This is a genomic window from Mesorhizobium sp. WSM4935 (assembly GCF_029625735.1).
In the GTDB taxonomy this organism is placed as follows: Bacteria; Pseudomonadota; Alphaproteobacteria; order Rhizobiales; family Rhizobiaceae; genus Mesorhizobium.
In genome coordinates this window covers 110,533-165,001 of the sequence record NZ_JARTVR010000014.1, presented here as the reverse complement: position 1 = coordinate 165,001, position 54,469 = coordinate 110,533, and the positions used below count along the sequence as shown (strand labels likewise).

The following is a 54,469-nucleotide window of genomic DNA, read 5'->3' as shown; positions in this document are numbered from 1 at the left end:
TCAGCCATCGCATCAAGAAATGCGCCTGGAATGATGACTATCTAATCCACGCCCTGACCCATATGCGATAGCCCTGCGGCAAAGCGGGGGGAGAGGAGACGGAGCGGGGGGCGACGCTCGCGACGGCGGAGTCTTTTGAAAGTAAAGCTTAGCCCGCCATAACTGAGGCTCAAGGCGTCAGAGTCGACCAGGTCAGCCCTCCTACGAAGACCCCTCTCCGTCCCGGCTTCGCCGGGCCACCTCTCCCCACTGCGTGGGGCGAGGAACTGGCGTGCATTGGCTTTTCTCCGGAATTGGGGCACACCTCCATCGAGATAACCGATATGGAGAAGCGTTGATGTTCCGATGGGGTGTTCTGTCGACGGCGAAGATCGGCCGCGAGCAGCTTTTGCCGGCAATCGTGGAATCGGAGAACGGAGTGCTGTCGGCGATCGCCAGCCGCGACCTGTCGAAGGCCAAGGCTCTGGGCGAGCGTTTCGGCGCCCGCCATGCCTTCGGCTCCTATGAGGAGCTGCTTGCGTCGAAGGAGGTCGACGGCCTCTACATTCCGCTGCCCACCTCCCAGCATGTCGAATGGACGGCGAAGGCGATCGAGGCCGGCAAGCACGTGCTGGTGGAAAAACCGCTGGCGCTCGACGCCAAGGACATCCCGCCGCTGATCAAGCTGCGCGACGAGAAGAAGGTGCTGGTCTGCGAGGCCTTCATGGTCACCTACCATCCGCAATGGATCAAGGTGCGCGACCTCATCGCCGGCGGCGCCATCGGCCGGCTACGCCATGTGCAGGGCGCGTTCTCCTATTACAATGTCGATCCCAAGAACATGCGCAATCAGCTCGACCTAGGCGGCGGCGCGCTGCCCGACATCGGCGTCTATCCGACCGTGTCGACGCGCTTTTCGACCGGCAAGGAGCCGCTCCGCGTGCAGGCGACGATCGAGCGCGACAAGAATTTCGGCACCGACATCTATTCCTCGATCCGCGCCGATTTCGGCGACTTCGAACTGTCCTTCTATCTCTCGACGCAGATGGCGGCGCGGCAGGTGATGGTGTTCCACGGCGAGAAGGGTTTCATCGAGGTCTTCGCCCCCTTCAACGCTGGGCTCTACGACCACCACCGCATCGAGCTGCACAACCAGAACCACAGCGAGGCGCAGGTGTTCCGCTTCCCCGGCACGCAGCAATACCGGCTGGAATGCGAAGCCTTCGTGCGCGCCGCCCAGGGCGGCAAGGACCGCGTCTTCACGCTGGAGGAATCGGTGCTCAATCAGAAGGTCATCGACGCCATCTTCCGCGCCGGAGAGAAGGACGGCTGGGAAGCCGTCTGAGACGCCGTCGAAACGACGCTTTGGGGGGAGAACAAAGATGGCTGACGCGGACGTGATCATTGTCGGCGCGGGGCTGGCGGGCCTCGTCGCCGCGGCCGAGTTGGCTGACGCCGGCAGGAAGATCATCATCGTCGACCAGGAGCCGGAGCAATCGCTGGGCGGCCAGGCCTTCTGGTCGTTCGGCGGGCTGTTCCTGGTCGATTCGCCGGAGCAGCGGCGCATGCGCATCCGCGATTCGCACGACCTCGCACTGGAAGACTGGATGGGCACGGCCGCCTTCGACAGGCCTGAGGATTTCTGGCCGCGCCAATGGGCGGAAGCCTATGTCGGCTTCGCCGCCGGCGAGAAACGCGCCTGGCTGGTCGAGCGGGGCCTGAAATTCTTTCCCGTGGTCGGCTGGGCCGAGCGCGGCGGCGGCAACGCGGTCGGCCACGGCAATTCGGTGCCGCGCTTCCACATCACATGGGGCACCGGGCCTGGCGTGCTCGAACCTTTCGTGCTGCGTGTGCGCGAGGCGCAGAAGCGCGGGCTCGTCCAGTTCAAGTTCCGCCACCGGGTCAACGAGATCATCCGCAGCGGCGATGCCGTCACCGGCGTGCGCGGCGATGTGCTGGAGCCGAGCAGCGTCGAACGCGGCCGCAAGAGCTCGCGCGCCGTGACCGGCGCGTTCGAGCTCCGCGCGCAGGCGGTTATAGTCGCGTCCGGGGGCATCGGCGGCAATCATGAGCTGGTGCGCCAGAACTGGCCGTCGCGCCTGGGCACGCCACCGAAGCGCATGATCACCGGCGTTCCCGACCATGTCGACGGCCGCATGCTGGCGATCGCCGAGGCTGCCGGGGGCAGGATCATCAACCGCGACCGCATGTGGCACTATGTCGAAGGCATCAAGAACTGGGCGCCGATCTGGACCGAGCATGCGATCCGCATCCTGCCCGGCCCCTCCTCGCTCTGGCTCGACGCGCGCGGCAGACGCCTGCCGGTGCCGCTCTATCCGGGCTTCGACACGCTGGGCACGCTCAGCCACATCATGAGCACCGGCTTCGACTATTCCTGGTTCATCCTGACCAAGAAAATCATCCAGAAGGAGTTCGCGCTGTCGGGCTCGGAGCAGAACCCCGACCTCACCGGCAAAAGCTGGCGGCAGGTGCTGGGCCGCGCGACATCGGGCATTCCCGGCCCGGTGAAAGCGTTCATGGAAAAGGGCGAGGATTTCATCGTCGAGGCCGACCTTGCGAAGCTGGTGGAGCGCATGAACGCGCTGGCCGGCGGCGAGCCGCTGCTGGACGTCGCCCAGGTCGAGCGCGAGATCCGCGCCCGCGACATGCAGCTCGACAATCCATTCTCGAAGGATGCGCAGATCACGGCGCTGCGTGGCGCCCGCGCCTATCTCGGCGACAGGCTGATCCGCACCGCCAAGCCGCACAAGATGCTCGATCCAGCCAATGGCCCGCTGATCGCGGTGCGCCTCAACGTGCTCACCCGCAAGACACTGGGCGGGCTTGAGACCGACCTCGACAGCCGCGTGCTCGACGCCGCCGGCCAGCCGGTGCCGGGGCTCTATGCGGCGGGCGAAGCGGCCGGCTTCGGCGGCGGCGGCGTGCATGGCTACGCGGCGCTGGAAGGTACCTTCCTCGGCGGCTGCATCTTTTCGGGGCGCAGCGCCGGGCGGGCTGCGGCGAAGGCGGTGGCCTGAGAAGTAATCTCTCCGCTTGAGGCGCTGTCCCGCCAGCCCGTTCTTCGTCGCGCAAGGCCCCTCTGCCTCCTTTGGCGACATCTGCAGGGTGCTGGCGCCACTCGTATGCGATTGCCCTGCCCTCAGCGGAAACATTTTTTGTGCCCCGCGAATCCTTTCGCCCATCCGGAACGTCTTCCTCCTGCAACCCCCAAGCAGGAGACGACCATGACGTACAATGTCATCCGCTACGGCGTGAAGGACACCAGCATTACCGAGAATCGGGCGCTGGTGGAGAAAGTGTTCGAGGCGCTGGATAAAACGCAGCCGCAATCGGTGCGCTACCTGGTGCTTGAGCTCGACAACGGCGAATTCATCCACCTTGTCGGCTATGACAAGGACAGCTCGGCGCTGACCGAACTCGACGCCTTCAAAGCCTTCGGCGCCAATCACGTCGGGCGGCGTTCAACACCCCTTGTGAGGGCGCCGGCGAAGATCGTCGGCAATTATCGTATGCTGGCCAAGGCCGATGAGGTCGTGCCCGCCTAAGCAGGGCACAGCGTGGCATTGGCGAGACGAGAAAGAGGACGATGAGCTTGGCAGGGTTCGGCCGCGCGGAACTTGAAGCCATGCTTGTCGGCCTGCGGCCGAAACTGCACCGCTACGCGGCCCGCATGGCGGGCTCAGCCGTCGACGGCGAGGACATCGTGCAGGAGGCGGTGGTGAAGGCGCTTGCCGCATATGACGGCGGCGCTCTCGTCGAACGGCCCGAGCAGTGGCTGTTCCGCATCGCCCACAATGCGGCGCAGGATCATCTGCGCCGCCGCCAGCGGGAGCGCTCCCGCAACACCGAGGCCGATATGACGACAATGGAGGATCTCTCGGCCAACGCCGAGGCGAGGCTTGCGGCGGCAACAAGCCTGCGCACGTTCATGCAGCTCACGCCGGCGCAGCGGAGCGCCGTGGTCCTGACCGACGTGCTCGGCCTCAGCCTTTCCGAAACATGCGAGGTGACGGGCGCGACCTTGGCTGCAACCAAGGCGGCGCTGCATCGCGGCCGGGCAGAGCTGAAGGCGCTGGCCGCCCGAACCGACGACGTCGCCATGCCCAAGCTCGATCCGGAGGAGGAGCGCCGCCTGCGCCGCTATGTCGACCTGTTCAACGCGCGCGATTTCGACGGGGTCAGGAGACTGATCGCCGAGGATGTCCGGGTCGACGTCATCGATCGCGTCCGCCTCACCGGCAAGAAGGAAGCCTCGACCTATTTCGGCAATTACGACCGCCTCGGCGACTGGGCACTGTCGCTCGGCTTCCTCGATGGCCAGCCGGCGATCCTGATCCGCAACCCACAGGCGGGCGATGCGGTGCGCGGCTTCGTGCTGATCGACTGGCGCGGTGAGGAGGTCGTGCGCATCCGAGATTTCCGCCACGCTGCGTACTGCGTCGAGAATGCCGACATCCGCCCTATAGCCCTTTGATCGCCGCGTGAGGCGCTGCCTCATCAAATCATCGTGAAGTCGCGCGATCGTCACGGATCGGCCATCAGTGCAGCAGCATAGGCCTGCTCGAAGTCGGCCAGTTCCCCAGTCCCAAACGCCTCGGCACGATCATTTCACCGTCCGCGAAGAAGGGCGCCTGGCCGGACGCCGTAGTTTTTGTCTTTTCACCAATCACGTAGCGGGCGGATACGAGCCCGCGAGGTTTTCTGATGTCTCTCACCGAAGCCACCAAGCCCGCCAAGCAGAATTCCCACCAGGCCAAAGCAGCGCCCGCAGCGCCGGCGCGCGAGCAGATCCTGATCGGCCCCGATTTCATCCAGAAGGGCGAGCCGGACGAAAGGCTCGACCGGTTCTTCGGCGACCTGGCGAGCCGCTTCGACGCCGCGCCCGCGGTCATTTCCGGCGGCCGTGCCTGGTCGTATCGCGAGCTGAACAACCGCGCCAATCAGTTCGCCCATCTTTTGATCGAGCGTGGCGTCAAGCCGGGCGACCGGATCGGCCTTTTGCTGGACCGCTCCGCCGAGACCTACATCGCCGTGCTGGCCGTGATGAAGGCCGGAGCGGCCTTCGTGCCTTTAGCCACCGCGTTTCCCGAAGACCGCATGGTGATGATCATCGACGACGCCAATGTCACGTTGGTGATCAGCGTCTCGGGCTACGCGGCGCGCGTGGCGCGCCTGCCGGTGCCGCATATCTCGATCGACTCCGCGGAGTCCGAAATCGCGCTCCAGCCGGAAACAGCGCCCTTGCCGGACGGCATCCAGGATCAAACCTGCTACATCCTCTATACATCCGGCACCACCGGCAAGCCGAAGGGCGTTGTCATCACCCACCAGAGCTTCTGCAACTTCATCCGCGTCGCCGCGGCGTCCTACGGCTATCAACCCGGTGACCGGGTATATCAGGGCATGACCATCGCCTTCGACTTTTCCTCGGAGGAGATCTGGGTGCCGTTCACCGCCGGCGCCACCGTCGTGCCGGCCCCGGGTCAGCAGCCCCTCGTCGGCGAGGAACTAGCCGCTTTCCTGCGTGAACACCAGATCACATGCATGGCCTGCAGCCCGACCCTTTTGTCGTCGATCGAGAGCGACGCGCCGAGCCTGCGCGCCATCCTGGTCGGCGGCGAAGCCTGCTCGCATAAACTCGTGGTGCGTTGGGCGAAGCCCGGCCGCCAGATCCTGAACACCTACGGCCCGACCGAAGCCACGGTCACGGCCACGATGGCGTTGCTGACGCCGGACGAGCCGGTGACGATCGGCAGGCCGCTGCCCACCTATTCGATAGCCATCCTCGATCCGGAAAAGCCGACGGTGCTGAGCGGCGACCAGCTGGGGGAAATCTGCATCGGCGGCATGGGCGTGGCGGTCGGCTATCTCAACCGTCCGGTACTGACGGACCAGAAATTCATCCAGGATTTCATCGGGCTCCCGAACAATCCCGGCGGCCGCATCTACCGGACGGGCGACCTAGGCCGGATCAACGACAAGGGCGAGATCGAATATCACGGCCGCATCGACACGCAGGTGAAGATCCGCGGCTATCGCATCGAGCTGGGCGAGATCGAGGCCGTGCTCCTGGACCAGCCGGGCATCGCGCAGGCGGCGGTCACGACGTGGGAGATCGAACCCGAGCGCACGGAACTTGTCGGCTACTATGCGCCCAAAGCCGGGGGCGACGGGGTGGATCGCACCGCGCTCGTGCAGGAGCTGAAGCGGCGGCTGCCGGACTACATGGTTCCGGCCTATCTGGAGCAGTTGCCCGCGATCCCGATGACGGTCTCCAACAAGGTCGATCTGAGGAAATTGCCGAAACCGACCAGCGCGCGTGTCGCGTCCGGCCATGCGATGGTCGACCCGCGCAACGAGGACGAGAAGTTCCTCGTGGACGCGCTGCAGGACGTGCTGAAGTTCGACGATATCTCCATCGAGGATCACTTCTTCGACGATCTCGGCGCGAATTCTCTTTTGATGGCCAGGTTCTGCGCCCGCATCCGCGTCCGCAAGGAGTGGTCGACAACTTCGATGCGCGACATCTACCTGCATCCGACGGTCGCCAAGCTTTCCGATTACCTGCGGGAGCCGCAAACGGCCGCTATTGCCGCGAGCGAGCCCATGCTGACGCACCGGGCTTCCAATCTCGCCATTTGGGTAACGGGATTCGGGCAGTTGCTGTTCTACGCGGTCTACAGCTATGTCGCGCTTTGGGCGATCAATGACGGCCTCAACTGGGTCTATGACGCTTTGGACGAACCGGTCGCCCTTTACCTGCGCTGCGTTATTTTGTCCGCCGGCGTGTTCTTCGGATTGAGCGGCTTCGCGATCGCCGCCAAATGGCTGCTGGTCGGCCGCTGGAAGGCCGAAACCTTTCCGATCTGGGGCTGGCGGTATTACCGTTTCTGGATCGTGAAGACACTGGTCCGCGGCGCTCCGGTCGTGCTGTTCCGAGGCAGCCCGCTCTACAGCCTATATTTGCGCCTGCTCGGCGCCAGGCTTGGCGAACGCACCGTCATCGAATGCCGTGCCGTTCCGGTCTGCACCGACCTGATCACGATCGGCGACAACTCGATCCTGCGCAAAGAATCGATGATCCTCGGCTTCCGAGCCCAGGCGGGCTATATCCACACCGGCCCGGTCAATGTCGGCAACAACGCCTTCGTCGGTGTCGGCTCGACCCTGGACATCGATACCCGCATCGGCGACGGCGCCCAGCTCGGCCATGCTTCATCGCTGCATCGTGGACAGACGATTCCGGCGGGAGAGCGCAGGCACGGCTCGCCGGCGATCCCGACCGAGGCTGACTACTGCACCGTCCCCAACGTGCCGCTGTCGAGAGTGCGCCGGTTCATCTACGAGGCGATCCAGCTCTTCATCCTTTTCGCCATCGTCACGCCTTTCCCGCTGCTCTTTCACACCTATTGGGAAAATGTCGGCGATGACTATCAGGAGACGATCGGTCTGGTGGCGATCGGCACCACGGTCACGGTGGCGGGCTTCATCGTCGGCGGGGTGCTGCTGGCGACCGTGGTGCCACGACTGTTCAACCTCATGCTGAAACCCGGCCGGAACTATTCGCTTTACGGCTTCCATTATTGGCTGCAGTCGATGCTCGAGCTGGTGAGCAACGTGCGCCTGCTGAACGTGCTGTTCGGCGACAGCTCGGCCATCGTCTATTATCTGCGCGCCTTGGGCTGGCGGCTGAACAAGGTGGATCAGACCGGCTCGAATTTCGGTACCAACCAGCGGCACGAGAATCCGCAGCTCAGCGAAATCGGCTCGAAAACCATGGTGTCCGACGGTCTGTTCATGGTCAACATGCAGAAGTCGGCCAACTCCTTCCGCCTCGAGCACACGCGGGTCGGCGAGCGCAACTTCTTCGGCAACAACATCATCTATTCACCGGATTCCCGCACCGGCGACAATTGCCTGCTCGGAACCAAGGTCCACGTTCCGGTCGACGGTCCCCTTCGCGAGAATGTCGGACTGCTGGGCTCGCCACCCTTCGAAATTCCGCGCATGGTCAATCGTGACAAGGAGCTTCTCGGATTGATTTCCGACAAGGAGCGCAGTCGCCGCCTGCCGCGGAAAAACCTGCACAATCTCGTCACCGCGCTGATGTTCGTGGCCGCGCAATGGGTGATCCTGTTCCTGACGCTCGCGATCTGGGACCGGGCGCTCAACTACTATACCGAATGGGGGGAGACGGCGCTGTTCGTCGCGGTGGTACTGACCACGGCGATCGGTATTCCGTTCTATATCTTCCTCGAGCGCGCCAGCCTCGCCTTCCGCCGGCTGAAACCCAGGATGGCGACGATCTACGATCCGGTCTTCTGGCGGCACGAACGCCACTGGAAGCTGTCCGATTCACCGATCATGGGGCTGTTCACCGGCACCCCGTTCCGGCCGCTCATCCTGCGCCTGCTGGGTGTGAAGGTCGGGTTGCGGCTCTATGACGGGGGCTGCATCATAACCGAGCGGTCGCTGGTGGAGATCGGCGACGACGTGACGCTCAACGAGGGCTGCGTGATCCAGCCGCACTCGCTGGAGGAAGGCGCGTTCAAGTCCGATTACATCCGTATCGGCAATGGTTGCACGCTGGCGCCTTCCGCCTTCGTTCACTACGCGGTGGTGATGGGCGAGGGGTCCGTGGCCGACGTCGACTGCTTCGTCATGAAGGGCGAAGTCCTTGAGCCGAACACGGTCTGGCGCGGCAATCCGGCGAAACTTTACGGCGTCGTGACGCCGATCGATGCTCGCGCGATGGAAATCGGGCATGCCCCGTGACGCGCGCCGCCGGCATGAGTGACCAGCCGGTTGCCCTGGAGCCTGTCGGCAAGGGCAACCGGGCGGCGGTACTGGCGCTCGAGCTGGCGCCAGAACAACAAGGCTTCGTCGCCTCCAACACAGACTCGCTGGCCGAGGCTCGCCGGGATGGCGAGGCCATCCCTCGCGCCGTGGTCGCCGCGGGGCGTGTCGTCGGATTCCTCATGTACAGCGCGCCCGATGACGATGACGAAGCGATCATCTATCGTTTGATGATCGACCGGCGCGAGCAGGGCAAGGGCCTCGGCCGCGCCGCCATCGCCAAGGCGCTGGAAGAGATTGCGCGCCTTGGCCATGTCTGTCGCGTCTCGATCTGCTACGAGCTCGAAAACGAGGCGGCGCGCCGGCTTTACGCCGGCTTCGGTTTCGTGGAGCGGGGACTGGACGAAGACGGCGAGATGATCGCCCTGCTCGAATTGGGGCGGATAGGGCGTTGAACACCCCACCGACAGGGGCGCGGCCGGACATCGAGATGGCCGTCGAGCGCGCATTGACGGGCTTCGCGCCGCCCGGCCTGATCACCGGCTGCCGTCTTATTTGCACCGGAGACGAGCGCTATCTCCTGCCGGCGGAAAACGCCTCCATCGCCACCCGCGGTCACAGGGCGCGGGCCGCCAGCGGGGCGGGTCGCCTGGTGGCGCACGAATTGCTCCGGCGGCTTGGGTGCGCGAATCCCGCCGTGCCCCGCGGCCAACTGGGAAACCCGATCTGGCCCGCGGGCATCATCGGCTCGATAGCGCATAACGACGACCTCGCCGTGGCGGTCGCCGCGCGATCCGTCGCCATGACAAGCGTGGGCGTCGACATCGAACCCGCCCTGCCCTTGCCTCGGGAGCTGGAGGCGATCGTGGCCACGCCTCAAGACCGGCTGGGCGATCTCGATCCGCTAGTAGCCGGCCGCATTCTGTTTGCCGCCAAGGAGGCGGTCTACAAGGCATCCTTTCCGCTCGACGGCCGTGTGCTGGGCTTCGAGGATATCGCCGCCGATTTGGAATCGGGCGAAGCGGTCACATCAGCCGGCCGCATGCTGACGGTGCGCTTCGCCCTCTCGCCCAGAATCCTGGCGCTGGCATACACCGCATAGGCGGGCTGACGAGCCTCGCGACCACGGCATCCTCCTCTCAAAAGCCGTGTTGCTCATCCCAGCTTCCCGGGCTGCTCGTGCAGGCCCGAACGGCGCGGCAGGCGAGCTGAGACGCTTACGATTTCCGCCGGCGTAGCGCGCGGACGTCGCGAGATCATGCGGGGGCGTAGGACAATCTGATCACATCCTCACCGATCCGATCATGCGCCATGAGGCGGAGCGGCGGCCGGGGTCCGGCGAAATATGGCTTGCCGTGACCAAGCACCACCGGGTGCAGGTAGATCCGATACTCGTCGATCAAGCCCAGCTCGGTGAGGCTTCGCGCCAAGTCGGGGCCGGCGACTTCGATCTCGCCGTCGCGCTCGGCATTCAGCTTTCGGATAGCTCCTTCGAGATCGCCCTCGACAAGCCTGGCATTGGGGCCGACAGACTTCAACGAGCGCGAGACGACCCATTTCGGCTGGCTGCGCCAAGCGGCCGCGAAGGCCCGCTCGTCCGCATTCCATTCAGGATGCTCCTCGTCCCAGTAGCGCATGACCTCGTAAATGCGGCGACCGTAAATGCTGCCCGCCTGCCCCTCGGCCTCCTCGATGAAATGGCGGAAGAGCGTGGGGCTAGGCCCGAACGCCATGTGATCGACATAGCCGTCCAGCGACTGGTTCATTCCGAAGACAAGCTTGGCCATTGCCTGTTCCTCACATGGCATTCGCGCGATCTGATTGCGCTGTGCAATCAGTCGAGATTAGGCCGACTGATTTTATGTTGCAATTGGTTTTTGGCACGCGCATAGAGCCGTGCAATCGACCGGCGTTCCTTCAGGAATTCGGCTCAAGCGTACCCGCTTGCCAAGCAGTACTTTTTCGGTCCGGCCTCGTTGGAGCACGGTCGTGGCCTAGCCGCTACCCTGTGGCGTAGAATTACCGTATGCACGGTCAATGAAGCCCGGCTTGAGCCGGGCCTTCGCACGAGGGCGATCCAAACCGTCGAGGCGGTTACAAGCCGTGTCGCGGTCCTTCGAAGACGGGCGGCCGGTTTCGCGGATACAGGCGCTTCCTTGCTGACGAGCGGTTCCGCAAATGAACCAGGCGTTGTTGCGGCCTCAGGCTGGCGGCAGCGCGTAAGGCGATTTCTTCGCCCGTGCCGCATTCTGCGTGAGGAACGAGACGACCAGCGCCACGAATCCCAGAATCGCGGGTATGAACCCGCCGTCACGGGCGTTGATATGTGCCGAGAAGGCAAGCAGCAGGTGGTAGAACATGCCGGCATAGGCAAGGTCGCTGAGACGCACGCTGACGCGCGACAGGATCGCGACGACACCCAGGATTTTTACAGTGATGAGGACTTCCCGAAGGTAGGCGGGATAGCCGAGCGCCGCGAACGACTGGCGCACCTGATCCGCCATCGTCAGGTACATGGTCGCCGATGCAATGTAGAGCAAGCACAAAAGCGCTGTGCTGATCCAGTAGGCATATTTCCTGATCATCTCTGACGAACCGCGCTTAGACCAATTGCTGAGCGAGGACGTCGCGCAAGGATTTCGGAGCACGGCCGGAAAGACGTTGGACATCGCCGGTCACGATATCGAACTTGCCCTTGACGAAGGTGTGCTTGATCTCGACGAACGCTTCAACGATGAGGTCGGGCAGGCCCGACTGTGAAAGCCCGGCGCGGAATTGCTCCTCGGTGATGACGACGAACCCGATCGGCTTGGCGAGAAGCTCCGAAACGATTGCGGCACGTTCGGCCCCGGTGACAGCGACAGGCCCCGTGGCGGTGTAGATCGCGCCTTCGTGGCCGTGCCCAAGCAGCGCGCCTGCCGCCGCAGCCGCCAGATCGTCGCGCGAAACATAGGAGACGCGCTCATCGCCCAGGCCGGTTAGCACGCCTTGGCTCTGTGACATCTTGAGCTCGTCGGCCATGCTCTCGGCGTAGTAGCTCATGCGCAGGATCGTCCATCGCGGCGCGATCTTGATGAGGTGCTGCTCGCCCGTCCAGAAGGCTGCGCCGAGGCTTGGGTCGGCTTCCTCATGCGTGCCAGCCGCTGAGATCAGGAAGATTTGCCCGACGCCAGCCTTCAGGGCGGCATCGATGGCGCTCTTGAGCTGGCCGCCGCGCACGCCCGGGCGTAGGTCGGCGCTCGGAATGATCAGTAGACGGTCAACGCCCGCATAGGCCCTCACGAGCGTCTCGGGTCGGTCATAGTCGCCATGCCGCGCCTCGCTCGTTCTACCTAGGTTTTCTGGCGAACGCGATATCGCGACCAGATCGTGACCACCGCCTCGGGCGATCAGTTCCGCAACAACGGCTGCGCCGAGCTTGCCGCTCGCGCCGCTCACACCGATTTTCATTTGAATACTCCGTTTCGATCCACGCACAAAATGTACATGACGATATGATCGATATCGGGTAAGAGCACAAGAAGGCACAGCGATGTACGCCACGAACACGCATGTTCGCGGTTCAGTATCTGGAAGATTTGCGATGAACGAGCGGGTATCTGATCGGCCGAAATCTGGCTTCGTTGAACATCACCCCGATGACTGCCGGGCGGTCGGTCAAATACTGGATCGCATCGGCGACAAATGGACTGTCATGGTCGTCGGCGCGCTCTCAAATGGCCCGCTGCGCTTTAACGCGATCATGCGCGAGATCGGCGGCGTCTCGCACCGCATGCTCACATTGACATTGCGCGGACTCGAGCGGGATGGTCTCGTGACGCGCACCGCCTACGCAACCATCCCGCCGAAGGTGGAATATGAGCTGACCGAGCTCGGTCGCTCGCTCATCGAGCCGCTGCGAGTCCTCGCCACGTGGGCAATTAAGCATCGTCCGGCGATGGAACGGGCACGTGCAAAATTCGAACCTGCAAAGAGCGGCGACTAGACTAGATCTCAGCGATCATCGACCACGACCAGCACGCGGAAGCGCCGGCCATCAACGAGCTGATCGGCGACGAAGTCGCCGTCAAACGCCGCCGTCTCCGCGCTTTCAAACAGGAGGGTATCGTCGACTGCTCGTTGCTCGGGCGTAGTTTCGGCGGCAATGGCGTACTATGAAGGGCAGTCGGGGGAATGGCGCGCCCGAAGAGATTCGAACTCCTGACCCCCAGATTCGTAGTCTGGTGCTCTATCCAGCTGAGCTACGGGCGCGCAACAGGCCGTGTTTGACACAAGCCCCGCGATCCGGTCGAGACGGCCGGCCGCGATGTGGAGTGTTCCCTAGCGGCTGAATTTGCGAAAAGCAAGCCGATCCGGCAAAAGTTTTGTCGCAGGTGTTTTTGCCATCCGATCGAGGCGCTGCGCTGCCGGCAGGCGGCTCGGCCAGGCCGTGACCTCAAGCGGGGCGGCGCAGGCCGTTGCGCGCCTGGTCGAGCCGCACCGGCTGGTCGGGAATGGTGACGGCGAAGACGGTGCGGCCGCCGATCGATTCGACGAGCTCGACCGTGCCGCCATGGGCGCGGATCAATTCATGCGCGATCGCCAGGCCGAGCCCGGTGCCGCCGCTGCGCGCCGAGCCGCGGAAGGCGGCGAACAGATTCTCGCGCGCCTTGGGCGGCAGGCCGGGGCCGGTGTCGGTCACGGTGATGCGGCTGACGCTGCCATGGCGCTCGGCCGCGACAGCCAGCCGGCGCACCACCGCGCTTTCGGTGTCGGCGGCCATCGCCTGTACGGCGTTGCGGCACAGATTGGTGAGTACCCGGAAGAGATGGTCGGAATCGGCGTCGACCTCGAAGGCGAGATCGACGGCGTTGATGAACTCGATGCCTTCCTCGATGTCGAGCAGGCCGTGCACGTCATCGACAAGCTGGCGGAGCCTCAACCTGCGGCGCGACGGCGCCGGCTCCTGCGTGCGGCCGTAGGCGAGCACGCCCTCGGAATAGGCAACGGCGCGGTCGAGCGCGCGCAGAAGCTTCGGCGCGAAGGACTGCACGGTCGGGTCCTTCACCTGGCGCAGGCGGTCGGACATCAGCTGTGCGGAAGCGAGGATGTTGCGCATGTCGTGATTGATCTTGGAGACGGCTAGGCCGAGGTCGGCGAGGTGCTTCTGTTCCGACAGCATCCTCTGCAGCCGACCCTGCATCTGCGACAGCTCGCGCTCTGCCACGCCGATCTCGTCGGCGCGGTCCGTCGGAGAGATGACGCGGCCTGGATCGTCCGGCGCCTCGGAGAAGGCCAGGATCGAGCGCGTCATGGTGCGGATCGGCCCGATCATGATCAGGTCGATCGCCGCATAGACCAGCATGGCGGTGAAGAGCGAGATCAGCAGCGAGACGACGGCGACATTGCGCGAATATCTCAGCATGGCGTCGCGCAAGCGGTAATCCGGCATGATCAGCTCGAATTCCTTGTCGCTTTCGCCGACCGGGCCGAAGACGCGCAGCATGCGCTTGCCGCCGAAAAAGAGCGTGTCGAGCGCGCCGGTCATGCCGTTGACCAGGCCGACATCGGCGATATCGATGTGCTCGTCGACCTGGGGCGGCATGTCGGAAACGACGAGCAGCCGGGAGACCCCGCCGTCGCGCACGGCGATCGCCTTGGCGCCGATCGCCATCAGCACGTCGTTCTGGGCGTTGTGCGACAGCGCGTTGGGCTCGCCCTGCAGAAGCACGATCGACACGGCGGCCGCGGTGCTCAAGCGCTCCTTCAGCCAGTTGACCCGGTAGCTGGCGATCCAGGGCAGGAAGATCAGGACTTCGGCCAAGAGCACGAAGGCGATGGTAAGGAAGAGAAGCTTGGTTGACAGGCCGCGCGACAGCGGCACCCGGCGTGTCGAATTCGCCGGCCTTGTCTTTTCATCGGTGGACAGAGCTTCACTCGTCATGACGCGGTCTTCACGAAGCCTTGATCGGGCGAGATTAAGCGATTTGCGGCTTTTTTGCCAATTTCAACCTTGGTCCCGCGAAAAATGCCTTGCGGCCACGCCGGATTGACTTCCAAAAACCTTCTTTCTATAAGCCCGCTCACGCTCGGGCCATCCGTCCCGGCGCGGTTTCGATCGCGCCTAAGCCGGCCCGGCAAAGCTCCTGTTACAGAGTGACAGAATCAAGAAGGGCCGCACCCCGCGGTATTAAAACAAATGAAGCGTACCTACCAACCGTCCAAGCTCGTCCGTCAGCGCCGGCATGGTTTCCGTGCCCGCATGGCCACCAAGGGTGGCCGCGGCGTCGTTGCTGCCCGCCGCAACCGCGGCCGCAAGCGGCTCAGCGCCTGAACGAAAGACGAGATCGTTGCCCGCAACCGGCAAGCCAAAGGGGAAAACTCCCGGGCGGCTTCTGAAACGCGCGGATTTCCTGGCTGTGCGCGGCGGCGAGAAACGCCGCGGACGGCTTTTTCTCGTTGAAGTTCTCGACCGCGGCGATGATCTTGCGCCGCGCGTCGGCTACACCGTTACCAAGAAGGTCGGCAACGCCGTGGTGCGCAACCGCGTCCGGCGGCGGCTGAGGGAAGCCGTGCGCGTGCATGCCGCCGATGACATGGCGCCCGGCAATGACTATGTGATCGTCGGGCGCGAAGACGTGCTTGCCATTCCGTTCGGCCAGTTGAAGGCCGAGCTTTCCCGCCGGCTGCGCGGAACACGATAGGCCAAGGGCTTTCGATGGAAAACAACCGCAATTTCTTCATCACCATCGCGCTGTCGGTGCTGATCCTGACGCTCTGGCAGGTGTTCTACATGAACCCGAGGATGGAGCAGCAGCGCGAGCAGGCCCGTATCGAGCAGCAGCGCGTCGAGGCGCAGAAGAAGGAAGCACAGGGAACCAATCCGGGCGCGGCGACGACGGCTCAGACGCCGGGCGCCATTCCCAGCGCGCCCGGCGGCGACACCGCGACGGCGGCGAGCCGCGACCAGGCGATCGCCGCGACCAAGCGCGTCAAGATCGACACGCCGAGCCTCGAGGGTTCGATCAACCTGACCGGCGCGCGCCTCGACGACCTGAAGCTCAAGCACTACACCGAGACCGTCGACAAGAACTCGCCCGAGATCGAGCTGCTCAACCCGCAGGCGCTGCCCACCGGCTATTTCGCCGAGATCGGTTTCGTCGGCACCGACAAGACAGGTACCGTGCCAAGCTCGGACACGGTGTGGAGCGTCGAGGGCAATCCGACGTTGACGCCGTCGACGCCGGTGACGCTGACCTACACCAACGACAAGGGTCTCACTTTCAAGCGCACCATCTCGGTCGACAACGACTACATGTTCACCGTTTCCGACACGGTGCAGAATTCAGGCAGCGCCGCCGTCAGTCTGTTCAATTACGGCCGGGTCACGCGCTACGACAAGCCGGCGGTCGCCAGCACCTATGTGCTGCATGAAGGCCTGATCGGCTTCACCGGCACCGAAGGGCTGTCGGAGTACAAATATGCGGCCATCGAGAAGGACAAGGAAGTCAAGCCCGGCAAGTCGACCGACGGCTGGCTCGGCATCACCGACAAATACTGGGCCGTGACGCTGGTGCCGACCGAGAAGCAGCCCTTCCAGCCGCGCTATGCCTATTTCGAGGACGGGCGCCACCGCTACCAGTCCGACTTTTTGACCGATCCGATCAACATCGAGGCCGGCCAGTCGGCGACCGTCGAGACCGAGGTCTTCGCCGGCGCCAAGGAAGTCGCCAAGATCAACGCTTATGCGCAGGACCGTCACATCAAGCGGTTCGATCTTTTGATCGACTGGGGCTGGTTCTATTTCATCACCAAGCCGATGTTCTGGCTCATCGACACGCTCTACAAATTCTTCGGCAATTTCGGGCTGGCGATCCTCGCCACCACCGTCATCGTCAAGGCCATCTTCTTCCCGCTCGCCAACAAGTCCTACGCCTCGATGGCGAACATGAAGAAGGTGCAGCCGAAGATGCTGGAGATCCGCGAGAAATACGCGGACGACAAGATGAAGCAGCAGCAGGCGATGATGGAGCTCTACAAGACCGAGAAGATCAATCCGCTGGCCGGCTGCTGGCCGGTGGCGCTGCAGATCCCGGTCTTCTTCTCGCTCTACAAGGTGCTCTACATCACCATCGAGATGCGGCATGCGCCATTCTTCGGCTGGATCCACGACCTCGCGGCGCCGGATCCGACGTCGATCTTCAACCTGTTCGGCCTGCTGCCCTTCGCGGTGCCCGCCTTCCTGCCGCATATGGGCGCCTGGGCGGTGGTGATGGGCATCACCATGTTCCTGCAGATGCGCATGAACCCGGCGCCGCCGGACCCGACGCAGGCGGCGATCTTCACCTGGATGCCGGTGATCTTCACCTTCATGATGGGCTCCTTCCCGGCCGGCCTCGTCATCTACTGGGCCTGGAACAACCTGCTGTCGATCCTGCAGCAGGGCGTGATCATGAAGCGCCAGGGCGCCAAGATCGAATTGTGGGACAATCTGGCATCGATGTTCCGCAAGAAACCATCGCCGGCGGAATAGAAGGCTTCCTCGACTTCCAATCAGAACCCCGGCCTGGCCGGGGTTTTTTTTGGAGATGCCAACGGGACAGCGCCAACATTCGCGATCGGCCATCCCGGTCGTCTTTCCAGGGCGGAGCAAGGAGCGAAGCGAAGCGCGCAGACCCCCTGGAATCCATTGCCGTTACGCTAAGGCGTTGCTGCGTTTCGGAATTCCGGCACCGTTCCGCCTCACGGCAAAGCTCACGGCATGGATAATCGGGTCAAGCCCGTCAAACCCGAGCATGACGACGTCGCCGGGGTTTCGGCCAATCTCCAACGTCGGCGACAGAAGCGTCAGCGCCCGCGTGTCGACGATCAAGCCGGGATCGATGGCCGGAGCCGGGCGGGACCCCTCATTCCATGACCGCGCTGTGATCGATCTGGGCCGGCGTTCCGGGCTTGCGCAGCAGAAGCACCAGCGGGATGGCGGCCAGGGACAGGATCATCATCAACTTGAAATCGTCGATATAGCTGATGATCGTCGCCTGCAGGGTGACGAGGCCGTCGAGCGCGGCGCGGCCGGCGGCGGTGTAAGGGCTCAGCGCCTGCGAGATCGCCGGATCGCTGAACGCCGGATTGTAGGGCGTCACATAGTCGGCGATGTTGGCGTGGTTGATCTGCTGGTTCTGCGTCAAAAGCGCGGTGACGACCGAGATGCCGACGCTGGAGCCGATGTTGCGCGACAGATTGTAGAGACCCGTGCCTTCCGCGCGCCGCTCCGGCGCCAGCGTGGCGAAGGTGATGGTGGTGAGCGGCACGAACAGGAAGCCGAGGCCGGCGCCCTGGATGAAGCCGGTGCTGATGATCGTCCATTGCGAGACATCCGGCGTCCAGCCGGTCATGTCGTACATCGCCCAGGCGGTGATGGCGAGGCCGATGAACAGCAGCCAGCGCGTGTCGACCTTGCCTACGAGGCGGCCGACCACGAACATGCAGGCCATGGTGCCGAGGCCGCGCGGCCCCATGACGATACCGGCCGTCACCACCGGATAGCCCATCAGCGTCTGCAGATAGGGCGTCATCAGCGCCAGCGAAGCGAGATAGGTGATGCCGATGATGAAGATGAAGATCATGCCGACGGAAAAGTTGCGGTCAAGGAACAGCCGCGGGTTCACGAAAGTGTCGCGCGCGGTGAAGGTGTGGACGATGAAGATGTAGAAGGCCGACGCGCAGACCAGCGCCTCGACGATGATCTCGGCCGAGGAAAACCAGTTGAGCTGCTCGCCGCGGTCGAGGAACATCTGCAGCGAGGCGATGGCGACGCTGAGCATGCCGAAGCCCAGCCAGTCGAGCCTGGCCTTGAGGTCGAGCTTGGTTTCCTGGACGAACATCGAAACGCCGATAAAGGCCAGCGCGCCGATCGGCACGTTGATGTAGAAAACCCAGCGCCAGGAGACGTTCTCGGTCAGCCAGCCGCCGATGACCGGGCCGAGCACCGGCCCGACCATGACCGAGACGCCGAACAGCGCCATGGCCGAGCCGCGCTCCTCGACGCTGTAGATGTCGAGCAGGATCGACTGCGACAGCGGCACGAGTGCTGCGCCGAACAGGCCCTGCAGCAGGCGGAAGCCGACGATCTGCGGCAGCGACTGCGCGAAGCCGCACAGCACCGAAGCGACCACGAAGCCGGTGATCGCCACCAAAAGGATGCGCTTGCGGCCGAAGCGGTTGGCGAGATAGCCCGACGGCGGCGTCATCACCGCGGCGGCGACGATATAGGAGGTGAGCACCCAGTTGATCTGGTCGGCGCTGGCCGAGACGCTGCCCTGGATATAGGGCAGCGCCACATTGGCGATGGTGGTGTCCAGCGCCTGCATGATGACCGCCAGGATCACGCAAGCGGTGATGGCGCCGCGATTGGCGACCGCGGGCGCGCCTGTCGCGGAAGCCGTCGTCATGACTTGTGTCCGAGACGCTCGAGGAGATCGGTGACGAAATCCGGCAGGCCGCGGGCATGGCCGGTGTCGATGCTGACGACCGCGCTCATGCCGCCGCGCAGCGGCGGCTTGCCGTCCGGATCGTCGATCGTCACGCGCATCGGGATGCGCTGCACGACCTTGACCCAGTTGCCGCTGGTGTTCTGCGCCGGCAGCAGCGAGAAGCTGGACGAGGAAGCCGGGCTGATCGAGCCGACGGTGCCGTGCCAGACCTCGCCCGGATAGGCGTCGATGCTGATCGTCGCCTTCTGGCCGGGATGCACATAGGTGAGCTCGGTTTCCTTGGGTTCGGCGGCGATCCAGATGTCGGTCGACGACACCAGGCTGAAGGCCGGCTGCGAAGCCGGCAGGTATTTGCCGACCTGCAGCGCGTCGACATTGGTGACGATGCCGTCGAACGGCGCCTTGACGACGGAATCGTTGAGGTTGCGCTGGGCGTCGTCCACCGCCGACCGGGCCTGCAAATAGAAGGGGTTCTGCTCGACCGGCTGGCTGGCGTCGCCGCCGAGCTGGGCAAGCATCGCTTGCGCCTGCGCGTTCGCGACGGTCACCTTCTGGCGGGCGGCTATGAGATCATGCTGGGCGCTGTCGAAGGTCGCCTTGGAGGCGGTCGAGGTCTTGAGCAGGTCCTGCTGACGCTGGAAGGCCGACTCGTAATAGGGAATGTCGGCCTCGGCCTGTTCGATCGCCGCCAGCGACTGCTGATAGCTCGCCTGCAGCGTCAGCACCTGGTTGCGCACGGTGCCGAGCTGCGCCTTGGCGCCCGCGAGCGCGGTCTCGAAGGAGGCAGGCCGCAGGCGGAAGAGCACGTCGCCCTTCTTCACCGCCTGATTGTCGTGCACGTCGATCTCCTGCACGGTACCGGAGACATCGGTGGAAACGCCGAGCGACTGCGCCTGGATATAGGCATTGTCGGTGGTCATGACCTGGCCGCCGACGACATAGTAGTAGCCGCCGGCGACCAGCGCGACGGGCAGCAGCGCGAACAAGATCGGCCGCGTCAGGCTGCGGCGCGGCTTTGCGGGAGCGGGCGGAGCCACCGTGACTGAAGCCGGCTTCGGTTGCGCCGAGGGCGCCTCCAGCGTCGCCGGCTCCGGCGCCACGGGCGCTTCCAGCTCATCGTCTTCGACGACAGGCGGATTGTTGCCGCGCCTTTGCTCGCGCTGGCTGTCCAGGCGAATGACCTGGTCGCTTACTCTTTCGCCGGCATTTTCTCCGTCGGCGGGCTTTCTGGATGAGGTTCCTTCAGACATGGACTTTCTCCCGGTCGACGGCCGGCTGAATGCAGGCCTCGAGCAGATTGCAATTGGTCAAGCGTGTTCCGAAAAGGCGCGCGGCTTCGTGCAGCACGAAGCTGAGGGTGGGCGAGGTGGACATGGGAGGTCAGCGAGTCGGCGACAACTTTTCGTGAGCATGCTTATTATCATCATGCACATAATCCTGCTGGACGCGGAGCGCAAGACCGACTAAGGCGCTTGGTGAAAATATCGCATAGGCCAGAACCCGGCCCGGGCGGCCTGCGGTCAGGGCAAGGACCAGACGATGAACCGGCTCAAGATCGCCATGCTGGCGCTGCTCATGGGATACGCTTTTCCAGCCGCCGCGAAGGAGGCGGTAAGTTGCGGCGGAGCGGCCATGCTGGGCGGCGCGCAGCTCAATTGCAGCCACGTGCAACCCAAGGCGCCGCCGCAATTCTGCACCTTCAGCTGGGCCCTGCACACAACGACGGGCGAGCAGCAAATCGTCGAAGGCAGCTTCTCGCTTCCGCCCGGAGCGTCGAACGTCGAGGTCTATCAGGGCAGCGGCTTCGACAGCGCCCTTTCCAACCCGATCGTGATCTGCCGCGGCAGGCATTGAACAGTTGGTGCCGCAGGCGGATCACGTTAGTTTGATCGGAGATCGACCGCGCCGGAACGCGCTGTCTCTCTGTTTTTACGCAATTCCTGACGGAAAACCGCTCACACTTTTCCTGGAATTGCTCCAGCCATGGAGGGATCGCGATGACCGGACCCAATCCCAACATCAAGCATCCGATCGCGATGCATCCGCGCGTCGGCTTCCTGAAGGGGCTGGTGACGTCGCCCAACATCGAGGTCGGCGACTTCACCTATTACGACGATCCGGACGGTCCCGACAAATTCGCCGAAAAATGCGTGCTGCACCACTACGACTTCATCGGCGACCGGCTGGTGATCGGCAAGTTCTGCGCCATCGCGGAAGGCGCGCGTTTCATCATGAACGGCGCCAACCACGCCATGTCCGGCTTCTCGACCTATCCGTTCAACATCTTCGGCCATGGCTGGGAAGAAGGTTTTGATCCGCAGAGCTGGTCGAAGGAGATCCGCGGCGACACGATCATCGAAAATGATGTGTGGATCGGCATGGACGCGGCGATCATGCCGGGCGTGAAAGTGGGCGACGGCGCCATCGTGGCGGCGAAATCGGTTGTCACGCACGATGTGCCGCCTTATGCGATCGTCGCCGGCAACCCGGCAAAGATAGTGAAGATGCGCTTCGACGAATTCACGGTGCGGCGGCTTTTGAAGGCCGCGTGGTGGGACTGGCCGGTCGACAAGATCAGCCGCAACCTCAACGCCATCCGTGGCGCAGACATTGCAAAACTGGAGGCGGCGGTTTGAACGCGCCCGAAAAAACGACGAACGGCAAGAGCACGAGCGAGACGGCGATCAGCCCGGAGCTGTTCACCCGCGGCTGGATCTTCATCCGGGGCGTGCCGTCGATGAAGTTCCTGCCGCCGGAAGGACCGCCGGAGATCGCTTTCGCCGGCCGTTCCAATGTCGGCAAGTCGTCGCTGATCAACGCGCTGGTCGGGCATAAGGGCCTGGCGCGCACCTCGAACACGCCGGGGCGCACGCAGGAGCTCAACTATTTCGTGCCGGACGGGTTCTCCGGCGAAGGCGCCGACCTGCCGCCGATGGCGCTGGTCGACATGCCCGGCTACGGCTACGCCAGCGCGCCGAAGGACAAGGTCGATCAATGGACCAAGCTGATCTACGAGTATCTGCAGGGCCGCGTGACGCTGAAGCGCGTCTATGTGCTGATCGACGCCCGCCACGGCATCAAGGCCAAGGACGAGGAAGTGCTCACCCTGCTCGACAAGGCGGCGGTGTCCTATCAGGTGGTGCTGACCAAGACCGACAAGATCAAGGCCGCCGGCGTGCCGAGGCTGATCGAGGAGACGCTTGCCAAGATCAAGAAGCGGCCGGCGGCGTTTCCGGCGGTGCTAGCCACCTCGTCGGAAAAAGCCGCCGGGCTGGACGAGCTGCGCGCGGCGATCGTCCTGGTGGCGAACGGCGGCTGATGCCGCCGTTCCAGGAACGGCCCGTCGGGATCAATCCATCTCTTCACGTTCCGGCTCGCGATCGCGCCGGCCGGTGAGGATCTCGCGCTTGCCGACATGATTGGGAGCGCCGACCAGGCCTTCCTTCTCCATGCGCTCGACCAGGGAAGCAGCACGGTTGTAGCCGACGCCGAGGCGGCGCTGGATATAAGAAGTCGAGCACTTCTTGTCGCGCTTGACCACCTTGATGGCTTCCTCATAGAGGGCGTCGCCGTCCTCCTCTGCGATGGCGCTTTTGTCGAAGACCGCGCCGGTATCGGCTGCTTCTTCGGCCTCTTCCTCGTCGGCGGTGACGGTGTCGAGGTATTCGGGACGTCCCTGCGCCTTCAGATGCGCCACGACGTGCTCGACCTCCAGGTCGGAAACGAAGGGGCCGTGCACGCGCGAAATGCGCCCGCCGCCGGCCATGTGCAGCATATCGCCCTGGCCGAGCAGCTGCTCGGCGCCCTGCTCGCCGAGGATCGTGCGGCTGTCGATCTTCGACGTCACCTGGAAGGAGATGCGGGTTGGGAAATTGGCCTTGATCGTGCCGGTGATGACGTCGACGGACGGGCGTTGCGTCGCCATGATCAGATGGATCCCCGCGGCGCGGGCCATCTGCGCCAGGCGCTGGATGGCGCCTTCGATCTCCTTGCCGGCGACCATCATCAGGTCGGCCATCTCGTCGACGATGATCACGATATAGGGCATGGGCGCCAAGTCGATCGCGCGCTCCTCGAACAGCGGCTCGCCGGTGCCCTTCTCGAAGCCGGTCTGCACCTGCATGGTCACGACCTCGCCCTTGTCGCGGGCGCTCGCCGCGCGCTGGTTGTAGCCGTCGATGTTGCGCACGCCGAGGCGCGCCATCTTGCGGTAGCGGTCCTCCATCTCACGCACCGCCCATTTGAGTGCCGTGACGGCCTTCTTGGGATCGGTGACAACCGGCGTCAGAAGATGCGGGATGCCGTCATAGACGGAAAGCTCCAGCATCTTGGGATCGACCATGATCAAGCGGCATTCTTCCGGCTTCATCCGGTAGAGCAGCGACAGGATCATGGTGTTGATGGCAACCGACTTGCCGGAACCGGTGGTGCCCGCCACCAGCAGATGCGGCATCTTGGCGAGCTCGGCTATGACCGGTTCGCCGCCGATCGTCTTGCCGAGGCCGAGCGCCAGTTTGCAGGAGGTGTTGCGGAAGCCGGCCGATCCGATCAGCTCGCGGAAATAGACCGTCTCGCGCGTCTCGTTGGGCAGCTCGATTCCGATGACATTGCGGCCCGGCACCACGGCGACGCGCGCCGAGATGGCCGACATCGAGCGGGCGATGTCGTCGGCCAGACCGATGACGCGGCTGGATTTCACGCCCGGCGCCGGCTCGAACTCGTAGAGCGTGACGACGGGACCGGGGCGGACATGGATGATCTCGCCCTTGACGCCGAAATCCTCCAGCACGCTTTCGAGCAGGTCGGCATTCTGCTCCATGCGCTCCTGCGACATGTAGAAGCCCTGGCCTTCCGGCGGCATCTGCAGCAGATCCTCGGAGGGAAGCTCGTAGCCGGCCATCGCGGACAGCGGCGCGACCTCACCGGCCATGGGCAGCGACGGCGCCTGCCTGACCGTCCTTGCGCTCGACGGAGCGGAAACCGGCGCGGGTTCGACAGGGCTCGGCTCGACGGCCGGGAGGGCAGGCGCCGGAGAAGGCCCCGCGTTCGCCGCGCTGGAGCGCCATTCGATGACCCGGTAAAACGACGTCACCTCGCCCAGGAAGGCGGCACGGGGCTGGATCTCCGGTGAGGCCGGACGCTGCGCCGGTATCGGCTGCACCAATGGTGGCTGCGCCGGAACGGCCGGCGCCTGCCCCGCCTCGTTCAGGCGCGCCCGTGCCAGGCGCTCGGCGAGGAAAGGCATGCCGAATTCGAAGAAGGCATGATCGGAAAGATAGGACCAGCGCAGTCCGCTCGGACGCGGTTTTGGCGTCGGAGCGGCGGCGGCCAGAGGCGGCGCGGACGGAGGGGGCGAGATAGTGACAGGGGCGACTGCGGATGGTGCGCGGAGCGGCCTGGTTTGCATCGGCGCCACGGCGGGAGCGGCGGAGGCGGCAGGACTTTTCCGGACCGGAGCGGCTGGCGCCGGAGCCGGCGACGCTGGCCGGACGGGCTCGCGGGCGGCTGGCTTAGCCTGCGCGGTATCTTCTTGCGGGGCGGCCCGCCTGGAGAGATCGGTGTCCGGCGTGCGGGTGAACCGCACATTGGGCGCGAGGAAGAAATAATCCTGCCAAGCCGGGCGGCTGAATTCGCCGCCATTGGCCGAATCGGGCGATGCGTTGCGAGCGGCATCCGATTCGCTGGCCGGGGCGACGCGCAACGCGACCACCTGGCCCGCCTGCGCCTGCGGAACCCCGCCACGGCGCCCGTCCGCGCGATGATCGTCGTCGCCCTGATAGGCGGAGGCGCCGGAAAGATTGGCACGGGGGAAACGCATGGATGTCATTCTCGAGACTCGCCGATTGAACGTCTCCCGAGACATAGGAAGCGATGGTTAACAGGTCCTTCCGACAGCGCCTGCCGGACGAAGCCAATCGACATTTTGAGAGGGGTCGGTGGACGATCTCGACGACGTTGCGTTCGGCCGCCACGCCCGCGCCTTCAACGCCGCGCCACGGCCCTTTGGCCTGCTTTGCACGCTTTGGGATTAGCGTGCCCCAAGGGCGGTCAGGCCGATTGCAGCGCCATTTCCTCGGCGAGAAATTTTTCCGTGCCGTAGGCCTTAAGGAAGACGTCGACGCCGGATTTCACGACATGTTCGATCTCCGCCTGGCTCGGCGCCTTGGTGCGGTAGGAAAAGATGCACTGGCGGAACAGGCCGGCAAGGCAAAGCTCGGTGAACTGATAGGCGGCAAGATCGACATCGTCGATCTCGAGCAGGCCGCGCTCGACGGCTTCGTTGAGGAAGGCCATGACCTTGTCGTGGCCGCGTTTCGGGCCGCGCTCGTAAAAACGCGCGCCAAGCTCGGGTATCCGGTCGGACGCGCCGACCACTGTGCGCTGGGCCTGGATGACCTTGGCCGAGGTGATCTTGGCGGAGAGCCCCATGCCGAATTTCACCAGCGTGTTGCGCAGGTCGTCGAAATGGTCGAGCACCTCATACATGTTCTTGAAGATGGTGCCGCGCTCTTCCTCGATGAGAGCCTCGAACAGCTCTTCCTTGTTTTGGAAATAGACGTAGATCGTGCCCTTGGAGACGCCGGCCTCGCGCGTGATATCGTTCATTGAGGCGGCTTCGAAGCCTTTGTCTATGAAAACGCGGCGCGCGCCTTCGATGATCTGAGCACGCTTGACCGGGTCCTGCCCGGCCGCCGGACGACCCTTGCGCAAGTCGAGCAGATCGCTATCGGCTGTCGTTTCGACCATGGAAGTCATTCCTTGAAAATATTTCGAACCACTCGGTTCGATTTCCTCTTGATATGGTCCTCTTTCCGCGCTATGTCAATCACCAATTCGAACCGAACGGTTCAGTCTGACTGACATCCAGAGAGATACCCATGTCCTCGAACGCGCCCGCCACCGCCGAAGTCCGCACGTTTCCCAACGCCAAGGTCCAGCCGTCGACCGAAGCGCCGGAAGTTCCTGTCCAGCCCGCCGCTCCGGCTGCGACGCCCGCGGCCGAGGCGCCCGCCAAGAAAAAGCGCTCGGCCCGTTCCTTCCTGCTGCCAATCATCGGCCTCGCCCTGCTCGGCGCCGGATCCTGGTATGGGTATAACTATTGGACCGACGGCCGGTTCATGATCTCCACCGACGATGCCTATGTCCAGGCCGATATGTCGTTCGTGTCGCCGAAAATATCCGGCTATATCGACAAGGTGCTGGTGAGCGAGAACCAGAAGGTCAAGGCCGGCGATCCGCTGTTCGTCATCGACAATGGCGACTACAAGATCGCGGTCGCCCAGGCCGAGGCGCAGATCGCCACATTGAGCAAGACGCTCGACCGCATCGACGCTCAGACCAAGGCGGCCCGGGCCTCGCTGTCGCAGGCTGAGGCGCAGAAGGTCGCAGACCAGGCCGCGGCCGACAATGCGGCGCGCGCCCAGCTGCGCGCGGCGCAGCTTCTCAAGACCCATGTCGGCACGCAGGCGCAGCTCGATGACGCGCAGACCGCGCTCGACCAGGCCAAGGCGGCCCTTGTCGGCGCCGATGCGCAGATCGCGGCGGCTCAGGCCAATATCGGCGTGCTGGAAGCGCAGCGCGCGGAATCGGCCTCGACGCTCGCCTCGCTGCAGCTCACCCGCGACAAGGCCCAGCGCGACCTCTCCTTCACCGTGCTGAAGGCGCCCTATGACGGCGTCGTCGGCAACCGCTCGGTCGAGCAGGGCGACCTCGTCAGCCCCGGCCAGAAGCTCGCCGTCGTCGTGCCGATGGACAAGCTCTACATCGTCGGCAACTTCAAGGAGACGCAGCTCGGCCGCATGGTGCCCGGCGAGAAGGTCCGCATCACCGTCGACGCGATCGACGGCCAGACCTTCGAAGGCACGGTCTCCTCGCTGGCGCCGGCTTCGGGCGCGGTGTTCTCGCTGCTGCCACCGGAAAACGCCACCGGCAACTTCACCAAGGTGGTGCAGCGCGTGCCCGTGCGCATCGACGTGCCGGCCGACGTCTTGAAGACCGGCAAGCTGCGCGCCGGCTTGAGCGTCGTCGTCGCAGTCGACAGCCGCACAGCGCCGGCCTCGACGGCCAACTGATTGGGGGGCGGTTCGGTGGCCATTCGAGCGCCGAGCCGCCCAGCCTGTTTCGGAGCGGGAGACGCGCTCCAACCATCTGTTTCGACGCAATTCCGGACCGCCACGCTGGTCATCGAGAATTGCTTAGGGAGGCCATGACATGGCAACCGCAACCATCACCGCAGGAGCACTGCCGGGACGCCCGGTCGCTGCCGCCGCGCCGGCCCTGCCCGCGGACCATATGCCTGTGCGCCGCGTCGTCGCCTTCCTGGCGATGGTGTTCGGCATGTTCATGGCGATCCTCGACATCCAGATCGTGTCGGCCTCGCTCGCCGAGATCCAGGCGGGCCTGAGCGCCAGCTCCGACGAGATCCCGTGGGTGCAGACCGCCTATCTGATCGCCGAGGTGGTGATGATCCCGCTGTCGGGCTTCCTCAGCCGCATGCTGTCGACGCGAGTGCTGTTCACTACCGCGGCGGCCGGCTTCACCGCGGCCAGCGCGCTCGCCGCTACCGCCACCAATATCGACCAGATGATCGTCTACCGCGCTATACAGGGCTTCATCGGCGGCGGCATGATCCCGAGCGTCTTCGCGGCTGCCTTCACCATCTTCCCGCCTTCCAGGCGCGCCGTCGTCTCGCCGATGATCGGCCTGGTGGCGACGCTGGCGCCGACGATCGGCCCGACGGTGGGCGGCTATATCAGCCATGCCATGTCCTGGCACTGGCTGTTCCTGATCAATGTCGTGCCCGGCATCCTGGTGGCGACGGCTGCCTGGTCGCTGATCGACTTCGACAAGCCCAACCTGAAACTGTTCTCCAAATTCGACTGGTGGGGCCTGATCGGCATGGCCGCCTTCCTCGGCTGCATGGAATATGTGCTGGAGGAAGGTCCGAACCATGACTGGCTGCAGGAACAGGCCGTCTTCATCTGCGCCGTGATCATGACCATCGGCGGCGTCATCTTCTTCTGGCGCGTCTTCACCGCCGAGGAGCCGATCGTCGATCTCAGGGCCTTCAGCAACGTCAACTTCGCCTTCGGCTCGCTGTTCTCCTTCGTCGTCGGCATCGGCCTTTACGGGTTGACCTACCTCTATCCGGTGTTCCTCGGGCGTATCCGTGGCTACGATTCGATGATGATCGGCGAGGCGCTGTTCGTCAGCGGCCTGGCGATGTTCTTCACCGCGCCGGTCGCCGGCATCCTGTCGAACAAGATCGATCTTAGGCTGATGATGATGATCGGCTTCCTGGGCTTCGCCACCGGCACCTGGTGGATGACGCATCTCACCGCCGACTGGGATTTCTATGAGCTCTTGATCCCGCAGATCCTTCGCGGCTGCTCGATGATGCTGTGCATGGTGCCGATCAACAACATCGCGCTCGGCACCTTGCCGCCGGAGCGGCTGAAGAATGCGTCGGGCCTGTTCAACCTGACCCGCAATCTCGGCGGCGCCGTCGGCCTGGCAGTCATCAACACGGTGCTGATCGACCGCAATGCCTTTCACTATGCAAGGCTTTCGGAGCATGTGCAGTGGGGCAGCGAGGCCGCGCAAACCAAGCTGCAGAACATGACCCTGACCTTCCAGCAAAACGCCGGTCTCGACGCAACGACCGCCGCCATTTCGAAGCTGTCCGGCATGGTGCAGCAGCAGGCAGCGCTTTTGTCCTTCATGGATGTGTTCATGATGTTGACCGTGCTGTTCGCCTCGCTCGGATTTTTCGTGCTGTTCATCAACAAGCCGGCGCAGCAGCGCGGCGGTGGCGGCGGAGGTCATTGAGGAGCCGGAACCCCCGCCTGGCTACCTCAACGCGTGACCCCGGAAATCGGTGACGATTTCCGGGGTCATTTCTTTGGACAGATCCCAGTCCTCTCAGGCAGCGGCCGGCTTGAAGCTCAGCGCCACGCCGTTGATGCAATGGCGCAGCCCGGTGGGCGGCGGGCCGTCATCGAAGACATGGCCGAGATGCCCGCCGCAGCGCCGGCAATGCACCTCGGTGCGAACCATGCCGAGTGTGCGGTCCTCGGTCTTGCCGATGGAATTGGGGATCTCCTGCCAGAAGCTCGGCCAGCCGGTCCCGGAATCGAACTTCGTCTCGGACGAATAGACCGGCAGGTCGCAGCCGGCGCAGGCGAAGATGCCCTTGCGGTGCTCGTTGAGCAGCGGGCTGGTGCCCGGATATTCCGTGCCCTGCTTGCGCAGCACGTCGAAGGCAGCGTCGGAGAGGATGGCGTGCCATTCGGCATCGGTCTTGGTGACCTCGAAGATTTCGGCGGCCAGAGCGGGCTTCGGTCCGCCGGCGCGCAGCATCGCTCCGGATCCGACGATGAGAGCGGTGGCGGCTGCCCCGCTCCAGAGAAAATCGCGACGGTTCATGGCCGTTCCTCCTGATGCATTTTGCCAAGATAGAGCGCCGCCCGGAAATCAAAAGCCGGTGACGCGCTATCCGTCATGTTGAGCACTTCCAGACGAAAAACCCCTTCGTGCCTTGCTGGAATTGCTGCTCCGCGCGCCCCTTGCGGGACAACGCGGAGCACTCTTGCCGGCGGCGCGGATCTTGGATGTCGCGGCCGGCGCTCAGCCATGCTTCGCCGGGCATGCCCGCTTTGTTACATCTTCGGCCCGCTTTGTTACATCTTGGGCAAGAGAACCTTGTCGATGACGTGGATGACGCCGTTCGACTGGCGGACATCGGCGATGGTGACGTGAGCGACATTACCGTTCTCGTCGGTCACGGTGACCTTGCCCTTCTCGGTCTTCAGCGTCAGCTCGCAGCCGCCGACCGTCTTGACCTGGTGCGCGCCGCCATCGGCCTTGGCCATCTTGGCGACATCGGCTGCCAGCGCCTTGGCGGCGATGACATGGCAGGTGAGCACCTTGGTCAGCTTATCCTTGTTCTCGGGCTTGAGCAGCGTGTCGACCGTGCCGGCGGGCAGCGCCGCGAAGGCTTCGTTGGTCGGCGCGAAGACGGTGAAGGGGCCCGCGCCCTGCAGCGTGTCGACGAGGCCGGCGGCTTTGACGGCGGCGACCAGCGTGGTGTGGTCCTTCGAATTGACGGCGTTCTCGATGATGTTTTTCTTGGCATACATCGGCGCCCCGCCGACCATCGGATTGGCGGCATAGGCAACGACGCCGGCCGCGGAAAAGCCGAGCGTAGAGGCAAGCAAAAGGGTGGCGATTTTACGCATGATGTCAGTCTCCTCTGGTTGTTTCGTCCCGTGTTTGGGAACGCGAGGAGATACGGGCTTCAAAAAAGTTAGTTTCACGGAGGTCGAGAGATTTTGCTTCATTCGGTTTATTTCACTGCCGTGGCCCATGGCGGTGGCGGATTCCTCCATCCCGCCAAAAGGCGGGAGATAGACTTCCATTTATCTTTGATGATGCCGCGTGGGATCAGATGCCCTTCAAATCACCTGCAGCGACGACCGGGCCGGTCGGCTGGCCGGTCGGCGAGCCGCCCGAAGGCTCGAGGCTGACAGCGAGCACGGCGCCTTGCGCGAGCTTCCGCTGGATGGCGGGCGCGACCGCCATGCGCACGGTCTGGCCGGCGGGGATGACGCCCATCGAGACCGGCGCGTTCTTGCCCTCGATCATCCACAATTCGAAATCCTTGCCGGCGCCGCGATCGCCGGAGACCAGCGACAGGCCGACCTCATGGCGGGCGGCGTCATAGACGGCGAGGTATTTGACGTTGCTGTTGTCGGCGGTGAGCGACGCGACCAGCCTGGTCTCGGGCGGCCGGACCGGCGGATTGACGTAAAGCAGGGCGACATAGACGGCCAAAGCCGCAATGGCGGCGGCGGCGAGGCCGCGCCAGAAGGCAAGGCTCGTCCACAGGCCGCCGCCGGTCGCAGTGGACGCGGACGCTGCAAACAGGCGCCCGTCGATCGCTGCCTTGACCGAAGCCGGCGGCTCGACCGCGGCATAGGCGGCGGCCATCGGCGCGAAGCGCACCTCCCAGGCATCGACCAGGCGGGCGAAAGCCGCCTCCGTATCGATGCGGCGAGACGCGACCTGGCGCTCGTCGGCTGGCAGGACGCCGAGAACATATTCAGCGGCGAGCAGGTCGTCGCCTCCACGTTCCGGTCCGTCGTCTTCCGCCAGCGTCATCTTTCCAGGCATTCTCTCAGTTTGAGCAGGCTTCGCCGCAGCCAGGTCCGCATCGTGTTCAGCGGAACCTTGAAGCGTTCAGCCAGCTCGGCATAGCTTTCGCCGCTCAGATAGGCGCCTCGGACGGCCGCCGCCCGGTCTTTCTCCAACTCGTCAAGGCAATGGTGGATGCGTTCGACCTCGCCGCCCACGACAGCCATGGCCTCAGGGCCCGGCGCGGGATCGGCGACGTCGAGGGCCGCGTCGATGTCGGCGGAAGGACTGCGCCGCGCCCTGATGCGATCGATCGCATGGTTGCGCGCAATGGCCACCAGCCAGGAAATCGGGCTCAGATCGGAAACCGCGAAACGGTCTGCTTTCGTCCAGATCTTGACGAACACCTCCTGCAGCGCTTCTTCCGCATCTCCCTGGTCCCTCAAGACACGAAGGCAAACGCCGAAAAGTTTCCCGCTGGTCTGCTTGTAGAGCAGATCGAACGCAGTCCGGTCCTTCATCGAAGTCCGGACGATCAGCTTGCTGATGTCCTGCGGCCCCATGGCGGCAAATTAGAAGATCGCGATTTAATTGCAACGGGCCGCCCAAGGCTTTGTCCGCCGAAGATTGCCGTGCCGTTGGTTCTATCGAATCCCGATTTCGATCTGCAGCTTCATGCGATAGGTTTTGGCAAACGAGGGGATGCGGCGATGTCGATCGAGCGCGTGCTTTGGGAACAGGATGCGACCGGCCTTGCCGAGCTCGTCCACAAAGGGGAAATCGCGCCACAGGAGCTGGTCGACGCGGCGATCGCGCGCGCCGAGGCGACAAGGCCCGACATCAATGCGATCGCCACACCGCTTTACGACGCCGCGCGGGCACGAGCGAAGACCGTCGACCGCACGCTGCCGCTGGCCGGCGTGCCCTTCGCGCTCAAGGATCTCGGCATCGGCATCAAGGGCGTGCCGATCCATGGCGGCAGCCGCATCCCGCCTTTCACGGCGGATTTCAACTCGGTGATGGTCGAGCGCTATCTCGCCGCCGGGCTGATCCCGGTTGCCACCAGCACCTCACCCGAGCATGGGCTGAGGCTGATGACGGAGTCGGCCCGCTTCGGCATCACCCGCAACCCTTGGAACACAGGCCACACCACGGGCGGCTCGTCCGGCGGCGCCGCCGCGCTGGTGGCGGCGGGCGTGGTGCCGGCGGCGCATGCTTCCGACGGCGGCGGCTCGATCCGCGTGCCCTCGGCCTGCAGCGGGCTGGTCGGCCTGAAGACCTCGCGCGGCCGCGTGCCGCTGACGCCGCTGGTCAGCGAAAGCTGGTACGGCATGGTCGTCGACCACGCCGTCAGCCGCTCGGTGCGCGATACCGCGCTGCTGCTCGACCTTACCCATGGCGCCGATCCGCTCTCGCCCTACGCGGCGCGCGCGCCGCAAGGTTTCTTCGCGGTCGCCGCGGCGCGCGACCCGGGCAGGCTCAGCCTCGCCGTCTATCGCAAGTCGCCGCTCGGCCTGCCGATCTCGGCCGAGACGCTCCAGGCGCTCGACACGGCGGTGGCGTTGGCGCGCGAAGGCGGCCACACGGTGGAAGAGATCGAGATGCCTTTCATCGGCCGCGACTTCATCGCCGATTTCTGCCGGAGTGTCGCCTCCGCCGTTGCCGGGACGATGCGGGCCGAGGCGCAGCGCGTCGGCCGGCCGGTAACCGGCGAGGTCGAGCGCGCGACCCGCGTGCTGACCCGGCTTGGTGAAATGCTGTCCGCCGGCGAAGTCTATGAAAGCGTGCAGCGGCTCAACGCCACGGCGCGGCGGCTGATCGAAGAGACGGCGCGGTTCGACGCCGTGCTGATGCCGATCATCGCGCATCCGCCTTTGGCCTGCGGCTCAATGGATCCCAAGGGCGCCGACGAGTTCCTCGAGAACCTGCTCGACAAATTGCATCTGACAAGCCTGCTCAAGGTCAAGTCGTTCTTCGGCCAGCTGATGGACAAGAGCCTGTGGTTCACGCACTGGCCTGCGATCCAGAATGTCAGCGGCCAGCCCTCGATCGAGCTGCCGGTGCACGTCACGGCGGCCGGCCTTCCGCTCGGCATCCAGGCCGCCGGCCGGCCCGGCGACGAGGAGACGCTGTTGTCCTTCGCCGCGCAGATGGAGAAGCTTTCAGGATGGCTGAAGCGGCGCGCGCCGCTCAAGGTGCCGAGCTAAGGTCTGTCGATTTCGTCATTGTGACCGCAAAGCCGTTTGCGGCCCGCTCCAATTCCCGCTAAGACCCCGCCGTCCTTTCCTAGAAGCCGGGATCACATCGATGACGGACGTCGCCGCCAACGCCGAAATGCAGGCCGCGCTGCTCTCGCGCGCGCTGCCTTATATGCAGCGCTACGAGAACAAGACGGTGGTGGTGAAATATGGCGGCCATGCCATGGGCGATACCGAGCTCGGCAAGGCCTTTGCCCGCGACATCGCGCTTCTGAAACAGTCCGGCGTCAACCCGATCGTCGTGCATGGCGGCGGGCCGCAGATCGGCGCGATGCTCACCAAGATGGGCATCGAATCCAAGTTCGAGGGCGGCCTGCGCGTCACCGACCAGAAGACGGTCGAGATCGTCGAGATGGTGCTGGCCGGCTCGATTAACAAGGAGATCGTGGCGCTGATCAACGCCGAGGGCGAGTGGGCAATCGGGCTCTGCGGCAAGGACGGCAACATGGTGTTCGCCGAGAAGGCGCGCAAGACCATGATCGACCCCGATTCCAACATCGAGCGGGTGCTCGATCTCGGCTTCGTCGGCGAGCCGGTCGAGGTCGACCGCACGCTGCTCGACCTTCTTGCGCGCTCGGAAATGATCCCGGTGCTGGCGCCGGTGGCGCCCGGCCGTGACGGCCACACCTACAACATCAACGCCGACACGTTCGCCGGTGCGATCGCCGGCGCGTGCCGGGCCTCGCGCCTGCTCTTCCTCACCGATGTGCCGGGCGTGCTCGACAAGGACAAGAAGCTGATCGACGAGCTGACCGTCGCCGAGGCCAAGGCGCTGATCAAGGACGGCACGGTGTCGGGCGGCATGATTCCGAAGGTCGAAACCTGCATCGAGGCGATCGAGCGCGGCGTCGAGGGCGTCGTCATCCTCAACGGCAAGACGCCGCATTCGGTGCTGCTCGAGCTCTTCACTGAGCACGGCGCCGGCACGTTGATCGTTCCGTAAGAAGGTAAGTTCACCGTTTCCGCAGGCGGTGAGCCGCCCTATTCAGCCGGCTAACTTTCCCTGACCTTCAATGACTATGGCCGGCTTTCGCGCCGGCTGCCGGACGATCATCGATTCCTCTTCGGCGTCCTGCGGCGCGCCCCAGAACTCGGCGAGCGTCGGGCCGTCCGTGGCGCGGCGATCGTGGATCAGGAAACTCCAGACCTCGCGGAACCAGACGCGGCGGCCCATCTTCGTGTACCAGCGCATCGAATGACGCTGCTCGGGATCGGGGTGGAAGAGGATGCGCGCCAGCGCCTTCGGCCGCGACTGCACCGCGACCTCGATCAGCTTGACGGCGAAGAACAGCATCCACGGCTTCAGCCGGGTCATATGCAGAACCTGGTGCTTGTAATCCCAGAGGCGCACGTCCTTCTGGATCACCTTGCGGTCGCGCGCGATGCGGAAGAACGGCGTCCAGCGATGCGGCGTGACATAGAGCGCCTGGATCTGGTCGGGATCATAAGCGATGAGCTGGCGGAAGCCGCGCCAGAGGTCGCGCAAGGTCTCGTCCTCGAAGCCGGCGACCCAGGTCGCCATCGACAATATGCCGTGCCGGCGGAGCAGCCGGATCGCCTCGCGATCCGACTTGGTGCTGCCGCCCTTGCGGATCAGCGACAGGGTTTGCTCGTCGGTGTTTTCCATGCCGAGCAGCCAGCGGATAACACCGGCCTTGCGGTAGAGGTGCAGGATATCGGCATCGCGCACGATGTCGTCGGCGCGGGTCGAGCCGACGATCAGCACCGGCACGTTCTCGGCGATCATGGCGTCGAGAAAGGCGCGCCAGGCCTTCTTCGAGGAGGTCGGGTTCTCGTCTGCCAGGTTGATCAGCTCGACGCCGTGCTCGCGATGGAGCCAGGCGATCTCCTTGGCGAATTTGACAGGGTCGCGATGGCGCCAGCGGGTCCAGAAGCCGCGCTGGCCGCAATAATTGCACAGATGCGGGCAGCCGCGCGAGAACTGCATGACCACCGCCCGCTTGCCGCCCCAATAGGAGTAGCGGCGATGATCGATCAGCTCCCAGCCGACGCGATAAGCGTCGAGATCGGCAATCGTCATGGCCGCCTGCGTCGCGACAGGACGGCCGAGATCGTCGCGATAGGCGATGCCGGCGACACTTCCCACCGGCTGGCGCATCTCGATCGCCTCGACCAGCGCCGTCGCGGTCGCCTCGCCCTCGCCGCGCACGATGAAGTCAAAGACGTCGGTCGCGGCGAGAATGTCGCGCCAGTGATAGGTCGGGAAGACGCCGCCATAGATGACGGTGACGCCCGACGCGCGCGCCTTGATCATTTCGGCGATGCTCAAGGCCGTCGGATGCGCCGAGGTCGAGCCGGAATGGCCGATCAGCACGAAGTCCGGATCACCGCTCAGGGCCTCGTCGACCAGCGTGCCAAGCGGCATCGGCCCGAACTCGGCATCGACCAGGCGCACCTGATGGCCGGAATCGATCAGCGGCCCGCCGATCGCCAAAAGCCCGAGCGGCGGCAGATGGTCGTCGGGCACGCGGCTGCCGATTGCGGTGTGCGGCGGATTGATCAGCACGATGTTCATGGCGGACCTCCATATTGGGTCCGCTTGTGCTAGAGGCCGATGCCGAAGCCGCCTTGGCGCGGTTCAGCAGTTTCCACGCAGCTTTTCGCCAGATTTGACCGGATCAGCGCCGCAGATGGCTGAGCGGCACATGACCGGGGCCCTTGATGTTCTGCAGCACGAGTTGCGTATGAACGTCGCGCACGCCGGGCAGCCGCATCAGCCGGTGCATGACGAAGGCGTTCAGATCGTCGACCGACGGCACCATGACATGCAGCAGGAAATCGTGGTCGCCGGTCATCGTCCAGCAGGACGAGACCTCGTCCATGCGCTGGACGGCGGCTATAAAACTTTCAGGTGAGCCATCGCTGTGGCTGACCAACCGCACCTGGATGAACACCTCGACGGTGAGGCCTACGGCGCGGCGGCTGAGCACGGCGGCAAAGCCCTTGATGATGCCGGTTTCCTGCAAGGCTTCGAAGCGGCGCGCGCAAGGGGTGGTCGACAGGCCGATCTCCTGCGCCAGCTCCGAGACAGGCTTGCGGCCGTCGCGCTGGAGGATGTCGAGCATCTTGATCTCGAAATCGTCGAACTGAGGCATGTCTTCCTGATCTCGCGTTGATTGGAGTGCTTTTACCTCAAAATTCGCCACCGAGCTACAAACAAGGCTGATTTGCCTCAGCGATCGCTCCTACACTCTTCTTCACGATCCGCGGATCACGATCTTGAGGAGGATATGATGACGATCAGCGTTGCCGATTACGCCGCCGAATGCGCGGCGCAGGGCCTTCGCGGCGACTATTCGGTGTGCCGCAGCGATTTCACCGTGGCGCAGGGCTACGACTATTCCGCCGAGGAACAGGCGGTGTGGCGCACGCTGTGCGACCGTCAGACGAAGCTGACCAAGAAGCTCGCGCACCATTCCTATCTGGATGGCGTCGCCGCGCTCGGCCTGCTCGACCGGATTCCGGATTTCGACGAGGTCAGCGAGAAGCTCACCAGCCTGACCGGCTGGAAGATCGTCGCGGTGCCCGGCCTGATCCCGGCCGGCCCGTTCTTCGACCATCTCGCCAACCGGCGCTTCCCGGTCACCAACTGGCTGCGGAAGGAAAAGGAGCTCGACTACATCGTCGAGCCGGACATGTTCCACGATTTCTTCGGCCATGTGCCGATCCTGACCCAGCCGGTGTTCGCTGATTTCATGCAGATGTATGGCCAGAAGGCCGAGGACGTGATCGCGCTCGGCGGCGACGAGATGATCACGAGGCTCTACTGGTACAGCGCCGAATACGGCCTCATCCAGGAGGCCGGGCAGCCGTTGAAGGCCTTCGGCGCCGGGCTGATGTCGTCCTTCACCGAACTGCAATTCGCGGTCGAGAGCAAGGATGCCCATCATGTGCCGTTCGACCTCGAGACGGTGATGCGCACCGGCTACGAGATCGACAAGTTCCAGCGCGCCTATTTCGTGCTGCCGTCCTTTGATGCGCTGCGCGATGCTTTCGCCAAGGGCGACCTCGCCGGCATCGTGGCGCGGTTCAAGGGCCAGCCGGCGCTGGACCCGACGACGGTCTGAGGTCGGTTTTCGCCCAACCGACATTCAGGGCGGTTCAGCTGCCGACAGGCGGCTGAGCCGCCTCTCGCTTTTTGCCGATCAAGCCTTTTCGGGCTCCGCCTTGATCCTTGCCAACTGCTCGTTCTGCAGGTCGAGCGCAGCGTTGACGAAGCGCAGCACTGTCGCGAGCTCGGCATCGCCGAAGCTCGCCACCACCTTCTCGCCCTCGCGCGCGATCGTGCCGTAATAGCGCGCCGACAGCTCCTTGGTCAGTTCGGTCGCCTCGATCACCACCTTGCGCCTGTCCTGAAGGCTGCGGGTCCGGGTGACGTAGCCGCGCGCCTCCAGGCGGTCGATCAGCGCCGTCACCGCCGCCGGCGTCAGTCCCGTTGCCGCCGCCACGGCGCCCGCCGATTGCGGCCCGGCATGAAGCAGGCCTAGGCAATGCCGCTCGGCCGCGATCAGCCCCAGCCGCGCGCCCACCGCTTCGTCATAGGCCTGAACGGCGTCCTGCCAGCGCATGACGGCGAGGCCGACGGCCCGGGTCATTTCATCGCGTTTCCTGCTTGACGAATTTATTTCGATCATCTAATTATTAATCTGTCTAACACTCAGACTATCGTATCAATATGCGATGGCACTTTTGCAGGGCAAGGGCAAAGTCGCCGACAAGGAGCAAACAATGAGCTTGATTCAACAGCGCACTCCTCTCTCGAACGAGGAGGAATACAAATACGCCAAGCTGGCGATGGAATGGTATGGCTGGGGCTCGCCCATCGGCCTTGGCATTCTGCTGGTGGCGCTTGCCGCCGCGGCCGTGCTGGTGCGCGTGGCCGTTTACGGACTGTAGGCGAGCTCGCAATTCTCCAAAAGGCGCGCCAGGGCGGCGCCGGTTGCCATTCCAGGCGCCGGCGCCGCCGGCGTTTTGAGATCAGACGGCAATCACCTTGCCGAGATGCTCGCCCAGCCGGCAGGCGAGCGCGGTGATGGTGGTGGTGGGGTTGCACTGGCCCGACGTGCAGAACACTGAGGAACCGCCGACATAGAGATTGTCCATGCCATGCACCTTGCAATTGGCGTCGACGACGCTCTTCAGGACATCGGTTCCCATGCGGGTGCCACCCATATGGTGGTGGCCCGCCGTCTCCTCATTGGTCGGGTAGTCGCCGCCATTGCTGATCCACTCGTCGATGCGGACGCGACCGAGATTCTTCCGCGCCATCGTCGCCCCGAACAACTTCAGTCCCTCCAGCAGGGTTCGGCGCTCGAGCGGCGACTTCTTCCAGTGCAGTTCGATGCGCGGCACGCCGGCGTGATCGACGTCGGTCTTCGACAGCTCGACCCGGTTCGAGGCGAGCGGCGCCTGCTCCCAGGCGACATAGAGCTGTGCGGCGCAACGCAGCCTCTGATCCAGTTGGGACGACATCCACTCCGCCATGTTGGGCGCGGTGCAGGCGAGGTCGGCGATCAGCTTCTTGACATTGGGATAGGGGCTCTCGATCAGGCGGATGCCGAAATTCATGATCTGCAGCCGTTCCATTGCGGCAAGCGTCGGCGAGAAGAAGGCTTCGTTCGAGGCGTCGACCTCGAACTCCGAGTAATTGGCGAGAATGGCGTTGCCGCCCTGGAAGGTTGGGTGCTCCATCCAGTAGCGGCCGAGCGCCGCCGCGTTCGGCACCACGCCGCCGTTCGAACGTTCATTCGACCACAACAGCAGCCGCGAGTTCTCCAGCCCGCCGGTGCAAATGACGAAATAGTCCGCGCTGAAGGTGCCGGCATCCTGCCCGTTCGACCAGAGCTTCGCGCCGGTGACGCGCTTACCGTCGCCGGTAAGCTCGGTCGCGTAGGTGTTGAGCACGACAGCGATGTTCCTGCTCTTGTCGAGCTCGTCTGCGAATTTCTCGCCGAAGCGCACCGCGGGGCTCTTGATCAATTGAACCCAGCGGATGTCGTCCGAAACCGGGACGTCCGGACGGAACGCCGGAAGCTCGAGGATGTCATGGACTTCGCCAAGATAGGGCTCGATGTCGGCGCGGCTGATCGGCCAGCCGGTGTCCGGCACCCAGGCCTTCGGCTCGAAATCCTGTTTGTCGAGCACGCGGCACCAGCCGGCCCAATGGTTGGACGAGCCGCCCATGAACCGCAGCCTGGTGATGTCGAGGTCGAAGTAGAAATCGCCGACCGTCTTGCCACGGTAGAAATCCTGCGAGTCGTCGCTGAATTCGCGCGAGCCCGCCTCGAGCACGACGACCGGAATGCCGGCGGCGCCAAGCTTCCTGGCGATCGTCGTGCCGGCCGGACCGGAGCCGAGGATGCAGACCTTGGGTTTGAAGCCGGCCTGGTTATAGGCTTCGCAACTGTCGAAGATCATGCGAGATCGCTCCGCCGCAGGATCCAGCCATTGATCTCGACGATCTCATCGGGATCGATCTCGTCAGGGTCAGCAAGGGCCGGCCGGATGCGGAATAGCGACAGCGTGGGCAACGCGATCAGTGCCTGCACGATCGCGCGGCGCGACATTTTGCTTATGAACCTGCTCATGACACGCCTCTCGATAGGATCCACGCATGCCGTTCCTGAACGGCACACATGCCGCCGAGAAAGCCAAATCCGTGCCAAACCCAAGTGAAAACGGCGTTACACCGGCAAGTTCAGCGCGGTTGAATACGGACATGGTTAGGGCTTTCCTAACGCCCGCGGCGAGGCTTCATGCCGCTTCAGGAAGCTCGCGGCCGAGGATCGAAAGATTGCGGCCGCGGTTCTTGGCCTCGTAAAGCCTGCGATCGGCGGCACGCATCAAATCGGAAACCGTCGCGCTCTCGCCGCAGCTTATGCCGCCGATCGAGACGGTGAGCGGCACGGTGCGCTCGTCGACGGGGCGGAAACGGATAAGCTCGACCTCGCGGCGGATGCGTTCGGCGACATGCTTGGCTTCCGGTTCGCTGGCGCCGACCAGGAAGGCCGCGAATTCCTCGCCGCCGATGCGGCCCAGAATGTCACCGCTGCGGACACCGCGCTCGATGGCGCCGGCGATCAGGAGCAGCGCTTCGTCTCCCGTCAAATGACCGTAGCTGTCGTTGATCCTCTTGAAGTGATCGGCGTCGATGATGAGCAGCGCGCCGCGATCGCTCTTGCGCCGCGACCCGTCGAGCGCGGCAAAAAAGGTTTCGCGGTTGAGCATGCCGGTCATGTCGTCGCGGCTCGCCTTTTCCGACAGGCGCCGGTGCGCCGCAGCGAGCTGCGCGTGGGCCCGGGCAAGCTCGCGATGGGCATTCTGCAACCGGTCGCTCTGCCAGAAGCTGCCGGCGCTGGCGGCCCAGGCGAGCATGAGCGGGCAGACCGTCGACGCCAGCCAGACGGTACGGCTCATCGGAAAGCCCATTGCCGGAACCACGATCAACGTCAACGACAGCGAGACGGCGACCGAGGCGAATGCCACGGCAGCGGCCTTCAGAAATATGCGACTCATCATTTGCTCCCAACGGAGAGCTTCTGTGCCAGCAAGCGTTAAAGGCGACCTTTCCGAGACTTTTAAAATTTGAAGCGAGACGCCATTTTCACCCTTCGTGACGCGCATAAGTTGTGGATAAAATCAGCCCCGGCGTGCCATAAGAAATCCATGACAACGACACCCGATCCCGCCCGCTTCGCCCATGTCACGGACTGGGTGTTCGACCTGGACAACACGCTCTATCCGCATCACTCGAACCTGTTCGCGCAGATCGACGTGAAGATGACCGCCTATGTCGGCGAGCTGCTGACGCTTTCGCGCGACGAGGCGCGCAAGCTGCAGAAGGAGCTCTACCTGGAATACGGCACGACGCTGAACGGGCTGATGAAGCGGCACGGCATCAATCCCGACGATTTCCTTGAGAAGGTGCACGACATCGACTATTCGCGTCTGGTACCGGATCCGGTGCTGGGCGCGGCGATCCGCCAGCTTCCCGGGCGCAAATTCATCTTCACCAATGGTGACCGCAGGCATGCCGAGCGCACCGCGCGCCAGCTCGGCATATTGGAACATTTCGACGACATCTTCGACATCGTCGCGGCAGGGCTGAACCCCAAGCCGGAGCGCCAGACCTATGAGCGTTTTGCCGAATTGCACGCCGTGACCGGGCACAATGCGGTGATGTTCGAGGATCTAGCGCGCAATCTGGCCGTGCCGAAAATGCTCGGCATGACGACCGTGCTGGTGGTCCCGCGCAATTTCGAGCCGACCTTCTCGGAGATCTGGGAACGCGACCCGGCAAACGAGGATGACGTCGATTTCGTCACCGACGATCTCGCCGGCTTCCTGACCGCGATCGTCGACGTGCCGGCCTGACCAACTCCAGATTGACGCGGGCCGTCGCCGAAGGCGTGGCAATCGCCCTAAAGTTTGTAGAAGCGGCGGATGATGTCCCAGGCCTCGTCGGCGGTTTCGACGAAATCGATGATGTCCTGATCCCCGGGCGAGATCGTGCCCTGCTCGGCAAGGAAATCGAGATCGATCGCCCTTTGCCAGAACGCCTTGCCGAACAGGATGACCGGCACGCGCTCCATGCGTCCCGTCTGGATGAGCGTCAGCGTCTCGAAGAACTCGTCCATCGTGCCGAAGCCGCCCGGGAACACGGCGACCGCCTTGGCGCGCATCACGAAATGCATCTTGCGGATGGCGAAGTAGTGGAAGTTGAAACAGAGCTCCGGCGTGACATAGGCGTTTGGCGCTTGCTCGTGCGGGAGCACGATGTTCAGGCCGATCGACGGCGCGCCGACATCGTCGGCGCCGCGGTTGCCGGCCTCCATGACGCCCGGTCCGCCGCCGGTGACGACGACATATTCCCGATAATAGGAGGTGGCCGACTGCCGCGAGCACAGACGGGCGAATTTGCGCGCTTCCTCGTAATATTTGCTGTTCGCCTCGAGGTTCTTCTTCTGCGTCTCGTTCTTGGCCGCCCAGGCTTCGCCGCCCGGTTCCGGCAGCCGGGCGCCGCCGAACAGGATGACGGTCGAGCGGATGCCGCGTTCGGCCAGGATCATCTCCGGCTTAAGCAGCTCGAGCTGCAGCCGCACGGCGCGCAATTCGCGCCGCGTCATGAATTCAGGATCGTTCCAGGCCAGCCGGTAGGTTTCGGCACGTGTCTGCGGGGTATCCGGCACGCTTTTCGAGCGCTCCAGGTCCTCGTCCGAATGCGGCAGCGGCGTCCACCCTGACTTTTCCATGGGAGTCATCGAATCCACCCGTCCAATTCCTTCACTTGCGCCGTCCCGTGACGCTGCCGCGATTGACCCCCATTCAGCCTTAACATAGGGTCCGCGCGACTTTTAAACAGGTTAAGGCTGAGCGCCTTAACAGCTTGGTAATGGAGCGAAATCATGTCGAAGCCCGATCTGGCGAGCCTCGAAAAGATCATCGAAAAGGCCTTCGAGGAGCGCGACACGATTTCGACCGCAACGCGCGGCGAGACGCGCGACGCCATCCAGTCGGCACTCGACCTGCTCGACCGCGGCGTCGCCCGCGTCGCCGAGCGGCAGGATGACGGCAAGTGGCGCGTCAACCAGTGGCTGAAGAAGGCGGTGCTGCTCTCCTTCCGGCTGAATCCGATGGAGATCATCAACGGCGGCCCGGGCCAGGCGGTGTGGTGGGACAAGGTGCCGTCCAAGTTCGACGGCTGGAGCGCCGTCGACTTCGAAAAGGCCGGCTTCCGCGCCGTGCCGTCCTCGATCGTGCGCCGCTCGGCCTATGTCGCGCCGGGTGCCGTGCTGATGCCGTCCTTCGTCAATGTCGGCGCCTATGTCGATTCGGGCACCATGGTCGACACCTGGGCCTCGGTCGGCTCCTGCGCCCAGATCGGCAAGAACGTGCACCTTTCCGGCGGCGTCGGCATCGGCGGCGTACTGGAGCCGATGCAGGCCGGTCCGACCATCATCGAGGACAATTGCTTCATTGGCGCGCGCTCGGAAGTGGTCGAGGGCTGCATCGTGCGCGAAGGCTCCGTGCTCGGCATGGGCGTGTTCATCGGCCAGTCGACCAAGATCGTCGATCGCGCCACCGGCGAAGTCTTTTACGGAGAGGTGCCGGCGAATTCGGTCGTCGTCGCCGGATCGCTGCCGGGCAAGCCGCTGCCCAATGGCGAACCGGGTCCGAGCCTCTACTGCGCCGTGATCGTCAAGCGCGTCGACGCCAAGACCCGCTCCAAGACCTCGATCAACGAATTGCTGCGCGATTGATCCTGCCTAAAGCGCGCCGCGATCTTTCAGATTCGCTCCCTGCGCTTTAGGTTTTTGATCTTGCGCATGTCTTTGTCCCGAAACCGGTTCCCACTTTCGGGAGACATGCTTTGACGGAGCGGACGCGATTGTCGGAAAGGTCGCAATTCCTCTGGGTGTTCTTCAGCCTTTCGGGGCGGCTGAGCCCGGTCGCCTATGCGCTGGCCGGGGTCTTGCTGGTGCTTGTCCAGTTTTTCCCCTTCTACCAGTTCGCGCGGGTTGAGCTGAACACCGCGGCCAGCCAGAACTGGGCCATGATCTGCTGGGGGGTGCTGCTGATCTCGGCCTGGGCCACCTTCGCTGTGACGGCAAAGCGCTTCCACGACTTCGGCAAGCCAACCTATTTTGCGCTGATTTCGCTCATCATCGGGCCCATCCTGCTCATCATCCTCTCCTGTTTCCGCAGCGATCCCGGACCGAACCGCTACGGCAGGCGAACGAACGCGCCGGGCGATAGCTGAGACGGCCATGCGCTACCGCACGCTCGATCCGGCGCGGATCATCGAGACGGCCCAAAGGCTGGAGGAGCGCATCGCCGAGCGTTTTCCGGAAAGGGGCCTGCGCGCCATTGCCGGCGAACTGGTGCCGCTGTCGCGGGATCTCGCCAAGGCCGCCAAGGAACTGGAAGCGCCGATCTGGTGGCTGCGCGGCGTCATCGTCGCGGCCTTCATCGCCGGCGTGGCGATGTTCCTGTTCGTCGGTACCATCCTGCCGCTCGACCGCATTTCGGGCGCCGACGATGCTGTGCAGTCGGTGCAAGGCATCGAGGCGACGATCAATACGGTCATCCTGGCGGTGCTTGGGCTATTGGCGCTGATCCGCACCGAGGAGCGGATCAAGCGCAAGCAGGTTTTCCGGAAGCTGCACGGGCTACGCTCGCTGATCCATGTCATCGACATGCATCAATTGACCAAGGATCCGGCGACCTTGTCGGCCGACTTCAAGCCGACCTCGCACTCGCCCGCCCGCATCACCAATGCGGCCGACCTGGCGCGCTATCTCGACTATTGCTCGGAAATGCTGTCGATCACCGGCAAGATCGCGGCGCTGTTCGCGCAGTCGGTCAATGACGACGTCGTCGTCAATGCCGTCAATGACATCGAGAACCTGAGCTCCAACCTGTCGCGCAAGATCTGGCAGAAGATCACGCTGATCCAGGACCGCCGATAGCTCCACGACAAGGACTTTGAAAGGTTGCCGTTGTTTTGGTGCAAGATTTTCCGTCCATATCTGTGAAATCAGCGCAAACGCCGGGGATTGGCTGAAGCCGCCCCCGAACCTCGTCATTCTAGGGTCTTCGCGACGGAGCTTCGCTCCTGCTCCGCCCTAGCATGACGATCGCGATGGGCGTTTCGGCCAATCTCCAAGGCATGCCGCCTGCCAACGCAAACAGGGCCGACCGGTCAAGACTTCCGTGCCAGGGAACTGATAATCTCATCCGGCATCAGCCCCGGCGGACCGCGCTTTTCCGCTTCCGCCTGACGCACCAGCGCGGCGACGCGTTCGTTGGCCGGCGTCGGAGTGCCGGTTTGCCTGGCCAGGCGAATGACGGCGCCCTGCAATTCGTCGATCTCAGTCGGGCGGCCGCGTTTCAGATCGTCCCACATCGACGAGCGCGCCCGAGGGTCGATCGCCAGCATGCGGCGGGCCAGGAGCCCGAACAGCCAGTCAGGCAGCCGCAGCACTTTCGGCAGCAGCGCCGGCGGCAGGCCAATGATGCGCGCCGGCGCGATGCCGGCGGCTCGCATCGCGGCGAGCGCCTCATCGATCTCAGCGGCGAGGATGACGCGCCAGCTTCGATCAGCCAATTGCCTTGCCAGCGGCAGGCCGGAGAGCGCCACCAGCGCATTGTTGAGGTTCATCAGCAATTTGCCCCACTGCACCGCCTTCATGTCGGCGCGCGCTTCGACGGCAAGCCCATCGACATCGAGCAGATCGGCGAGACCGTCGACGCCGGTATCGATCATCACCTCGCCCTGGCTGGCGCGATGCGCACGCAACGGCGCCTCGCCATCGGGCGAGAGGACGACATTGAACGTCACCATGCCGGCCAGCACTCGCCGTCCCGCGAGCGCGGCGCGCAGCCTGTCGGCATTGTCGACGCCGTTCTGCAGGCTGACCACCACGGCATCCGGGCGCCCGTGGGCGTCGATCAGCCTGGCCATCTCCCCGGTCGCGCCGCTCTTCACCGTCACCAGGATGACGTCCGCGCCACACAGTGCCGCCGCCGGATCGTCGGTGGCAGAGATCGCCTGCGGCTCGACGCGGCGATTGCGGCCGTCGAGATCGCTGACACCCAGCCCGCTTTCGCGCATGGCCTCGACGATGCTGCCGCGGCCGAGGAAAGCCACTTCGCGCCCGGCGAGCGCCAGGCAGCCGCCGACATAGCAGCCGATGCTGCCGGCGCCGGCTATCGCGATGGTTCTTGCTTCACTGGCCATGTATTCGTCCTCGCCTGGTCCGCGACTTGCCATGATGCAGGCCGTCCTACCGGAACGGCCGCGCACTTCTGGGCGACATGCATTTATAGGCGATGACAACCATATTGTCGGCGGCATGACCGGCGATCATCTGGCATCGTGACACGACAGACGCTTTCGACTATCGCTTTGCCCATGACATTGCCGACCGACCCTGCCGCCAACCTTGCCGCGCTGATCCGTTGTCCTTCCGTGACGCCCGCCGAAGGCGGCGCGCTTGCCGCGCTGGAAGGTATGCTGAAACCGCTCGGCTTCTCGGTCGAACGTCCAGTCTTCTCGGAAGTCGGCACGCCGGACATCGAAAATCTCTATGCGCGGCGCTCGGGCAACGGCCCGCATCTGATGTTTGCCGGCCATACCGATGTCGTGCCGGTGGGTGACGAGGCGGCCTGGACGCACTTGCCTTTCGCCGCCGAAATCGCCAATGGCGAGATGTATGGAAGGGGCGCCGTCGACATGAAGGGCGGCATCGCCTGCTTCGTCGCCGCGGTGGCGCGCCATGTCGCCAAGAATGGCGGCCCGAAAGGCTCGGTGTCGCTGCTCATCACGGGCGACGAGGAGGGACCGGCCATCAACGGCACCACCAAGCTGCTCGACTGGGCGGCGGCCAAGGGCGAGAAGTGGGATGGCTCGATCGTCGGCGAGCCGACCAATCCGGACACGCTCGGCGATATGATCAAGATCGGCCGGCGCGGCTCGCTGTCGGGCAGCGTGACCGTGAATGGGCGCCAGGGCCATGTCGCCTATCCGCAGCTTGCCGACAACCCGGTTCGCGGGCTGATGAGCCTCGTCGACGCGCTGCTCCATCCGGTGTTCGACAAGGGAACGAAGGATTTCCAGCCGACCAACCTCGAAGTGACGTCGATCGATGTCGGCAACCCGGCGACCAACGTCATCCCGGCCAAGGCGACGGCCATTTTCAACATCCGCTTCAACGACAGCTGGGACGCCGAATCGGTCCAGGCCGAGATCCACAACCGGCTCGACCAGGCAGCGGGCCGCAAGAAATACCGGCCGGGCAAGAAGACGCCGGTCGACTACGAGCTTGTCTGGCGCGACCGGCCGAGCCATGTCTTCCTGACCCGCGACGACAGGCTGATCGATACGCTGAGCGGCTCGGTCAGAGCCGTGGTCGGCAAGACGCCGGCGCTCTCCACCTCCGGCGGCACCTCGGACGCTCGCTTCATCAAGGATTATTGCCCGGTGGTCGAGTTCGGCCTGGTCGGCAAGACCATGCATATGGTGGACGAGCGCGTCGCCCTTGCCGATCTCGAGACGCTGACGCAAATCTACGAACGCTTCATCGAAGACTGGTTCGGACAAGGCCTCGCGTAACCATGTTGTCGGCAGACGAAACCTACGCCTCGCTTGCGGGCGCCTGGCGGCTGATGTTCGGCAAGGCCGACGGGTTGCGCCTGCTCGACCTTTCGGCGGACGGTTTCTGGAATTCCTTCTTCGCCATCGTCGTGGCGGCGCCGGCGCTGATCGTCGGCTGGGTCGGAATCGCCAACGAGATCGGCGACCCGGACGCCTTCGCCGGACGCCTCGGCATGCTGATCCGGCTGGCGACCGTCGATCTCGGCTCCTGGGTGCTGCCGCTGGTGGCGCTGGCGCTGGTCGCGCCGCGTGCCGGCATCGGCGGCCGTTTCGTCCACTATGTCGTCGCGTCCAACTGGACGTCGGCGATCATCGCCTGGCTGATGCTGCCCTCGGCGCTGCTCAGGCTGTTCCTCCCCTCAAGCAGCGAGGGCGCCAGCCTGTTGTCGCTGGTTCTGTTCGCCCTGTCGATGGTGCTCACCTGGCGCATGACCAACACAACCATCGGCAAAGGCCCCGCGGCAGGCACGGCCGTGTTCGTCGGCATGTTCGTTGCCTCGCTGCTCGTCTTGTTCGGCCTGCAGGCGCTGCTCGGCATCGACATACCGGACAGCACGACCGGTTAGGTGTCGATGTCCCTGGTCATGGCGGATTTGCCGGGCGCCTCCGGATAATCGACCCCGACGAGAAACAGCCCATCCGGCGGGGCCACCTGGCCGCAGGCGGCGCGGTCGCGCGCTTCGAGCGCCGCCTTGAGATCGGCGGCGTCCCAGGAGCCGTCACCGACGCGCCTCAGCGAGCCGACCATCGAACGAACCTGGTTGTGCAGGAAGGAGCGCGCCGAACTGCGCACCTCGATAAAGTCGCCATTGCGGCCGACTTCGAGTCGGTCGAGCGTGCGGACGGGGCTCTCGGCCTGGCACTGGGTGGAGCGGAAGGTGGTGAAGTCATGCTTTCCGAGCAGTATTTTGGCCGCCTCATGCATGGCCTCCGCGTCGAGCCGCTTCGGGACCCACCAGACCTTGCCCTTTTCCAGCGCCGCCGGCCCCCGGCGGTTGAGGATGCGATAGAGGTAATGGCGGCCGGTGGCGGAAAAGCGCGCGTCGAAATCGTCCGCGACAATCATCGCCTTGAGGATGGCGACGCGCGCCCCGGCCGCCTGCAGATGGGCATTGACCGCGTCGCGCACCTTGTCGCCCGACCACGCTTTGGCGAGATCGACATGGGCCACCTGGGCGGTGGCATGCACGCCCGCATCGGTGCGGCCGGCGGCCCGTATTCTTACGTCTTCGCCGCAGAACTTCCCGATCGCCTGCTCGATCGCCTGCTGCACCGAAGGCTGGTCGGCCTGATGCTGCCAGCCGGCGAATTGGCTGCCGTCATATTCGATATCGAGCCGAAAACGCGGCATGTTCAGACAATTACCGATGTCTGAGACGAGACCTTGTTTTCTCGGTGGAGCATGATCTTACCCGAAAACCGGTTCCCACTTTTCGGGATCATGCTCTAAGCGGCCAAAGCGGTGAAAGCCGAAGCATAGACCAGTCTGCCGGTCTCGGGCGCGTCGCTCCAGGCCAAAGCCTGCAGCGCTTCGCCCTGATACTCGCTCTCGAAACCAGCAGCACGGGCATGGGTATAACCGAAGCGGCCGTAATAGGTCGGGTCGCCCAGAACCACGGCAAGCGTCTCGCCGGCTTCCTTGAGCCGCACATGCGCCTCGCGGATCAGCGCGCCGCCGATGCCAGTGCCGTGAAAGGAGGGTTCGACCGCCAGCGGCGCCAGCGCGACGGCCGCGAAACGCTTGCCGCCATTCTGCACGTAAAGCCTAGAAAACAGGATATGGCCGACAACCTGGCCGTCTTCTTCGGCAACCAGCTCGACGACGGCGTCGCCGCCGGTGACCAGCGCGTCGACCAGGCCGGCTTCCGCCTGCTGGCCAAAGGCATGCTCTTCGACGAGACGGATCGCCTCGCGATCCCGCGGCGTCGCCGCGCGTATCGACATCATGCTCATGTGAGTTTCATTCCTTTTGCGATCTTGGCTCCGCGCAAGAACTCCTGCGCGGCGGCAGGCCTTCCGCCCGCCCGTTGAACTTCGACCAGTCTGACCGCGCCCGATCCGCAGGCGACCGTCAGCCGGTCATCGAGAATTCCTCCCGACTCGCCGACGCCATCCGAGAGCGTCGAGCGAAGCAGTTTCAGCCGCTCCATGCGGCCGCCAATTTCGACCTCGCACCACGCGCCCGGGAAGGGCGAGAGGCCGCGAATGTGATTGTGGACTTCGCCAGAAGGCCGCGTCCAGTCTACGCGTGTCTCCGATTTATCGATCTTTCGGGCGTAGGTCACCCCTTCCGCCGCCTGCGGGGTAAATGTCAGACAATTTATCCCCAACTGCGCGAGCGCCTCAACCATCAGCGAAGCGCCCTGAGCCATCAGGAGGTCATGCAATTCGCCGGCCGTCATATCGGGTGCGATGGCGCATTTTTCAACCATCGCCACCGGTCCGGTGTCCAGGCCCTCTTCCATCTTCATGACCATCATGCCGGTCCAGGCATCGCCGGCCATGATGGCGCGTTGGATGGGAGCAGCACCACGCCAGCGTGGCAAAAGCGAGGCATGGCCGTTGAGGCAGCCGAGCCTAGGGGCGTCCAAGATGGCTTTCGGCAACAACAGGCCATAAGCGACGACGACCGCGACATCGGCCCGCAAGGCGGCGAAGGCCTGCTGCTCCGCCTCGCTTTTCAGCGATGCCGGCGTGCGCACCTCGAACCCCAGCCGTTCGGCTTCGCGCTGCACCGGGGATGGCGTCAATTCCAGACCGCGCCGGCCCGCGGCGCGCGGCGGCTGGGTGTAGACGGCCGCGATTTCGTGTCCGGCCTCGGCGATGGCGCGCAGCGTCGGCACGGAAAAATCAGGCGTGCCCATGAAGATGACGCGAAGCGACATGAGGTGCTGCGATCCTGTTTTGCGGCAGGCTAGGGTGCTCGCGCGGCCGAAGAGGCCCCTAGCCCACCATCTTGCCCGGCGCCTTGTCCCTGGCGAGCTTCTTGAACTTCCGCACCACCATGTCGCGCTTGAGCTTCGAGATGTGATCGATGAACAGCACGCCGTTCAAATGGTCGATCTCGTGCTGCAGGCAGGTGGCCATCAGGCCTTCCGCCTGCATCTCCTGCAATTTGCCGTCGCGGTCGAGATATTTCACCCGCACGGAAGCCGGTCGCTCGACCTCGGCATAATAGTCCGGGATCGACAGGCAGCCTTCCTCATAGACCGAGCGCTGGTCGGAACTCTCGAGCACTTCCGGATTGATGAAGACATGCGGCTCCGGCGGCTCGCCCTCCTTGGCGAGGTCGATGACCAACAGACGTCGCGGCACGCCGACCTGGATCGCCGCAAGGCCGATGCCCGGCGCGTCATACATGGTCTCCAGCATGTCATCGGCGAGTTTGCGCAAATCGGCGTCGACGCGCTCGACCGGCTTGGAAACCTGGCGCAGGACGGGATCGGGAAGGATGATGAGCGGCTTGATCGACATGGCGTCTCACCTAAGACCTCGCTTGAGAAGCGTCAACCGGGGCAGCTTTGGCTTGTTCACGTTTTGATCTGTGCCAGGCGGCCGAATCGGTTATGCTGCCTCTCATGAACGACATGACCTCGATCCTTTCGCAACCGGTCGCGCGGCTCGGCGCCTCTACGATCACGCTCGGCCACGCGCTCGCTTTCACCCTCGTCCTGTTCGTCGTTCTTTTCGCGGCGCTGGTCATCGCCCTGTGGCGCGCGGCCAAGGCGCGCGCGGTTGCCGCAGCGGAAGCCGCCGACCATGCCCGCGACACGGAGGCGCGCATTGCCGACGTGCTGCAGGCGCAGGCCGAGATGCAGGGCCGCATGGGGGCCATCGCCGAAGTGTTCGGGGCGCGGCAGGCCGAGCTTACCCAGTCGCTTGGACAGCGGCTCGATGCCATGACCGGACGTCTCGGCCAGACCATGGCCGAGCAGACCAAGTCGACACATGAAAGCCTCGCCAAGCTGCAGGAGCGGCTGGCGGTGATCGATACCGCGCAAGGCAACATCCAGTCCTTGGCCGGCCAGGTCGTGCAGCTGCAGGCGATCCTCTCAAACAAACAGACGCGCGGCGCCTTCGGCCAGTCGCGCATGGAGGCGATCGTCGCCGACGGCCTGCCGCACGGCGCCTATGAGTTCCAGGCGAGCCTCTCCAATGGCAGCCGGCCCGACTGCCTGGTGCGGATGCCGAACGGCGCGCCGATGCTCGCCATCGACGCCAAGTTCCCGCTGGAGGCGTGGAACGCCATCCGCGCCGCCGAGGGCGCCGACATGCAGAAGGTTGCGGCGCAGGCATTCCGGCGCGACATCGAGGTGCATATCCGCGATATCGCTGAAAAATACCTGATCCAGGGCGAGACGCAGGATACGGCCTTCATGTTCGTGCCGTCGGAATCGGTGTTCGCCGAGATTCATGAGAATTTCGAAGCGGTGGTGCAGAAGGCGCATCGCGCCCGGGTCGTCATCGTCTCGCCGTCGCTGCTGATGCTGTCGATCCAGGTGATCCAGGCGATCCTCAAGGACGCGCGCATGCGCGAGCAGGCGCATCTGATCCAGGGCGAGGTCATCCGGCTGATGGAGGATGTGGCGCGCGTCGACGAGCGGGTGCGCCGGCTGCAGACGCATTTCGGCCAGGCGGCGCGGGACATAGACGACATCCTGGTCTCGACATCCAAGGTGACCAAACGCGGCCAGAAGATCGAGGCGCTGGAATTCGCCGAAGGCGAAACCGAGGCGCCGCGCGGCGGTCCCGCCAAGGCGGAAGCCGGCGCGCGCGTAGCCGATTCAAAGACCGGTCAGCTCAGGCTGCGGGTCGTCGAAGGCGACGAGTAGCCGGTTAAGCATCCGAAAAGGGTAAGTCTTCGTAGCGCGAAGGTGACGGCTGCGGGCGCCATCATCGCCAACCTTGTCTCCATGACATTTTTTCGTTGGCGCGCCGCGGCCTTTTTTGTGCACCATGGGCGATCCCGTTCTTCGCAAGGCTCTCGCCCATGACCACCCTGCCCGGCATCTTAGACATCCGCGCCGCCGCCGAGCGGCTTTCCGGGCTGATCGTCGAAACGCCGCTGATCGAATCGCCTGAGATCAACAAGCGCCATGGCGGCCGCATCCTGTTCAAGCCCGAGACGCTGCAGCGCACCGGCTCCTTCAAGATCCGCGGCGCCTATAACAAGCTGTCGAGCTTGAGCGAGGAAGAGCGCGGCCGCGGCGTCGTGGCCTTCTCGTCCGGCAACCATGCGCAAGGGGTGGCGGCTTCGGCCGCCATGTTCGGGGTCAAGGCGGTGATCGCCATGCCCGCCGACGCGCCGGCCATGAAAGTCGGCAATGTCCGCAAGATGGGCGCCGAAGTGGTGCCGTTCGACCGCTTCAAGGAGGATCGCATGACGGTCGTTAGCCCCTATATCGAGAAGGGCATGGTGCTGGTGCCGCCCTTCGACGATCCGGCCATCATCGCCGGCCAGGGCACGATCGGCCTGGAGCTGATGTGGCAGGCCAAAGCCCTCGGCGTGGCGCTCGACGCCGTCGTCGTGCCTTGCGGCGGCGGCGGCCTGTCGAGCGGCATCTCCGTCGCCGTCAAGGACGCCTCGCCGAACACTCAGGTCTGGGCGGTCGAGCCTGAGCATTTCGACGACACGCGCCGCTCGCTGGCCAAGGGCGAAAGGGTCGCGAACGAGCCCGGCCACAGCTCGATCTGCGATGCGCTGCTCACCGCCGAGCCGGGCGCCATCACCTTCGAGATCAACCGCCGCAATCTCGCGGGCGCCATCGCCGTCTCCGACAAGGCCGCCGCCCAGGCGATGCGCGACGCCATGGCCCATCTCAAGCTTGTGGTCGAGCCCGGCGGCTGCGTCGCGCTGGCCGCGCTCGCCTCCGGCGAGATCGGCCTCGCCGGCAAATGCGTTGCCGTGGTGCTTTCCGGCGGCAATGTCGATTTCAGCACCTATGCGGAAATCATGGCGGCGGCGTAACCAAGCGCCCTCCAATAGACAAGCTAAGAGTGCGTGGTTATTTGGTTGGCGCGAGTGTTGCAAACCTGTGCAGCACGAACAGCGCGGTTCGAGCAAACATATGGCTCTTTCGATCTACCTTGCCACGAGGAAAAAACTAATCAGCCATGGGGTGAAAAATACACCCGATGGAAATCTTACCCTTACCGACAAGGGTCTATTCCTACTGTTCGTCCGCTTGGAGAGAGCACAACGCTCAAAATCCTTTGAAGCCGTCCAAGCGGCAGTTCAGGCTATCGAGAGTTACACACAATCAATTGGCAAGCAATATCTGACGCTCTTTGCCTATATGTACATATATTTCTCGGATGGAACTCCGAAATTGACCAAGTTTGACGAAATCCTGGAGCACGGTGGCGTGAGGAAAACAAAGGAGTACAGGCGAGCCGTCACCGACGAAGAGATCGTTATCTCTGCTTGGGCTGCGCTCAAATTCAACAGATACCGGGATAGCTTCTTCCGCGCTTTGTATTCACGTCGGCCTAATCCAAAGTCCGCCTGAACCGCACCAGCGCCACGCCGGCAAACAACGCCACGAACAGCACCAGCCAGCCGATCTCCGTTGCTACCGCCGGCAGCTCCGCGCTCTTCAGCATGACCGCGCGGGTGATGCGCAGGAAATGCGTCA

At 64.2% G+C, this 54,469-nt stretch carries 54 protein-coding genes, 1 tRNA gene and 1 pseudogene (1 of these 56 cut by a window edge); 29 read left to right on the top strand and 27 right to left on the bottom strand.

Going from position 1 to position 54,469, the window contains the following annotated elements; all coding sequences use genetic code 11:
• The first annotated feature begins 337 nt into the window (after window positions 1–337).
• The 7 genes and pseudogenes from P9273_RS25975 to P9273_RS25945 all read left to right on the top strand — a co-directional run bounded on the left by P9273_RS25975 (window position 338) and on the right by P9273_RS25945 (window position 9,898).
• Window positions 338–1,324: a Gfo/Idh/MocA family protein gene (locus tag P9273_RS25975; protein WP_278051334.1), complete on the top strand. Its 987-nt coding sequence runs from the start codon at window positions 338–340 to the stop codon at window positions 1,322–1,324.
• A gap of 22 nt (window positions 1,325–1,346) precedes the next feature.
• Window positions 1,347–3,017, top strand: a pseudogene (locus P9273_RS25970) (FAD-binding dehydrogenase); the annotation flags it as partial.
• A gap of 207 nt (window positions 3,018–3,224) precedes the next feature.
• Window positions 3,225–3,545, top strand: a complete 321-nt coding sequence (locus P9273_RS25965; protein ID WP_278051333.1) for a hypothetical protein — start codon at window positions 3,225–3,227, stop codon at window positions 3,543–3,545.
• Window positions 3,546–3,586: 41 nt separating this feature from the next.
• Entirely contained in the window at window positions 3,587–4,474 is an 888-nt protein-coding gene (locus P9273_RS25960; RefSeq protein WP_278051332.1) for an RNA polymerase sigma factor, read from the top strand.
• 230 nt (window positions 4,475–4,704) lie between these two features.
• Window positions 4,705–8,775 (top strand): Pls/PosA family non-ribosomal peptide synthetase, encoded by a 4,071-nt coding sequence (locus tag P9273_RS25955; RefSeq protein WP_278051331.1) that lies wholly within the window; start codon window positions 4,705–4,707, stop codon window positions 8,773–8,775.
• Window positions 8,772–9,251 (top strand): GNAT family N-acetyltransferase, encoded by a 480-nt coding sequence (locus P9273_RS25950; RefSeq protein ID WP_336619406.1) that lies wholly within the window; start codon window positions 8,772–8,774, stop codon window positions 9,249–9,251. Before P9273_RS25955 ends, P9273_RS25950 begins: the two co-directional genes overlap by 4 nt.
• Entirely contained in the window at window positions 9,248–9,898 is a 651-nt protein-coding gene (locus P9273_RS25945) for a 4'-phosphopantetheinyl transferase family protein (RefSeq protein WP_278051330.1), read from the top strand. The genes P9273_RS25950 and P9273_RS25945 overlap by 4 nt, the downstream gene beginning before the upstream one ends.
• Window positions 9,899–10,052: 154 nt before the next feature.
• Here P9273_RS25945 and P9273_RS25940 read toward each other — a convergent pair whose 3' ends face one another.
• The 3 genes from P9273_RS25940 to P9273_RS25930 all read right to left on the bottom strand — a co-directional run bounded on the left by P9273_RS25940 (window position 10,053) and on the right by P9273_RS25930 (window position 12,246).
• Window positions 10,053–10,583 carry a dihydrofolate reductase family protein gene (locus P9273_RS25940; RefSeq protein WP_278051329.1) on the bottom strand — a complete coding sequence of 177 codons (531 nt, stop codon included), beginning with the start codon at window positions 10,581–10,583 and terminating at the stop codon, window positions 10,053–10,055.
• Between the two features lie 414 nt (window positions 10,584–10,997).
• Window positions 10,998–11,381: a DoxX family protein gene (locus P9273_RS25935; protein ID WP_278051328.1), complete on the bottom strand. Its 384-nt coding sequence runs from the start codon at window positions 11,379–11,381 to the stop codon at window positions 10,998–11,000.
• Between the two features lie 16 nt (window positions 11,382–11,397).
• On the bottom strand, window positions 11,398–12,246 hold the full coding sequence (locus tag P9273_RS25930) for an SDR family oxidoreductase (protein WP_278051327.1): 849 nt from the start codon (window positions 12,244–12,246) through the stop codon (window positions 11,398–11,400).
• Window positions 12,247–12,379: 133 nt separating this feature from the next.
• Between P9273_RS25930 and P9273_RS25925 the strand changes: the two genes are divergently transcribed.
• Window positions 12,380–12,781: a winged helix-turn-helix transcriptional regulator gene (locus tag P9273_RS25925; protein ID WP_278051326.1), complete on the top strand. Its 402-nt coding sequence runs from the start codon at window positions 12,380–12,382 to the stop codon at window positions 12,779–12,781.
• Between the two features lie 189 nt (window positions 12,782–12,970).
• On the opposite strand, the gene P9273_RS25920 is transcribed toward P9273_RS25925, so the two are convergent.
• Window positions 12,971–13,047: transfer RNA gene (locus P9273_RS25920), tRNA-Arg, on the bottom strand.
• A gap of 184 nt (window positions 13,048–13,231) precedes the next feature.
• Window positions 13,232–14,719 carry an ATP-binding protein gene (locus P9273_RS25915; RefSeq protein ID WP_278051325.1) on the bottom strand — a complete coding sequence of 496 codons (1,488 nt, stop codon included), beginning with the start codon at window positions 14,717–14,719 and terminating at the stop codon, window positions 13,232–13,234.
• A 255-nt stretch (window positions 14,720–14,974) separates the two neighbouring features.
• Here P9273_RS25915 and rpmH point away from each other — a divergent pair, with 255 nt between their 5' ends.
• The 3 genes from rpmH to yidC are packed head-to-tail and all read left to right on the top strand — an operon-like array spanning window position 14,975 to window position 17,308.
• The gene (gene rpmH, locus P9273_RS25910) at window positions 14,975–15,109 is read left to right on the top strand and encodes a 50S ribosomal protein L34 (RefSeq protein WP_278051324.1); all 135 of its coding nucleotides are present in this window, start codon (window positions 14,975–14,977) and stop codon (window positions 15,107–15,109) included.
• Between the two features lie 16 nt (window positions 15,110–15,125).
• Window positions 15,126–15,479, top strand: coding sequence for a ribonuclease P protein component (gene rnpA, locus P9273_RS25905; protein ID WP_278051323.1), 354 nt, complete (start codon window positions 15,126–15,128; stop codon window positions 15,477–15,479).
• A gap of 14 nt (window positions 15,480–15,493) precedes the next feature.
• The gene (yidC, locus tag P9273_RS25900) at window positions 15,494–17,308 is read left to right on the top strand and encodes a membrane protein insertase YidC (RefSeq protein WP_278051322.1); all 1,815 of its coding nucleotides are present in this window, start codon (window positions 15,494–15,496) and stop codon (window positions 17,306–17,308) included.
• Window positions 17,309–17,470: 162 nt separating this feature from the next.
• On the opposite strand, the gene P9273_RS25895 is transcribed toward yidC, so the two are convergent.
• The 3 genes from P9273_RS25895 to P9273_RS25885 are packed head-to-tail and all read right to left on the bottom strand — an operon-like array spanning window position 17,471 to window position 20,518.
• The gene (locus P9273_RS25895) at window positions 17,471–17,647 is read right to left on the bottom strand and encodes a hypothetical protein (RefSeq protein ID WP_278051321.1); all 177 of its coding nucleotides are present in this window, start codon (window positions 17,645–17,647) and stop codon (window positions 17,471–17,473) included.
• A gap of 34 nt (window positions 17,648–17,681) precedes the next feature.
• Entirely contained in the window at window positions 17,682–19,226 is a 1,545-nt protein-coding gene (locus P9273_RS25890; RefSeq protein WP_278051320.1) for a DHA2 family efflux MFS transporter permease subunit, read from the bottom strand.
• Window positions 19,223–20,518 carry an HlyD family secretion protein gene (locus P9273_RS25885; protein ID WP_278051319.1) on the bottom strand — a complete coding sequence of 432 codons (1,296 nt, stop codon included), beginning with the start codon at window positions 20,516–20,518 and terminating at the stop codon, window positions 19,223–19,225. The genes P9273_RS25890 and P9273_RS25885 overlap by 4 nt, the downstream gene beginning before the upstream one ends.
• A gap of 289 nt (window positions 20,519–20,807) precedes the next feature.
• On the opposite strand from P9273_RS25885, the gene P9273_RS25880 reads away from it, so the two are divergent.
• The 3 genes from P9273_RS25880 (at window position 20,808) to yihA (ending at window position 22,587) form a co-directional block, all read left to right on the top strand.
• The gene (locus P9273_RS25880; RefSeq protein ID WP_278051318.1) at window positions 20,808–21,122 is read left to right on the top strand and encodes a hypothetical protein; all 315 of its coding nucleotides are present in this window, start codon (window positions 20,808–20,810) and stop codon (window positions 21,120–21,122) included.
• 143 nt (window positions 21,123–21,265) lie between these two features.
• A complete protein-coding gene (locus tag P9273_RS25875) occupies window positions 21,266–21,904 on the top strand; it encodes a CatB-related O-acetyltransferase (protein WP_278051317.1) in 639 nt (212 codons plus the stop codon).
• 47 nt (window positions 21,905–21,951) lie between these two features.
• A complete protein-coding gene (gene yihA / locus P9273_RS25870) occupies window positions 21,952–22,587 on the top strand; it encodes a ribosome biogenesis GTP-binding protein YihA/YsxC (RefSeq protein WP_278051339.1) in 636 nt (211 codons plus the stop codon).
• Window positions 22,588–22,617: 30 nt separating this feature from the next.
• Here the strand turns inward: yihA and P9273_RS25865 are convergent, their stop codons facing one another.
• Together P9273_RS25865 and P9273_RS25860 are read right to left on the bottom strand one after the other, a co-directional pair.
• Complete coding sequence (locus P9273_RS25865; RefSeq protein ID WP_442920261.1) at window positions 22,618–25,095, bottom strand: DNA translocase FtsK; 2,478 nt, start codon at window positions 25,093–25,095, stop codon at window positions 22,618–22,620.
• Between the two features lie 221 nt (window positions 25,096–25,316).
• A complete protein-coding gene (locus P9273_RS25860) occupies window positions 25,317–26,015 on the bottom strand; it encodes a TetR/AcrR family transcriptional regulator (RefSeq protein ID WP_278051315.1) in 699 nt (232 codons plus the stop codon).
• A gap of 131 nt (window positions 26,016–26,146) precedes the next feature.
• Here P9273_RS25860 and P9273_RS25855 point away from each other — a divergent pair, with 131 nt between their 5' ends.
• Together P9273_RS25855 and P9273_RS25850 are read left to right on the top strand one after the other, a co-directional pair.
• Window positions 26,147–27,340, top strand: coding sequence for an HlyD family secretion protein (locus P9273_RS25855; RefSeq protein ID WP_278051314.1), 1,194 nt, complete (start codon window positions 26,147–26,149; stop codon window positions 27,338–27,340).
• Between the two features lie 139 nt (window positions 27,341–27,479).
• Window positions 27,480–29,096, top strand: coding sequence for a DHA2 family efflux MFS transporter permease subunit (locus P9273_RS25850; protein ID WP_278051313.1), 1,617 nt, complete (start codon window positions 27,480–27,482; stop codon window positions 29,094–29,096).
• 93 nt (window positions 29,097–29,189) lie between these two features.
• Here P9273_RS25850 and msrB read toward each other — a convergent pair whose 3' ends face one another.
• From msrB to P9273_RS25830, 4 genes are all read right to left on the bottom strand, one after another.
• Window positions 29,190–29,693: a peptide-methionine (R)-S-oxide reductase MsrB gene (gene msrB / locus P9273_RS25845; RefSeq protein ID WP_278051312.1), complete on the bottom strand. Its 504-nt coding sequence runs from the start codon at window positions 29,691–29,693 to the stop codon at window positions 29,190–29,192.
• 254 nt (window positions 29,694–29,947) lie between these two features.
• Window positions 29,948–30,505, bottom strand: a complete 558-nt coding sequence (locus P9273_RS25840) for a fasciclin domain-containing protein (RefSeq protein ID WP_278051311.1) — start codon at window positions 30,503–30,505, stop codon at window positions 29,948–29,950.
• A gap of 205 nt (window positions 30,506–30,710) precedes the next feature.
• Window positions 30,711–31,427, bottom strand: coding sequence for an anti-sigma factor (locus P9273_RS25835; protein WP_278051310.1), 717 nt, complete (start codon window positions 31,425–31,427; stop codon window positions 30,711–30,713).
• Entirely contained in the window at window positions 31,424–31,963 is a 540-nt protein-coding gene (locus tag P9273_RS25830) for a sigma-70 family RNA polymerase sigma factor (RefSeq protein ID WP_278051309.1), read from the bottom strand. Before P9273_RS25830 ends, P9273_RS25835 begins: the two co-directional genes overlap by 4 nt.
• A gap of 147 nt (window positions 31,964–32,110) precedes the next feature.
• Between P9273_RS25830 and P9273_RS25825 the strand changes: the two genes are divergently transcribed.
• Both P9273_RS25825 and argB read left to right on the top strand, forming a co-directional pair.
• Entirely contained in the window at window positions 32,111–33,607 is a 1,497-nt protein-coding gene (locus P9273_RS25825; RefSeq protein WP_278051308.1) for an amidase, read from the top strand.
• A gap of 100 nt (window positions 33,608–33,707) precedes the next feature.
• Window positions 33,708–34,601, top strand: coding sequence for an acetylglutamate kinase (argB, locus tag P9273_RS25820; protein ID WP_278051307.1), 894 nt, complete (start codon window positions 33,708–33,710; stop codon window positions 34,599–34,601).
• A 42-nt stretch (window positions 34,602–34,643) separates the two neighbouring features.
• On the opposite strand, the gene bchE is transcribed toward argB, so the two are convergent.
• Window positions 34,644–36,194 carry a magnesium-protoporphyrin IX monomethyl ester anaerobic oxidative cyclase gene (gene bchE, locus P9273_RS25815; RefSeq protein ID WP_278051306.1) on the bottom strand — a complete coding sequence of 517 codons (1,551 nt, stop codon included), beginning with the start codon at window positions 36,192–36,194 and terminating at the stop codon, window positions 34,644–34,646.
• Between the two features lie 103 nt (window positions 36,195–36,297).
• A complete protein-coding gene (locus P9273_RS25810; protein ID WP_040984916.1) occupies window positions 36,298–36,774 on the bottom strand; it encodes an Lrp/AsnC family transcriptional regulator in 477 nt (158 codons plus the stop codon).
• A 135-nt stretch (window positions 36,775–36,909) separates the two neighbouring features.
• Here P9273_RS25810 and phhA point away from each other — a divergent pair, with 135 nt between their 5' ends.
• The gene (phhA, locus tag P9273_RS25805) at window positions 36,910–37,746 is read left to right on the top strand and encodes a phenylalanine 4-monooxygenase (protein WP_278051305.1); all 837 of its coding nucleotides are present in this window, start codon (window positions 36,910–36,912) and stop codon (window positions 37,744–37,746) included.
• A 78-nt stretch (window positions 37,747–37,824) separates the two neighbouring features.
• Here phhA and P9273_RS25800 read toward each other — a convergent pair whose 3' ends face one another.
• Window positions 37,825–38,313, bottom strand: a complete 489-nt coding sequence (locus P9273_RS25800; protein WP_278051304.1) for a MarR family winged helix-turn-helix transcriptional regulator — start codon at window positions 38,311–38,313, stop codon at window positions 37,825–37,827.
• A 94-nt stretch (window positions 38,314–38,407) separates the two neighbouring features.
• On the opposite strand from P9273_RS25800, the gene P9273_RS25795 reads away from it, so the two are divergent.
• Window positions 38,408–38,575: a hypothetical protein gene (locus P9273_RS25795; protein ID WP_181170310.1), complete on the top strand. Its 168-nt coding sequence runs from the start codon at window positions 38,408–38,410 to the stop codon at window positions 38,573–38,575.
• Window positions 38,576–38,656: 81 nt separating this feature from the next.
• On the opposite strand, the gene P9273_RS25790 is transcribed toward P9273_RS25795, so the two are convergent.
• From P9273_RS25790 to P9273_RS25780, 3 genes are all read right to left on the bottom strand, one after another.
• Window positions 38,657–40,096: a GMC oxidoreductase gene (locus tag P9273_RS25790; protein ID WP_278051303.1), complete on the bottom strand. Its 1,440-nt coding sequence runs from the start codon at window positions 40,094–40,096 to the stop codon at window positions 38,657–38,659.
• Window positions 40,093–40,266: a hypothetical protein gene (locus tag P9273_RS25785; protein ID WP_278051302.1), complete on the bottom strand. Its 174-nt coding sequence runs from the start codon at window positions 40,264–40,266 to the stop codon at window positions 40,093–40,095. The genes P9273_RS25790 and P9273_RS25785 overlap by 4 nt, the downstream gene beginning before the upstream one ends.
• A 166-nt stretch (window positions 40,267–40,432) precedes the next feature.
• Window positions 40,433–41,194 (bottom strand): GGDEF domain-containing protein, encoded by a 762-nt coding sequence (locus tag P9273_RS25780; protein WP_278051301.1) that lies wholly within the window; start codon window positions 41,192–41,194, stop codon window positions 40,433–40,435.
• A gap of 150 nt (window positions 41,195–41,344) precedes the next feature.
• Between P9273_RS25780 and P9273_RS25775 the strand changes: the two genes are divergently transcribed.
• The gene (locus tag P9273_RS25775) at window positions 41,345–42,052 is read left to right on the top strand and encodes a pyrimidine 5'-nucleotidase (protein WP_278051300.1); all 708 of its coding nucleotides are present in this window, start codon (window positions 41,345–41,347) and stop codon (window positions 42,050–42,052) included.
• 47 nt (window positions 42,053–42,099) lie between these two features.
• Here the strand turns inward: P9273_RS25775 and P9273_RS25770 are convergent, their stop codons facing one another.
• Window positions 42,100–42,939, bottom strand: a complete 840-nt coding sequence (locus tag P9273_RS25770) for an LOG family protein (RefSeq protein WP_278051299.1) — start codon at window positions 42,937–42,939, stop codon at window positions 42,100–42,102.
• A 144-nt stretch (window positions 42,940–43,083) separates the two neighbouring features.
• Here P9273_RS25770 and dapD point away from each other — a divergent pair, with 144 nt between their 5' ends.
• The 3 genes from dapD (at window position 43,084) to P9273_RS25755 (ending at window position 45,147) form a co-directional block, all read left to right on the top strand.
• Window positions 43,084–43,938 (top strand): 2,3,4,5-tetrahydropyridine-2,6-dicarboxylate N-succinyltransferase, encoded by an 855-nt coding sequence (gene dapD, locus P9273_RS25765; RefSeq protein ID WP_278051298.1) that lies wholly within the window; start codon window positions 43,084–43,086, stop codon window positions 43,936–43,938.
• Between the two features lie 110 nt (window positions 43,939–44,048).
• Window positions 44,049–44,438, top strand: a complete 390-nt coding sequence (locus P9273_RS25760) for a DUF805 domain-containing protein (protein WP_082045189.1) — start codon at window positions 44,049–44,051, stop codon at window positions 44,436–44,438.
• 7 nt (window positions 44,439–44,445) lie between these two features.
• Window positions 44,446–45,147, top strand: a complete 702-nt coding sequence (locus tag P9273_RS25755) for a hypothetical protein (RefSeq protein ID WP_278051297.1) — start codon at window positions 44,446–44,448, stop codon at window positions 45,145–45,147.
• 233 nt (window positions 45,148–45,380) lie between these two features.
• Here the strand turns inward: P9273_RS25755 and P9273_RS25750 are convergent, their stop codons facing one another.
• A complete protein-coding gene (locus P9273_RS25750; protein WP_278051296.1) occupies window positions 45,381–46,418 on the bottom strand; it encodes a 2-dehydropantoate 2-reductase in 1,038 nt (345 codons plus the stop codon).
• A gap of 174 nt (window positions 46,419–46,592) precedes the next feature.
• Between P9273_RS25750 and dapE the strand changes: the two genes are divergently transcribed.
• Together dapE and P9273_RS25740 are read left to right on the top strand one after the other, a co-directional pair.
• Window positions 46,593–47,792, top strand: a complete 1,200-nt coding sequence (dapE, locus tag P9273_RS25745; protein ID WP_278051295.1) for a succinyl-diaminopimelate desuccinylase — start codon at window positions 46,593–46,595, stop codon at window positions 47,790–47,792.
• Window positions 47,793–47,794: 2 nt separating this feature from the next.
• A complete protein-coding gene (locus tag P9273_RS25740; RefSeq protein ID WP_278051294.1) occupies window positions 47,795–48,400 on the top strand; it encodes a transporter in 606 nt (201 codons plus the stop codon).
• Here P9273_RS25740 and truA read toward each other — a convergent pair.
• The 4 genes from truA to def form a co-directional block, all read right to left on the bottom strand.
• On the bottom strand, window positions 48,397–49,185 hold the full coding sequence (truA, locus tag P9273_RS25735) for a tRNA pseudouridine(38-40) synthase TruA (RefSeq protein WP_278051293.1): 789 nt from the start codon (window positions 49,183–49,185) through the stop codon (window positions 48,397–48,399). The two genes, P9273_RS25740 and truA, sit on opposite strands and share 4 nt — an antisense overlap.
• Before the next feature lie 95 nt (window positions 49,186–49,280).
• On the bottom strand, window positions 49,281–49,787 hold the full coding sequence (locus P9273_RS25730; RefSeq protein ID WP_278051292.1) for a GNAT family N-acetyltransferase: 507 nt from the start codon (window positions 49,785–49,787) through the stop codon (window positions 49,281–49,283).
• Entirely contained in the window at window positions 49,784–50,719 is a 936-nt protein-coding gene (gene fmt / locus P9273_RS25725; RefSeq protein ID WP_278051291.1) for a methionyl-tRNA formyltransferase, read from the bottom strand. The genes P9273_RS25730 and fmt overlap by 4 nt, the downstream gene beginning before the upstream one ends.
• Window positions 50,720–50,777: 58 nt before the next feature.
• Window positions 50,778–51,308 carry a peptide deformylase gene (gene def / locus P9273_RS25720; protein ID WP_278051290.1) on the bottom strand — a complete coding sequence of 177 codons (531 nt, stop codon included), beginning with the start codon at window positions 51,306–51,308 and terminating at the stop codon, window positions 50,778–50,780.
• Between the two features lie 104 nt (window positions 51,309–51,412).
• Here def and P9273_RS25715 point away from each other — a divergent pair, with 104 nt between their 5' ends.
• From P9273_RS25715 to P9273_RS25705, 3 genes are all read left to right on the top strand, one after another.
• Window positions 51,413–52,666 carry a DNA recombination protein RmuC gene (locus tag P9273_RS25715; protein ID WP_278051338.1) on the top strand — a complete coding sequence of 418 codons (1,254 nt, stop codon included), beginning with the start codon at window positions 51,413–51,415 and terminating at the stop codon, window positions 52,664–52,666.
• Window positions 52,667–52,824: 158 nt separating this feature from the next.
• On the top strand, window positions 52,825–53,802 hold the full coding sequence (locus tag P9273_RS25710) for a threonine/serine dehydratase (protein WP_278051289.1): 978 nt from the start codon (window positions 52,825–52,827) through the stop codon (window positions 53,800–53,802).
• A gap of 100 nt (window positions 53,803–53,902) precedes the next feature.
• Window positions 53,903–54,343 (top strand): hypothetical protein, encoded by a 441-nt coding sequence (locus P9273_RS25705; protein WP_278051288.1) that lies wholly within the window; start codon window positions 53,903–53,905, stop codon window positions 54,341–54,343.
• On the opposite strand, the gene P9273_RS25700 is transcribed toward P9273_RS25705, so the two are convergent.
• A protein-coding gene (locus P9273_RS25700; protein ID WP_278051287.1) for an ABC transporter permease crosses the window boundary here: on the bottom strand, window positions 54,324–54,469 show its end. Its footprint extends 991 nt past the window's final position; only the last 146 of its 1,137 coding nucleotides appear in the window; its start codon lies off the right edge, out of view; it ends in the stop codon at window positions 54,324–54,326. The genes P9273_RS25705 and P9273_RS25700 overlap by 20 nt on opposite strands.

Excerpts from the sequence above, each read along its gene's own strand:
- P9273_RS25705 (WP_278051288.1), top strand. The coding sequence starts at position 53,903 with ATGGCTCTTTCGATCTACCTTGCCACGAGGAAAAAACTAATCAGCCAT.
- P9273_RS25960 (WP_278051332.1), top strand. The coding sequence starts at position 3,587 with ATGAGCTTGGCAGGGTTCGGCCGCGCGGAACTTGAAGCCATGCTTGTC.
- argB (WP_278051307.1), top strand. The coding sequence starts at position 33,708 with ATGACGGACGTCGCCGCCAACGCCGAAATGCAGGCCGCGCTGCTCTCG.
- def (WP_278051290.1), bottom strand. The coding sequence starts at position 51,308 with ATGTCGATCAAGCCGCTCATCATCCTTCCCGATCCCGTCCTGCGCCAG.
- P9273_RS25915 (WP_278051325.1), bottom strand. The coding sequence starts at position 14,719 with ATGACGAGTGAAGCTCTGTCCACCGATGAAAAGACAAGGCCGGCGAAT.
- P9273_RS25790 (WP_278051303.1), bottom strand. The coding sequence starts at position 40,096 with ATGATCTTCGACAGTTGCGAAGCCTATAACCAGGCCGGCTTCAAACCC.
- P9273_RS25955 (WP_278051331.1), top strand. The coding sequence starts at position 4,705 with ATGTCTCTCACCGAAGCCACCAAGCCCGCCAAGCAGAATTCCCACCAG.
- truA (WP_278051293.1), bottom strand. The coding sequence starts at position 49,185 with ATGCCGCGTTTTCGGCTCGATATCGAATATGACGGCAGCCAATTCGCC.
- phhA (WP_278051305.1), top strand. The coding sequence starts at position 36,910 with ATGATGACGATCAGCGTTGCCGATTACGCCGCCGAATGCGCGGCGCAG.
- P9273_RS25890 (WP_278051320.1), bottom strand. The coding sequence starts at position 19,226 with ATGACGACGGCTTCCGCGACAGGCGCGCCCGCGGTCGCCAATCGCGGC.
- P9273_RS25835 (WP_278051310.1), bottom strand. The coding sequence starts at position 31,427 with ATGACGCTGGCGGAAGACGACGGACCGGAACGTGGAGGCGACGACCTG.
- P9273_RS25935 (WP_278051328.1), bottom strand. The coding sequence starts at position 11,381 with ATGATCAGGAAATATGCCTACTGGATCAGCACAGCGCTTTTGTGCTTG.
- rpmH (WP_278051324.1), top strand. The coding sequence starts at position 14,975 with ATGAAGCGTACCTACCAACCGTCCAAGCTCGTCCGTCAGCGCCGGCAT.
- P9273_RS25780 (WP_278051301.1), bottom strand. The coding sequence starts at position 41,194 with ATGAGTCGCATATTTCTGAAGGCCGCTGCCGTGGCATTCGCCTCGGTC.
- P9273_RS25940 (WP_278051329.1), bottom strand. The coding sequence starts at position 10,583 with ATGGCCAAGCTTGTCTTCGGAATGAACCAGTCGCTGGACGGCTATGTC.
- fmt (WP_278051291.1), bottom strand. The coding sequence starts at position 50,719 with ATGTCGCTTCGCGTCATCTTCATGGGCACGCCTGATTTTTCCGTGCCG.
- P9273_RS25925 (WP_278051326.1), top strand. The coding sequence starts at position 12,380 with ATGAACGAGCGGGTATCTGATCGGCCGAAATCTGGCTTCGTTGAACAT.
- P9273_RS25825 (WP_278051308.1), top strand. The coding sequence starts at position 32,111 with ATGTCGATCGAGCGCGTGCTTTGGGAACAGGATGCGACCGGCCTTGCC.
- P9273_RS25775 (WP_278051300.1), top strand. The coding sequence starts at position 41,345 with ATGACAACGACACCCGATCCCGCCCGCTTCGCCCATGTCACGGACTGG.
- yidC (WP_278051322.1), top strand. The coding sequence starts at position 15,494 with ATGGAAAACAACCGCAATTTCTTCATCACCATCGCGCTGTCGGTGCTG.
- P9273_RS25975 (WP_278051334.1), top strand. The coding sequence starts at position 338 with ATGTTCCGATGGGGTGTTCTGTCGACGGCGAAGATCGGCCGCGAGCAG.
- P9273_RS25730 (WP_278051292.1), bottom strand. The coding sequence starts at position 49,787 with ATGAGCATGATGTCGATACGCGCGGCGACGCCGCGGGATCGCGAGGCG.
- P9273_RS25710 (WP_278051289.1), top strand. The coding sequence starts at position 52,825 with ATGACCACCCTGCCCGGCATCTTAGACATCCGCGCCGCCGCCGAGCGG.
- P9273_RS25850 (WP_278051313.1), top strand. The coding sequence starts at position 27,480 with ATGGCAACCGCAACCATCACCGCAGGAGCACTGCCGGGACGCCCGGTC.
- P9273_RS25965 (WP_278051333.1), top strand. The coding sequence starts at position 3,225 with ATGACGTACAATGTCATCCGCTACGGCGTGAAGGACACCAGCATTACC.
- P9273_RS25880 (WP_278051318.1), top strand. The coding sequence starts at position 20,808 with ATGAACCGGCTCAAGATCGCCATGCTGGCGCTGCTCATGGGATACGCT.
- P9273_RS25860 (WP_278051315.1), bottom strand. The coding sequence starts at position 26,015 with ATGGTCGAAACGACAGCCGATAGCGATCTGCTCGACTTGCGCAAGGGT.
- P9273_RS25795 (WP_181170310.1), top strand. The coding sequence starts at position 38,408 with ATGAGCTTGATTCAACAGCGCACTCCTCTCTCGAACGAGGAGGAATAC.
- dapE (WP_278051295.1), top strand. The coding sequence starts at position 46,593 with ATGACATTGCCGACCGACCCTGCCGCCAACCTTGCCGCGCTGATCCGT.
- P9273_RS25740 (WP_278051294.1), top strand. The coding sequence starts at position 47,795 with ATGTTGTCGGCAGACGAAACCTACGCCTCGCTTGCGGGCGCCTGGCGG.
- P9273_RS25875 (WP_278051317.1), top strand. The coding sequence starts at position 21,266 with ATGACCGGACCCAATCCCAACATCAAGCATCCGATCGCGATGCATCCG.
- dapD (WP_278051298.1), top strand. The coding sequence starts at position 43,084 with ATGTCGAAGCCCGATCTGGCGAGCCTCGAAAAGATCATCGAAAAGGCC.
- P9273_RS25750 (WP_278051296.1), bottom strand. The coding sequence starts at position 46,418 with ATGGCCAGTGAAGCAAGAACCATCGCGATAGCCGGCGCCGGCAGCATC.
- P9273_RS25885 (WP_278051319.1), bottom strand. The coding sequence starts at position 20,518 with ATGTCTGAAGGAACCTCATCCAGAAAGCCCGCCGACGGAGAAAATGCC.
- msrB (WP_278051312.1), bottom strand. The coding sequence starts at position 29,693 with ATGAACCGTCGCGATTTTCTCTGGAGCGGGGCAGCCGCCACCGCTCTC.
- P9273_RS25930 (WP_278051327.1), bottom strand. The coding sequence starts at position 12,246 with ATGAAAATCGGTGTGAGCGGCGCGAGCGGCAAGCTCGGCGCAGCCGTT.
- P9273_RS25840 (WP_278051311.1), bottom strand. The coding sequence starts at position 30,505 with ATGCGTAAAATCGCCACCCTTTTGCTTGCCTCTACGCTCGGCTTTTCC.
- P9273_RS25830 (WP_278051309.1), bottom strand. The coding sequence starts at position 31,963 with ATGGGGCCGCAGGACATCAGCAAGCTGATCGTCCGGACTTCGATGAAG.
- P9273_RS25810 (WP_040984916.1), bottom strand. The coding sequence starts at position 36,774 with ATGCCTCAGTTCGACGATTTCGAGATCAAGATGCTCGACATCCTCCAG.
- P9273_RS25755 (WP_278051297.1), top strand. The coding sequence starts at position 44,446 with ATGCGCTACCGCACGCTCGATCCGGCGCGGATCATCGAGACGGCCCAA.
- P9273_RS25770 (WP_278051299.1), bottom strand. The coding sequence starts at position 42,939 with ATGACTCCCATGGAAAAGTCAGGGTGGACGCCGCTGCCGCATTCGGAC.
- P9273_RS25855 (WP_278051314.1), top strand. The coding sequence starts at position 26,147 with ATGTCCTCGAACGCGCCCGCCACCGCCGAAGTCCGCACGTTTCCCAAC.
- P9273_RS25785 (WP_278051302.1), bottom strand. The coding sequence starts at position 40,266 with ATGAGCAGGTTCATAAGCAAAATGTCGCGCCGCGCGATCGTGCAGGCA.
- P9273_RS25800 (WP_278051304.1), bottom strand. The coding sequence starts at position 38,313 with ATGATCGAAATAAATTCGTCAAGCAGGAAACGCGATGAAATGACCCGG.
- P9273_RS25715 (WP_278051338.1), top strand. The coding sequence starts at position 51,413 with ATGAACGACATGACCTCGATCCTTTCGCAACCGGTCGCGCGGCTCGGC.
- bchE (WP_278051306.1), bottom strand. The coding sequence starts at position 36,194 with ATGAACATCGTGCTGATCAATCCGCCGCACACCGCAATCGGCAGCCGC.
- P9273_RS25865 (WP_442920261.1), bottom strand. The coding sequence starts at position 25,095 with ATGACATCCATGCGTTTCCCCCGTGCCAATCTTTCCGGCGCCTCCGCC.